Raw genomic sequence first — 57,671 nt, forward strand, 5'->3', positions numbered from 1 at the left:
TCCAGTTTTCCGGCTGGTTGCCGCAACCGATCTCCATCAGGCTGCCGACAATATTGCGCACCATATGGTGCACAAACGCGTTGGCCTTGATGTCTACCACCACGTAATCCCCCAGACGCGTTACCCGCAGGTGCATCAGGTTGCGCCACGGCGTGCGTGACTGGCACTGCACCGCCCGGAACGAGGTAAAATCGTTCTCGCCCAGCAGGCACTGACCGGCGCGGTGCATTCGCTCGGCATCCAGCGGCAGATAATAGTGCGTTACCCCCTGCGACAGAATGGCCGGCCGAAAACGCCGGTTATAAATCACATAGCGATAGCGGCGGGCGGTAGCGCTAAAACGGGCGTGAAACGCCTCATCCACCGTTTTCACCCAGCGTACGGCGATATCCGGCGGCAGGTTAGCATTGACGCCCATGGTCCAGGCGGCGTCTTTACGCACCGCGTGGGTAGAAAAATGCACCACCTGCCCGGTCGCATGGACGCCGGCGTCGGTTCGCCCGGCACAAAACACATCGATGCGCGCGTTCGCCACCTGAGACAGCGCCGCTTCCAGACACCCCTGAACGCTGTCCACCTCGGCCTGACGCTGCCAGCCGTAATAACGGCTGCCGTCATACTCAATCCCCAGAGCGATTTTCAGCGGTGCTTCATCGTCTGTATGCTGCAACGCCGTCATTACCCCAGGTACTCCTCAACCAGCCGTTCAGCGGTTTCCACCGCCATCAATGCGCCGCCGAAACGGATATTGTCGGCCACCGACCAGAACTGCAACAGCTCAGGAATACCGTAGTCGTTGCGCAGACAGCCAATATTCAATTGCACATTGCCGGAGGCGTCTTCCACCTGCGTCGGGTAATCCTCTTCCTCACTCAGCGTGATATCACTCGCCTGCGCCAGCACGTCGCGCGCTTCATCGGCAGACAACGGACGCAGCGCTTCCAGATGCACCACCTGCGCATGGCCGTAAAACACCGGCGACTGCACGCAACTGACCGAAATCGGCAAGCCGTCGTCCTGCAACACCTTGCGCACCTGATCCACCAACCGACGCTCTTCACGCACGCTGCCTTCGCTGTCCGCCAGCAGCGGCAACAGGTTGAACGCCAGCTGTTTCGGGAACAGGCCAGGCTCAGCCGGGATACCGTTGAGCAAACGCGCGCTTTGGCCGGCCAAATCATCCACCGCCGCTTTGCCGTGGGCCGACACCGACAACAGGTTGCTGACGTGCAGACGCGACAGCCCGGCCTGCTCCGTCAACGGTTTGATCGCCGTGAGCAACTGGCTGGTGAGACTGTCCGCCACCGCCACGATATTGCGGTTGCGGTAATCCGCCAGCACATGCGGGTTCACGCCCGGCACCACCAGCGGCACGTCCGGCTCCAGCGCAAACAAGCCGCTGCTGTCGATGACCAGACACCCCGCGTTACCCGCCGTTTCCGCGTAGCGGGCGCTGGCTTCCATACCGGCGACGAAAAAGGCCAGTTGTACCTGTGACCAGTCGAAATCGGCAGCGTCTTCCAGGCGCAGCGAACGGCCATTAAAACGCAAACTCTCGCCGACACTGTTCTCACTCGCCAGCGCATAGAGCTCACCTACGGGAAACTCACGCTCCTGCAATAGCTCCAGCAATGCCGTGCCGACAGCGCCGGTGGCACCCAGCAACGCGATATTCCAGCCATTGGACATGTGGTCGTACTCCCCAAGAATAATGAATAAAACACACCGGACGATGATCGCACCGCCCGGATTAATCTGATTTTGCTTCAGGAAATTAGCGATCGTTAACCGACGCGGTGAATCCCAGCCGGTTAAGTTGTTCAGCGCTCTCCCGATCGGCGCAGACGACATGCAGCGATGACCACTCGCGCCGCTCCTGATAGAACTTGCGCAGCCGGTCAAATTCGCCGGGGATATGCGCGACCTGACGCAACAAGGCGTCATCGCGGCGCACATCATACACCAGATGCACCAGCCGTTTGAGCTGATGCTCATCCAGCGGCACCGTCAGCGTGATGTCGGCCAGCTCCGGCACCGGTAGCAGCGAGGCCAGCGCCACCTGTTGCGGCTGACCGATAAAACGGCTCCAGGCTTCGAACACCTGAGTGGTGCCGCGTGCTTTGCCTTCCAGCGTATAACCGGCGATATGCGCAGTGCCGATGTCGACCCGCTCCAGCAGCTCAACGGACAATTCCGGCTCAGGTTCCCATACGTCCAACACTACGCTGATGTTTTTGCCGTTTTGCAACGCCGTCAGCAAGGCGGTGTTGTCCACTACCGGGCCACGGCAGGCGTTGATCAAAATGGCGTCGTCTTTCAAGCGTGCCAGTAACGCGGCATTGACACTGTGCCAGGTGGCATAAGGCCCCTCTTTCAGCAACGGGGTGTGGAAGGTCAGCACGTCGGCCTGTTCCACCAGCTCGTCCAACGACAGGAACGGCCCGCTGTCGCCGCGATCCGCCCGCGGCGGGTCGCACAGCAGCGTACGTACGCCCAGCGCGGTCAGGCGCTCATTGAGGCGAGAACCCACATTACCGACCCCGACGATACCGACGGTACGATCCGCCAGCGCGAAACCATCGCGTTCCGCCAGCATCAGCAGCGAAGAAAAGACATATTCCACTACCGCAATCGCATTACAGCCGGGAGCCGCGGAAAACGCGATGCCCTGCCGACGCAAAAAATCTTCATCGACATGATCGGTGCCGGCGGTCGCCGTGCCGACAAACTTCACCGCCTTGCCGGCCAGCAGATCGGCGTTCACTTTCGTGACCGAACGCACCATCAGGGCATCGGCCTCGTTTAGGGCATCCGTCGGAATGGGCCGCCCCGGTACTGCCGTCACGTCGCCCAGACGGCTGAACAGCGCCTGCGCATAAGGCATATTTTCATCAACTAGGATTTTCACGTTGGCTTTCCTGATAGACCGCTGACGACACCCACGCCGCCGCGACGAAATGAAGGGCGTTATTCTGCCACAAACCGGCTGGCGGTAACACAGACGGCGGCAATCGGCCTGCGACCGAATGGCGTCAGCGCAGGCGTTTTCTCAGGGCGCAGGCTCGCTAAAAACGATCCGTACCCGCAGCCCGCCCAACTCCGGGCACTCCAGCAGTTGAACCCGGGTTTGATGCCAAAGGGCGATATCCCTGACCAACGCCAACCCCAAACCCGCGCCCGGCAAACCATGATGGTTATCCAACCGGTGAAACGGCCTCATCGCCTGCGCGCGTTCGGTGACCGGAATCCCTGGGCCGCTATCGTCGATATCCAGTTGCTGCGCCTGCACCCGCGCCGTCACCACACCGCCTTGCGGCGTGTATTTCAGCGCATTATCCAGCAAGTTGGCGCACAATTCCGCCAGCAGCAACGGCTCGCCGCGAATCAGACAACGCTCATCGCCTTCGTATCCCAGGTCGATTCGTCGGCTGCGCGCCTGCGGTAAACGGGAAAAACAGGCATCCCGCACCAGTTCGGCCAAATCGACGGTTTGCCAGATATGCTCTTTACTGTCCTGCGCCCTCAGGCGCGACAGTTGCAACAACCGATCGGTCAACTGAATGGTATCGTCCAGCGTGGCGCTCATGCCGGTCAGGCTGTCGCGCCACTGCGCCGGTTGCGAACTATTCAACGCTACGCCGACCTGGGTTTTCAGCACCGCCAGCGGTGTTCTGAGTTGATGCGCCGCATCTGCGCCGAAACGCTCCTGCCGCTGAAGCAACCCTCTGAGCCGTTCGATATAACGATTGAACGCCACCAGCAACGGCTGCATTTCCGTCCAGGACAACACTGGCGGCAACGGCGTGAGATCGCCCGGTTCACGGCGCGCCATCAGGCCGGATAACTGACGCAGCGGCCGCAGCAATTTGCGGAACAACAACAGCACCAGCAACAACGCCAACAACACCAGCGTGCTCTGGCTGATCAAGGCTGTCAGTAATTGCCGGTGTGCGAACGCCTCGCGGGAGCTCAGCGTTTCCGCCACCAAAATCAATACCATACCTTCCACGCCGGCCTCATTGACCGGCTGCCAGAGCGCCGCCACCCGGATCGCCCGGCCGTGATAACGCGCATCATAAAAATGCGCCAGCGCCGGATAATGCCGGGATAGCGGAATACCGCGCGGCAACGGCGGCAGGTCATCATAGCCGGAAAGCGTTTTACCTTGAGGCGTCACCACCTGATAGTAGAGCGTGTCGTTCATGTTGCGCTCAAAGCTATCCAGCACCACCCAGGGCACATCTACCGCCAATTGCCCTTGACGCACGGTCAGCCGTTCAGCCACCGTGCGCGCCGAAGCCAGCAGGGTACGATCGTACGCCTGCGTCGCCGCCGCTTTCGCGCTGTGATAATGACTCCAGACCGATAACGCCCACAGCAGTGCCATCGGCAAACCGAGGTACAGCATTAACTGGCCGCGCAGCGAATTAACTTTCGGCATGGCTGCACTCCAGGCTATACCCCAGCCCACGTAACGTCACGATCATCACATCGCTGCCCGCCAGCTTTTTGCGGATGCGGTGCACATACAGATCGAGACTGTCCGGGCTGGCCTCATCGGCTAGCGTAAACACCTGCTCATACAGATACTGGCGCGATACCGGACGACCACGGCGCTGCATCAGCGTATGCAACACCGCTTGCTCGCGCGGCGTCAACGCCAGCGGTTTCTCCTGGAGCAAAAAATAGCCTTCATCGTGCCAACTGAGAGCGCCAAGACGCTGCACTTCCTGTATTTGCCCCTGACTACGCCGCAGCAGCGCACGCAACCGCGCCTCCAGCTCCGCCAGTTCAAACGGCTTGGTGAGATAATCATCCGCCCCCAGATTCAGCCCCTTGACCCGATCCGCCACCTCGGCACGAGCCGTCAACAGCAGCACCGGCAGGTTCTGGCCGCGTTTACGCAATCGTGCCAGTAATGCCAGGCCGTCCAGACGCGGTAACGAGACATCCAATACCACCAGCGTATACGCTTCCTGCTGCAACAGCTGATCCGCCGCCACGCCATCGCCGACCAGATCCACCGCGAACCCCGCCTCACCCAGGGCTTTTTTCAGCCAGTGGGCCAGCTCCGGATGATCTTCAACCAGTAACAGTCGCATCGTCGCCAACCTTTATCCACATTGCCTTGTCCTTTTGATTCTCATCCTATGGGTATTTTTCTCAGGCTCGGCCGTTTTTTTAAGCGACGGTAATCACATCCTGAACACATTTTCAATAACCGAAAGGTAACTGAAAGATTACATCATTAACAATCCAACAACGCTCCCACGTTGGGAATGATAAAAACAGGAAGGAATGACAATGAAAAAATACCTCGCCCTTTCTCTGACGCTATGCGGATTATTTGCCAATACAACCGCCGTTCAGGCCGCCGCGCCGGCCCGCACCGAATGCATCGCACCGGCCAAACCGGGCGGCGGTTTCGATTTAACCTGTAAGTTACTGCAGATATCGCTACAGGAAACCGGCACGCTCGACAGCCCGATGCGCGTGACTTACATGCCCGGCGGAGTCGGCGCCGTCGCGTATAACGCCATCGTGGCGCAACGCCCGGACGAGCCCGGCACTGTGGTCGCTTTTTCCGGCGGCTCGCTGCTTAATCTGGCGCAGGGAAAGTTCGGGCGCTACGGCGTTGATGATGTGAAATGGCTGGCGGCGGTCGGCACCGACTACGGCATGATCGCGGTACGGGCCGACGCGCCTTATCAGACACTGAAAGATCTGCTCAGCGCCATGCAGAAAAACCCTAATCAGGTGGTGGTCGGCGCCGGGGCGTCCATCGGCAGTCAGGACTGGATGAAAACCGCGATGCTGGCGCGTCACGCCGGGATCAGCCCGCGCGATATGCGCTACGTCGCGTTTGAAGGCGGCGGCGAACCGCTGACCGCCATGCTGGGCGGGCATGTACAAGCGGTTTCCGGCGATATCAGTGAAATGGTTCCCCATCTGCAAGGCGGCAAAATTCGGGTACTGGCGGTATTTTCCGAGCAGCGTCTGCCGGGGCCGCTCGCCGGCATCCCCACCGCTAAAGAGCAAGGGTATGACCTGGTGTGGCCGATTATCCGCGGTTTCTATCTCGGCCCCAAAGTCAGCGATGCCAGCTACCAGTGGTGGGAACAGGCGTTTAAGCACATCGTCACCACCGAAGAATTCAAAAAACAACGGGACTTGCGCGGCTTGTTCGAATTCAACCTGACCGGACAGGCGCTGGATGCCTACGTCAAAAAGCAGGTGGCGGATTACCGCGAGCAGGCGAAGTCGTTCGGGCTGGCTAAATAAAAGAGGAGCGCATCATGAGCGATCGTTTGTTTGGCGGAATCTGGCTGGTGCTATGCCTGATAGGGCTGGTTGTCGGCTGGGAGATCCAGAGCGAATACAGTTACGAACCGGTTGGCCCGCGGCCGTTTCCCATCGCGATTTTGGGGTTGATGGCGCTGTGCGCCGTCCTGATGCTGCTGCGTAAACCGGATATCCTTGTCTGGCCTGCCGCCGCGGTTCGTCGGCGCTTACTGCTGCTGGTGATCATGCTGGCGTTGTACGCCTGGTTGTTTGAACCGCTCGGTTTCCCGCTGACCACCGCTCTGCTGGGCTGCGGCATCGGCATACTGTTTGGCGCGGTGTGGTGGGTGGCGGCGCTGTCCGGTGCGGTCATGGGCGTATCGCTGTTTTACGCCTTCGATAAATTGCTCGACGTTACGCTGCCGGCCGGCGCGTGGCTTTAACCGGGAGACTCACTCATGGATACCTGGTCTTTTCTGATGCAGGGTTTTGCGGTCGCGATGACGCCGCAAAATCTGATGATTGCGCTGATCGGCTGTTTTATCGGCACCATTGTCGGGCTGCTGCCCGGCCTTGGCCCAATCAACGGCGTGGCGATTCTGATGCCGCTGGCCTTCGCACTCAAACTGCCGGCGGAATCCGCGTTGATTCTGCTTGCCACCGTTTATCTCGGCTGCGAGTACGGCGGGCGTATTTCTTCCATTTTGTTGAATGTACCGGGCGATGCCGGCGCTATCATGACGGCCCTTGATGGCTACCCGATGGCGCAACAGGGCAAGGCCGGCGTGGCGCTGTCTATCTCCGCCGTCAGTTCATTCGTCGGTTCCAGCATCGCGATTACCGGCATCATTCTGTTTGCGCCCTTGCTGGCTAACTGGTCGCTGGCTTTCGGCCCCGCGGAATATTTCGCCCTGATGGTGTTCGCCATCGCCTGCCTTGGCAGCATGATGAGCCACAATCCGCTGAAATCTTTCCTGGCGGCGTTGATTGGCTTGTCGATGGCCACCGTCGGCGTGGATGCGAATACCGGTGTTTATCGCTTCACGTTCGATAGCGTCCACCTGTCCGACGGTATTCAATTCGTGGTGGTGGTCATCGGCCTGTTTTCCGTCAGCGAAATTCTGTTGATGCTGGAGCAAACCGGCAGCGGGCAAAAGGTCACCAAAGCCACCGGGCGCATGTTGTTCAACGTTCGCGAAGGCATACAGTGCATCGGGGCGACGTTGCGTTCCTCACTGCTGGGGTTCTTTGTGGGGATACTGCCGGGTGCGGGCGCCACTATCGCCAGCGCTATGGCCTGGATGACGGAGAAAAAAATCAGCGGCAACAGCGACAGTTTCGGTAAAGGCGATATCCGCGGCGTGGCCGCGCCGGAAGCCGCCAATAACGCCTCGGCCTGCGGCTCGTTTATTCCGATGCTGACGCTGGGCGTTCCCGGTTCCGGCACCACCGCCGTGATGATGGGCGCGCTGACGCTGTACAACATTACGCCGGGCCCGGCCATGTTTACCGAACAGCCGGACATCGTCTGGGGGCTGATCGCCGCCATGCTGATCGGCAACCTGATGTTGCTATTGCTCAATCTGCCGATGATTGGCCTGTTCACCCGTATGTTGGCCATTCCAATGTGGTTTCTGGTGCCGGCGATTGCCGCGATTTCCGCCGTCGGCGTTTACGCGGTGCACAGCACCACCTTTGACCTGCTGCTGATGGTCGGGCTGGGCGTGTTCGGATACCTGCTGCGCAAAATGGACTTTCCCATGTCGCCGCTGATCCTCGGTTTCGTGTTGGGAGAAATGCTGGAGCAGAACCTGCGCCGCGCCTTGTCCATCAGTAACGGCGGGTTATCCATCCTGTGGGAAGGCCGGATCAGCCAGACGTTACTGGGCATGGCCGTACTGATGCTGGTCGTACCGCCAATGCTGAAATACTGGCGGCGTCGCCGTACCCAGTTGCAGTCCGTCCCTCGTACCTGACGGCGTTACGATAAAGCGAGCGCCGCGGATGACGTCATCCGCGCGCCGCTTGCCCCTCGGTGATCCGCACGCTTTTCCCCGACCATGCGCTTTCTCGCCTTTTTTCCGTACGCAACGGAATGTTAACCTGTTGCAGGTCAACGACTATCGGTAATAGCGTGCCGTTGTTATGATGACGCCAGCTGTGTCGATGCCGGTATGATGCGATAACATCATTGGGTGGAACACAACCCCGTCATGCGTCTAGGGTAAGGATCACAACATGCAACCGATCAATAACCCCGGTAATGTTTCCCTGCCGGGAGAAAAGCCGCTGGAAACCACGCTGTCAAAAGCCGCCGCCCAGATGGATGATTTACCGTTGACGCTGGCGCAGCGCACTGCGTTGGAAAAGCTGGTGACGCAGATTTCCACCCTAAGCGGCGCCAAGCCCGCGGAAATCTGGGCCACCGTGCGTGCTGAGTTAGGGACGAAAAACAACGCGGATCTGCTCGCCAGCCAATTCCCGGCGGCCGAGCAAAGCTTGCAAACTCGGCTGGCAACCGTGCAAGGCTCGCAGGATACCCGCCAGTTGCTGCAACAGTTGACCTCAATGTTGTCGCAGGGCAATAACCGTCAGGTTGCCAGCGATTTCATTCGCCAGCAATTTGGTCATACCGTGCTTAGCTCGCTGACGCCCTCGCAACTGAAACTGGTGGTGGCGTTGTTGCAAAACGGCCAGTTACCGCAAGCCGCCACCCTGTTATCGACCAACGGCAGCACCCCGACACTGACGTTTGGCAATACCGCCACCGGGCAACCGATCCCGTTTCCTCAAACCCCCACCGCCACCACGATTCCCCCGCCGCTGCCGCCAACCTCTCAGCAACTGGCCGCGTTATTACAGGCCGGCGTCGTGCCGGGCGGCTCCGGCGCGAATCCGTCAATAAACGCCTTGCTGGACCGGGCATTACTGCCGGCGGAGCACAATCAGCTGAATCAACTGGTGGCAAAACTGGTGGCGTTGAGCGGCGAATCGCCGGGTAAAGTCTGGCAAACGTTGATGGACATGCAAGGATTGAAAACCGGCGACCCGATTCCGGCGAAGAATTTTCAGGTGTTAAGCCAGTTTCTCAATACACAAAGCCTTGTGTTACAACAGCACACATCGCCAACCCTGAGTACCTTACAGGCGGCGCTCAGACAGCCGCTCGACCAGCAGGAGCAGCAACTGTTGCAGGACTTCACCCGCAATACGCTGAATATCACGCCGCAAACACCGCTGACGCCGTCACAAATCAGCGACGTGGCGACCTTTCTCTACCGGCGGCGCCTCCAGCAAATACAAGAAGCGTCCACCGTGCCGTTGCAGCCGTTTATCAACCCGTTAATCATGGCGTTGCCGCAGGAATGGCGGCCGCTGGTGAATAAGCCTATCGGGCTGGCGCTGGTAGCGATGCTGGTGGTGGCATTGTTGATGTGGGTATTACTGTAAGGCGTGGAAATCACAGGGAAAGGCAGGTTGACGGCAACGTGCGTCAGATAAAAAAATACCGGGCAAGCCCGGTATTCTCTGCATAATGACCGATTACTGTTACTGCGCGTATTTGCGCATCACCAGTACGGCGTTGGTGCCGCCGAACCCGAAGCCGTTGGACATCACGGTCGTCAGGTTGCGCTCAGTCGGCTCGGTAACGATGTTCATGCCCTGCGCCTGTTCATCCAGCGTTTCAACGTTGATGCTCGGCGCAATGAAACCGTGCTCCAGCATCAGCAGGGTATAAATGGCTTCCTGCACGCCTGCAGCCCCCAGTGAGTGGCCGGTCATGGCTTTGGTGGCGGAGATCGGCGGAACGTTATCGCCGAACACCTGACGAATAGCCCACAGTTCTTTCACATCGCCCACCGGCGTTGACGTGCCGTGGGTATTGATGTAATCCACCGGCGTATCGACATCCTGAAGCGCCAGCTTCATGCAGCGAGCTGCGCCTTCGCCTGACGGCGCAACCATGTCGGCACCGTCGGAAGTCGCGCCGTAGCCGACCACTTCAGCGTAGATGTGCGCACCGCGTGCCAGGGCGTGTTCCAGTTCTTCCACGACCACCATACCGCCGCCGCCGGCGATAACGAAACCGTCGCGATCCGCGTCATAAGTACGGGAAGCGCGTTCCGGCGTCTCGTTATATTTGGTAGACAACGCACCCATCGCGTCGAATTCACACGCCAGTTCCCAGCACAGTTCTTCACCGCCGCCGGCAAACACGATGTCCTGTTTGCCCATTTGAATCTGCTCAACCGCGTTACCGATGCAGTGTGCAGAGGTGGCACAGGCAGAACTGATGGAGTAGTTCACGCCGTGGATTTTGAACGGCGTCGCCAGGCAGGCGGAAACGCCTGAGGCCATAGCCTTGGTTACCACATACGGACCAACGGCTTTCAGGCCGCGCGGGCTGCGCATGGCATCGGCGCCAAACACCTGGAAACGCGGGGAACCGCCGCCGGAACCCGCGATCAATCCGACACGCGGGTTATTTTGGTACGTTTCTTCCGCCAGTCCGGAATCCTTAACGGCTTCTTCCATGCACAGATAAGCGTAGATAGAGGCATCGCTCATGAAACGCACAATCTTACGCTCGATCAGGCCTGCCGTATCCAGCTTGACGTTACCCCAGACGTGACTGCGCATACCGGAATCTTTCATTTCTTGAGAGAAAGTGATGCCAGAACGGCCTTCACGCAGAGATGCCAGCACTTCTTCTTTGTTATTACCGATACTGGACAGGATCCCCAGACCCGTAATCACCGCACGTTTCATTCAATACCTCTTCCGCTTGTAGAGTTTGGATTTAGCTCCGCACTTTAGCGTACAGTTGTAAGCTGAACAAGTCCGATCAGACTAACTTTTCTCAAATTTGCGACTTAATAAACCAGTCGCTAGAATCGCGCCACCGCCTGAATAATGAGTGAGTTGCCGTGACCAGCCCCTTCATCCAACATGCAGACCTGAATTGGAACGATCAGGGTACACCTGTATCGCAACAGTTTGATGACGTCTATTTTTCCAACCAGGACGGGCTGGCGGAAACCCGCTATGTCTTTCTGCAGGGCAACGGTTTTCCGCAACGCTTCCTTGAACATACCGGCCCGGTGCTGACCATCGCGGAAACCGGTTTTGGTACCGGGCTGAATTTTTTGACGTTATGGCAGGCGTTCGACGGGTTTCGCCGGCAACACCCGGATGCCGCCTTGCAACGCCTGCACTTCATCAGTTTTGAAAAATTTCCGCTGCGTCAGCCGGATCTGGCCGCCGCACATGCCGCCTGGCCGGAGCTGGCTCCCTTCGCCGATGAACTGCAACGACAATGGCCGCTGGCGCTGCCCGGTTGTCATCGGCTGATTCTTGCACAAGGACGCATCACGCTAGATCTGTGGTTCGGTGATGTCAATACGCTGCTGCCGAGGTTGGACAACAGCCTGACGCGCCATATCGACGCCTGGTTTTTGGATGGATTTGCGCCGGCTAAAAATCCGGACATGTGGACTGAAACCTTGTTTAACGCTATGGCGCATCTGTGCCGCCACGGGGGAACGTTCGCCACGTTCACCGCCGCCGGTTTTGTGCGTCGCGGCCTGCAACAGGCAGGGTTTCAGGTCAGCAAAATCAAAGGATTCGGGCAGAAGCGGGAAATGCTCTGCGGCACCGTCTTGCACCGCAGCGAACTGCCTCATCCATTCCCCTGGTACGCTCGCCCCGCCGCTGCGCATCCGCAAGAGGTGGCGATTATCGGCGGCGGTATCGCCGCCGTCCTGACGGTACTCGCGCTGCAACGCCGCGGTGCGCAGGTTACGCTGTATTGCGCCGACGAACAGGTAGGGCAACGCGCTTCCGGCAATCGTCAGGGGGCGCTCTATCCACTGCTGAATGACAAGCAGGATGCCTTGTCAGGGTTCTTCGCCGCTGCATTCGGCTTCGCACGCCGCTGCTACGACGGCCTCGCCGCACAAGGTGTGGCGTTTGAACATGACTGGTGCGGCGTTAGCCAACTGGCTTACGATGAAAAAAGCACACGTAAACTTGCACAGATTCTGGCGGGCAACTGGCCGGATACGCTGGTGCACCCGGCGGATGCCGACACGCTGACCGAACAGGCCGGCCTGCCGTTGCACACCCACGGTCTCACCTACCCGCAGGGTGGTTGGCTATGCCCGGCAGAACTGACCGAATCAGCCTTCATGCTGGCAGGCAGGCAAGGACTCCAGGCGCACCTTGCCACTCGCGTGACGGCACTCGCGCCGACCTGCAACGGCTGGCAACTGACGCTGGCTGATGGCCGTCAGGTACGACACGCAACGGTGGTGCTGGCGAACGGTCACCAGATAAACGACTGGGAGCAGACCCGTCACCTGCCCGTTTACGCGGTACGTGGTCAGGTCAGTCACATCCCCGACACGCCGCCGTTATCGGCGCTGCGTCAGGTGCTGTGTTACGACGGTTACCTGACGCCGGTCAGCCCACGTCATCAGACACACTGCATCGGCGCCAGTTATCACCGTGGCGACACCACCACCGATTACCGTGAAGCCGAACAACGGCATAACCGTCAGCGGCTCATTGATTGCCTGCCCGACAGCGACTGGCCGGCTTCGATAGACATTTCCGGACAACAGGCGCGATGCGGCGTGCGTTGCGCCATTCGCGATCATCTGCCGTTGATCGGTCAGGTGCCCGATTACCAGCAAACACTCGTCGGGTATCAACATCTGCCCGAACAGCTTGCCGCCGGCGCAGAGATAGCCACGGCCCCCGCCTGGCCGAATCTTTATCTGCTCGGCGCATTGGGCTCGCGCGGCTTATGCTCGGCACCGCTGGCTGCTGAAATCCTGGCATCCCAGTTATTCGGCGAACCGCTACCGCTGGATAGCGATACGCTGGCGGCATTGCACCCTCATCGTTTCTGGGTAAGAAAGCTGCTGAAAGGCAAAGCGGTATAACCGAATATAGGGGTTACACATATTCGATACGGCAGCAATTTCGTACTATACCGCCAATTATTCGCGCGGCAGGATGGCGACAAGCGCGTGGGGTATGCGACACATCGTTCGCCACTCGCCGGCGCGAGTGCGGCCGACAGACTCGCTTTATGAGCCTGCTACAGCGGCCTCAACGTGAAAGATAATGGGGATCAACCGGGGTCGGGAGCCGATGATGGAAACCACGTCGTTACGGGAAAAAGTGCAATTTCACCACCTGAAAGAACTGGGTGGCCTGGAAATGCTACAGGCACGCTACCACCGGCAACGTTTTTCCCGTCATTCACACGAAAACTTCTGCATCGGTGTGATTGAGGAAGGCGCTCAGCGGTTTTACCGCACCGGCGGTGAGCATGTTGCGCCCAGCGGCGATATTATTCTGGTTAATGCCGATGAGATACATACCGGCTATGCGGCGGTGGCCAGCGGCTGGTCTTATCGCGCCATTTATCCTTCGCCGGATTTGTTATGTCATCTGTCGCGCGACCTGCGCGTCCCCCAGGGTGCAATTCCCTGGTTTCCCGACGCGGTGGTTCATGATCCCGGCTTATCCGCGCAATTTCGGTTGGCTTTCACCCTGCTGCCGCAAGCCGGCAATAGCCTGCTGAAAGAAACGCTGCTGTTTTCATCATTAAGCTGGCTGATGCTGCGCTACAGCAAAACCCGTGCCGACGGACGAGCATTGCCACAGGCGACCCCCGCGATTCTGCGGGCAAAATGCTGGCTTGACGACGCCCCGGAGCAAGATACGTCTTTGTTGCAACTGGCGGAGATAACCGGCCTCAGCCCCTGGCATTTTCTCAGGCAATTCAAATCCGTAGTGGGCATGACGCCCCATGCTTATTTGATTCAGGCCCGCCTGCGTCAGGCGCGTTCACTGCTGATAACAGGCATCAGCCTGTCTGATACCGCCTCCCAATGCGGATTTTCCGACCAAAGCCACTTCAACCGTCATTTCAAACGGGCGATGGGTATCACGCCGGGGGAGTTCGTGCGTACGTTGAAGTAGCCTCTCACAAAGCAATTTCCTTCAATACCACCTCGACTGTAGCGCCTATTCTTCCGCGTCATGCGTTGAAGAAAAGGAAGGTCGAGGGTATGTCATTGTCAATTTTCACCGCTTTGTCACGGCGGCATTCGCCGGATTCGGCATCCAGCCAGTTTGTCGGCGGCGCCGTCGCCATGCTGCCGCTGTGCGTTTCGGTTATTCCCTGGGGGATTCTGGCCGGCTCGATGGCCGTGCAGGCCGGGCTGACATTCTGGCAAGGGGTCGGCATGTCGGCGATTATCTTTGCCGGCGCTGCGCAACTGGTGACGCTTGGCCTGTTGATGTCCGGCAGCAGTGCCGTGACCGTGTTACTGACCGTGATGGTGATTACCGCCCAACATCTGATTTACGGGCTGACATTACGCCCCACCATCGCACCGTTAGCAGCACGCTATCGCCTGTTGCTCGGTTTTCTGCTGACAGATGAGCTGTTTGCGCTGGCCATTGCCGCCAAAGCCCGGCTGACTACCGCTTACCTGATCGGCGCCGGGCTGACGTTCTATCTCTGCTGGGTAGCCTGTAGCCTGGCGGGAATCGGGATGGCCCACGCACTCCCCAATCTTGAGCGCTACCATCTGGATTTTTCTATTGTCGCGACCTTTATCACGCTGGTGGTGCCGATGGTCAAACGTCCGCCGGTACTGGCGGGGACGCTGTTCTCACTGTTCATGTCGATGTTGCTGGCTTACTGGCGTATCGAAGGGGCGATGATGATCGCCGGGTTAGGCGGCATGGCCCTGGCCGTCATCACGGCCCGGCTCACCGGAGAAACATCAGGAGAAACATCATGAGCTGGGGATTGTTGTTACTGTTGGCGCTGGTGGTATTTACCTATCGCTACGTGTTTCTGGAACCCGGCGTTCCCGTCAGGCTGCCGGCTTTATTTCGGGAAGCGCTTAACTATTCGGCGCCCTGCCTGCTGACGGCGATTTGCGGCCCGGTAATCCTGATGCAGCAGGACACGCTGCGCCCCTTGCCGGATAACCCGTATCTGTGGGGTGCGATAGGCAGCATAGTGATAGCGTTACTGATTCGCCACACGATGCTGGCGGTAATGGGAAGCCTGGGTGTGTTTTATCTGCTTTGCTTCTGGCTGCTGCCATAAGCCCCTCGCCACCTTAAAAAACGTGGGATGACCGTCCGGTGGTCATCCCTGATTGCGATGAGCGGTTACAGCACCGTCAGCGTCACATCGACATTGCCGCGGGTCGCGTTGGAGTACGGGCAAACCTGATGCGCTTTTTCCACCAGTGCCTGCGCCTGTGCTTTATCCATGCCGGGGATGGTAATCCTCAGCTCAACTTCGATGCCGAAACCATCACCGGATTGACCAATCCCCACCAGCCCTTCAATCACGGTGGTTGACGGCACCAACACCTTCTCTTTGGAGGCCACCAGTTTCAGCGCGCCGGTAAAACATGCGGCATAACCGGCGGCAAACAGCTGTTCGGGGTTGGTGCCGGAACCACCGAGCCCACCCAATTCACGCGGCGTGGTCAGTTTCAGGTCGAGGTGATTATCCTCAGACACCGCATGTCCATCCCGCCCGCCGGTTACCGACGCCTGGGCGCGATACAGTACTTTTTCAACAGCCATAACAGTGACTCCTATTTAAGACAAAATAACCGTTTTAACATCAGTAGAGGTGTCAGAAGCCGACGCCACTTATGCCGGCACCGATTCCAGGCGCTGCGCCTTCTGCCAGCTCGGCGTATCAGACAATCGCGTCGCATAACGGAGAATGTTGGGGTATTGCTGCCCCAGATTAAACCGCTCCGTGACCAGCTTCACGACGAAGCCCAGCATAAAATCCGCCCCGGTCAGGCGCTGCCCGACGATAAACTCACGCGAGGCAAGGTAGTCGTCCAGATAAGCAAACACTTTGCTGAATTCTGTCTCGGCATACGCATCCAGAAACTGCAACGTCTGACCATTTTGTTTTTCAAACTGATTAAACACTTTCAGTAACACAGGCAGCATGGCCGAACTTTCCGCAAAATGAATCCATTGCAGATAGTCGACATAACAGGCTTCCTGCACGTCGGGTGCCAGGTGCGGTGCGTACTTACCGATAATGTACTCAACGATAGCGCCTGACTCGACAATCACCTTGCCGTCAATCTCAACCACCGGCGATTTACCCAACGGGTGGATAGCCTTCAGTTCTTCCGGCGCCAGTTGCGTCGTCGGGTTGCGCCGGTAGCGGACCAACTCATAAGGAAGCTGCGCTTCTTCGAGCAACCAGAGGATACGCATGGATCGCGAGTCATTCAGATGATGTAGCTTTATGCCCATTCTGCCTGTTTCCTTTGTCAACCGATTAAGCCAGCTGCTTTAACAATGCTTTGGCGACCACTTCCGAACTGGCCGGGTTCTGACCGGTAATCAACGTGCCGTCTTCAACCAGATAGGGGTGCCAATCCGGTCCCTTGGAGTACAAACCACCCAGTTTTTGGAACTCGTCTTCAATCAAAAACGGCACCACATCGGTTAATTCCACCGCGGCTTCTTCCGAATTGGTAAACCCGGTAACCCGACGGCCTTTGATCAGCGGCTCACCATTCGCCGCCTTGACGTGGCGCAACACGCCGGGCGCATGGCAAACAAAACCAATCGGTTTCCCGGCCCGTTCAAACGCTTCAATCAGGGCAATGGAGGTCGGCGATTCAGCCAAATCCCACAACGGGCCATGCCCCCCTGGATAGAACACCGTGTCGAAATCATCCATGCTGACGCTGTCCAGTTTTACTGTCGTAGCCAGTGCCTGCTGAGCGGCCGGATCGGCCTTGAAACGGTGGGTCAGCTCGGTTTGAAATTCCGGTAAATCGCTTTTCGGATCCAACGGCGGCTGGCCGCCAGCCGGCGATGCCAGCACGACCTCGGCGCCTGCATCTTTAAACACGTAGTAAGGGGCGGCAAACTCTTCCAGCCAGAAACCGGTTTTTTTACCTGTATTTCCCAACTGATCATGGGACGTCAACACCATCAATATTTTCATCGTCATTCTCCTCACATCACCCCTAGCGGGTGTATTTACATCAACCAGTTAGAAAGTCGTGGTCGTTCAGAAACATTAGTTGTTCAGAAACATTAGTTGTTCAGAAATATTAGCCGTTCAGAAACGCTTCAAGCTGAGACAGTTTGTCGCTATAGGGCGCCCGTAAACGCAGGTTTGAAGTTCCCTCTTCATTTTGGACCACAATCGGTTTGGCATGGCTAAAACGTTGGAAACCATGAATGCCGTGGTAAGCGCCCATTCCTGATGCCCCCACCCCGCCGAAGGGCAGCGAGTCGATGCTGGCGTGCGTCATCACATCATTGATAACCAGTGCGCCCGACGTGGTGCGTTCAGCGAACAGGGTTTGCCGCGCCGTCTGTTGGCCGAAGTAATACGCCGCCAACGGACGAGGATGGGCATTGATGTACGCAATCGCCTCTTCCTGCGAAGAACAGGTGCGAATCGGCAACAGCGGTCCGAAGATTTCTTCCTGCATAATCTGCATATCATCAGTCACGTTCAGGACCAGATGCGGCGCGATTTTGCGGGAAGCGGCGTCGAAATCCGGTTCACCCTGCGGGGCCAGGCTCAACAATGTCGCCCCTTTGCTTGCGGCATCCGTTAACAACCCGACCAGACGCTCATAATGTCGCGACGTAATAATGGCCGTATAATCCGGGTTTTGCTGAAGCGTCGGAAATGCCTGCGTCATGAATGTTTTGCTGGCATGTACAAAGGCATCGACCTGGTCTTCACGCAGCATGACATAGTCGGGGGAAAGGCAAATCTGCCCGGAATTAAAAGTTTTCACCGTTAGCGTCCGCTGTGCCGCCAGAGCGACATCGGCATCGTGGTCAATCACCACCGGCGATTTCCCGCCCAGTTCCAGCGTGACCGGCACCAGGTTCTCTGCGGCAGCACGCATGACATGGCGGCCAACGGCAGAACTACCGGTAAAGACCAAATGATCAAACGGCAAGCTACTGAATGCCGCGCCGATTGCCGCATCCCCCAGCACCACTTCCAGCTCCAGCGGATCAAAATAACGGGCGATCAGTTCCGCCAGCAGTTCCGATGTCGCCGGCGTCAGTTCCGATGGCTTCAGCATGGCGGTGTTGCCGGCGGCAAACACGCCGGCCAGCGGAGCAAACGCCAGATTGATAGGGAAATTCCAGGGGCTGATGACCCCTACTACCCCCAGCGGTTGACGCTGTATCCAGGATTGCATCCCCGCCATCGGGCTATCGACAAGCGTCGGTTTCATCCACTCCGCTACATATTCCGCGGAATGCTCAAGCGTTTTCACTGTCGTGGCCATATCGGCGACCAACGACTGGTACAAGCTACGGTGACCAAAATCCGCATCCATCGCTTTGCTGAGCGACGAATAGTTCTCCCGGATAAGCCGGGCGCTGCGCACCAGTCTGTCACGACGCAGCGCAGCATCGGCAGGCCCGGTCGCGATGTGGGCGTTCTTCATGGTCTGCAATATCGCTTTTAAATCGTTGCTTGTTTGCGCTAAAGGCATTGTGATAGCTCCTTACCCATCGCGCGGTGTTTTTGTACACCGCGTGGTATAAATTTTTCTCTACTTCCTGCCGAACAGTTCTCCGGCAAGAAACAATTTTGTTTTGATGGAGCGCACTTTACTGGTGTTAAGCGGTTGTGACCAACTAGCATATTTTGGTATAGGTATAAAAAATTTTATGGATTATCTATGTCTCTCGTTCGTTTAAGAACCTTCATCGAGGTGTATCGACAGCGTTCCATCAGCGGCGCCGCCCGTACGCTCAATCTGACGCAACCGGCGGTGTCGCAGCATATCGCCGGTCTGGAAGCCTCAATTGGGCATCCCTTGTTTGCACGGCAAACACGCGGGGTTATTCCTACCTCGGCGGCGGATGAGCTGGCAGCGGATATCGGCGACCGGCTGGATGAGGCGGAAAACGCGCTGGCATCGGCAAAAGCGCGTTCGCTGGAACTGGCCGGCGCATTGCAAATCATCGGGCACGCGGATTTTCTGGCTGAAGTCGTCGCCAAACAATTACTGCCGCTATTGGAAGTGGGGGTACGCGTCCGGATGCAAACCGGCGATTACGATGTGATTGTCCAAAGTCTGATCGAAGGTTACTGCGATCTGGGGATCTCCGCCGCGCCGTCAAATGACAACCGGTTAAAAAGCGAATTGATGCTGACCGATGAAATTATGGCGGTTGCCGCGCCGCAGGTGGTCGCCCGGCTGGCTAAAGCGCCGGACACGCTGGCGGCAATGCAAACCGAACCGCTACTGGCCTATAGCCTGACGCTGCCGCTTATCGATAACTGGTTTACCGCCAATAAAGTCCAGGCGCCTACCATTCTCCCGGCAATGGTGGGCCAGGATTTACGCGCGCTGTGCAGTTTATTGTGTGAAGGGTTTGGCTGGAGCGCACTTCCCGCCTATTTGTGTACGCCGTATATCGAACGAGGTGAGCTTTGTGAAATTCCCGCGCCGATTGCACGGGCCTACCGCAGTTACTATTTATTGTGGCAACCCAGTGCGTTGCGCCAGCCGCGCGTCGCTCATGCCAGGCAGGCATTGCTGTTTCGGTTAAGGCAAAAACACGGAGATCCGCATCGGAACACATAGTGACGTTACAGGCCGAAACAGGCGCTCGCCCCTTTCGGCCCGCCAGGATTACTGCACTTGCGCCTGCTGGTAGAGTGCGTCCCACACCTGGGCGACCAGCGCCTGATCCGGCGGCGACAGTTCGCCGTTTTTAATCGCCTGATTCAGGCTTTCCTGTACGCGAGCATGTAACGCCTGCGCCGTCTGTTCGCCATGCGCTTCGGCTTCGGCTACCGCCAGCGTCAGGTGACCACGCAGGTAACCGCTGGCAAACAGTTCATCATCGCTGGCGTGCTCCACCATATTGTCAATCAGCGTCAGGATGCGCGCCTCAAATACTGCGATCATTGATGGTCCTTAATTGTCTGTTGTCTGCCGAGCATTACAGATCGGCCGGATAAGGGAAATCCGCCGCGGTTTGCGGCGCAGTGTGGTAATAGTCTTGCAGCGCCTGAATGAAACGCGCAGGCCGGCCAGGCACGCCCTGTTGCAGATAAACCATCACCTGCGCGTGAACCCGGCGCTGGAAAGCGATGCGATCCGGGTCAACATCGCCGTTCAGGTTGTCGCAACTGACATTAAACGGGAAGCCGGCGGCCACGCAGAACATCCACTCCAGCGCCTGCGGCTTGATTTCCACCACTTCGAACTGGCTCTGAGTCGCGGCGTCACGCCCGTCCGGGCAGTACCAATAACCGAAATCCACTAACTTACGCCGTTCTTCGCCGGCGATACACCAGTGGGAAATCTCGTGCATGGCGCTGGCGTAAAACCCGTGCGCAAAGACGACTCGGTGATACGGCGCCTGCTCGTCGGCCGGCAGGTAGATAGGCTCATCGTCGCCTTTTATCAGGCGGGTATTGAACTCTTCACTAAAACACCGATTGAAAATAGTGATCAACTGGTCGTAATGGTGGGTGTTTGCAGTTTCAGTCAACATCGTCATCAGAATAGCTGTCCCAACCAGCGGGCAATATCGCTGCCGTGGTTGTCATGAATCAATTTAATACTCATCAGGGCGGACATGATAACCAGCATCGGGCGGATCAGTTTTTGCCCTCTGGTAAGTACCATTTTTGCCCCCAGACGGGCACCGATAATTTGCCCGACCAGCATGACCAACCCTATTCCCCAAACCACCTGCCCGCCTAACATGAAAAACAGCAGGCTGCCGAAGTTGGAGGTAAAGTTAAGCACCTTGGCGTGCGCGGTGGCTTTTGCCAGATTGAACCCCAGCAACGTGACATACGCCAACGCGTAAAATGACCCGGCTCCCGGTCCGAAAAAGCCGTCGTAAAAACCAACGCAGGCGCCGCCCAGCAGGGAAAACGGCAACAGCGACAGACGCGCCTGCCGATCGTCTCCCCCTACTTTCGGCATCAACAGAAAATAGAGGCCGATACCAATCACCAGCACCGGCAATAACTTACGCATGAAATCAGCGTGAATCTGCTGGATCAGCCAGGCACCGAATACCGCACCCAGAAACGTCAACGGCACGGTCAGCCGGAGTATTTTCATATCCACCGCTTTGCGACGGATGAAATACAGGCTGGCGGAAAAAGAGCCGCCAACCGCCTGCAATTTGTTGGTCGCCAGTACCTGAGCCGGCGATAATCCCGCCGCCAGTAACACCGGGATGGACAACAATCCGCCGCCTCCCGCGATCGAATCCACAAAACCGGCGATCACGCTAGCTAAAAACAGCAAAGCCAGAATGTCCGGCCCGACAACAAACCATTCCATGAATTATTCCGCAATCAGATGACGATCAAGCAATGCCTGACAGGAGGGAGGCAACGGCGGCGGCGTCGTTTTAGCCGGCGATTCGGCCCCCGGTTTTTTCGGCTGGAACCAACTGTTCAACTCGGCACCGCACCCGTCGCCTGCAGGCGGCGTGTCCTGCTCCTGACATTCCAGGCTCTCAGGCGGGCAACGCAGCCGTACGTGCATATGGGCGCGATGAGCAAACCACGGCCGAACCTTGTGCAACCAGTTGCGATCGCTTCCCGCTTCCAGACACAGTTGTTTTTTGATGGCGGGGTTCACAAAGATACGCGTGACATCGTTATCCTGCGCCGCGGTTTTCACCAGTTTCAGCACATCCGGCGACCAGACGCGCGGATTAATGTTTTTACCGTCCGCCATTACCAGGTCCAGCGGCTGCGGCTGCAACAACTGCTGCTGGCTCCAGCGCTGGCGCGGCAGTTGCAGCCAGATATCCACATCCAGTCCCGATTGATGGCTGGCATGACCGCTACTGAAGCGTCCGCCGGCAGGCATCCCCATGTCGCCGATCAACACCGTACCGCCGGTGGTTCGATGTACGTTGCCGCTGAGGCGGTGAATAAACGCCAGCAGATCCGGGTGACCGAAGTAGCGTCGTTGATCAACGCGCATCACCTGATAATCAGGCGACTGCAACGCCAGCGGCTGTGCGCCGATGATACACCCATTGGCAAACGCGCCGATGGCCTGCGGCTGGCCCGCCACCGGATGTGTGATTTCCTGCCACGGTGTCTTCGCCAGCGCGGTGCTGCACAACAGCAGCGCCGCCATCCCAATCCAGTTTATTTTCATTATGTTGTGTCGTTCGTTATGGTCTTCGCGACCGGTGTATTCCCCGGTTTGGTATTACCGGCTCACCTTACCAGCGAGGCACCGGGCTGGCGACATCCGCACACTGTGCCCGCTGACGCAACAGATGATCCATCAGCACAATCGCCATCATGGCTTCGGCAATCGGCACGGCACGGATACCCACACACGGATCGTGCCGCCCCCGGGTGATCATTTCCGTTGCTTCGCCGTCGCGGGTAATGGTGCGGCCCGGCACGGTAATGCTGGACGTCGGCTTCAGCGCCAGATGCGCAGTAATCGACTGACCGCTGCTGATGCCGCCCAAAATGCCGCCGGCATGGTTGCTCAGAAAACCCGTCGGGGTGATTTCATCACGGTTTTCACTGCCGCGACGGTTGACCACGGCAAAGCCATCGCCAATCTCCACACCTTTCACCGCGTTGATGCTCATCAGGGCATGAGCCAGATCGGCATCCAGACGGTCAAACACCGGTTCACCCAATCCCGGCGGAACCGATTCGGCCACCACCGTCACCTTCGCGCCGACAGAGTCGCCCTCTTTTTTCAGCGCGCGCATCAGTTCATCCAGTGCCTCGATCTTGTCCGGATCCGGGCAGAAAAACGGGTTCTGCTCAACCTGCGCCCAGTCTTTCAGTTCGCATACCACATCGCCCATCTGCGCCAGATAGCCGCGGATCACCACGCCATGCTGTTGTTGCAGGTATTTTTTGGCGATGGCGCCGGCAGCCACGCGCATCGCGGTTTCACGGGCGGAAGAACGACCGCCGCCACGGTAATCGCGGATACCGTATTTCTGCTCGTAGGTGTAGTCGGCGTGACCGGGACGGAATAGATCTTTGATGGCGCCATAGTCCTGCGAACGTTGGTCGGTATTTTCAATCAGTAAACCGATACTGGTGCCGGTGGTTACTCCCTCGAACACCCCGGACAGAATACGAACCTGATCCGGCTCGCGACGCTGAGTGGTATAACGGGATGTTCCCGGACGACGGCGGTCCAGGTCGTGCTGCAAATCGGCCTCGGTCAGCGGAATACCCGGCGGTACGCCATCCACCACACATCCCAGCGCAATACCGTGGGATTCACCAAAAGTGGTGACACGGAAAAACTGACCAATACTGTTTCCTGCCATCACGGCTCCTTAGCATTGAACAAATATCAGAACGCCGGGCCGCTCTACGCCGCCCTACGTCCGGTGAAGGGATTAATCCCGGTAAATACTGAACTCGGCCTGACAAGCCAACAACTGGGAACGAGTCAGCATAAAGACGCCGTCGCCGCCATTGTCGAATTCCAGCCAGGTGAACGGAATATCCGGGTACTGTTCCATCAGATGCACCATGCTATTGCCGACTTCGCAAATCAGGACGCCCTCTTCAGCAAGGTAATCCGGCGCGCACGCCAGGATCCGGCGAACCAGTTTCAGACCATCGCTACCCGCCGCCAGCCCCAGCTCCGGTTCGAAGCGGTACTCCTGCGGCAAGTCGGCCATATCCTCTTCATCCACATACGGCGGGTTGGTCACAATCAGGTCATACTGTATCGCCGGCAGGTCGCGGAACAGATCGGAGCGGATCGGCGTGACGTTATATTCCATGCCGTGCTGTTGAATATTCTGCTCGGTGACGGCCAGCGCATCGGCGGAAATATCCACCGCATCCACTTCCGCTTCGGGGAATGCCTGCGCACAGGCGATGGCGATACAGCCGCTGCCGGTACACAAATCAAGAATATGACGCGGCGGCTGGGGCAAAATCGATGCAAACTGCTGGTTGATCAACTCGCCAATCGGCGAACGGGGCACCAGTACCCGCTCATCAACGTAGAACTCCAGCCCGCAAAACCAGGCTTTATTCGTCAGGTAAGCCACCGGTACACGTTCGTTGACGCGGCGAATCACCCGTTCAACGATGCGATGACGCTCACTGGAAGTCAGGCGGGCAAGGTACATGTCTTCCGGAATATCAATCGGCAGAAACAGCGTGGGCAGCACCAACTGCAACGCTTCATCCCACGGATTATCGGTGCCGTGGCCGTAATAGACGTTAGCGGCGTTAAAGCGGCTCACTGCCCAGCGCAGCATATCCTGAATGGTATGCAAATCGTTGACCGCCTCATCGACGAAAATTTTGTCCAAGTTTGTCCTCCGCAGACTACTGTCTCTGTGATCGCATGTTTCTGTGATGGCGATAGTTTGCCATGAAGACGGCGACAAATCAGCAGATATCACCGCCGGACGGCGCGGGTTGGGGATCGCGCGGGGAGAACGACAAGGTTTTGTTTAGCCACCGGCACGGAACAGGTAGACTACGCCGATACCGCATTCCTATTCTGAAACAGAACGGCGAAAAGATAGAGTAACGCACTAATGAAAAAGAAATTCATGCTTGATGACGAGGAACAGGCGCTTTTCCGCACATCGGTGGCGGGCGCTACCCGGCTGCGTCAGGATACCTATGTCCATCGTCCGGTTCGCCATAATAAACCGGGCGTGTTGCCGCCTCGGCGGATGATGCAGGAACAGGTGGACGCCAGCTTCTACTTTTCGGACGAATTTCAACCACAACTGGAAAACGAGGGGCCGACGCGTTATATCCGCCCGGGCGCCAGTCATTACGAATTGAAAAAACTACGGCGAGGAGATTATTCACCGGAGTTGTTTCTGGATCTGCACGGGTTGACGCAACTGGAAGCGAAACAAGAATTGGGGGCGCTGTTGGCCGCCTGCCGACGTGAACATGTTTACTGCGCCTGCGTAATGCATGGTCACGGCAAACACATTCTTAAGCAGCAAACACCGTTGTGGCTGGCGCAACACCCGGACGTCCTGGCTTTTCACCAGGCGCCGAAGGAATTCGGCGGCGATGCCGCGTTGCTGGTGCTGGTGGCACAGGAAACCACCGACGAAGAATAGCGACGTCGTCGTTGCCTTACGCGCACGTCCCGCACCACACTGTATGCCGCCCGTGCCGACGGCGGCACGGGCGATCAATCGGTCAGGGTTTGACTTTCGCGGCCAACTGAGACGGCGTCACCTGCCAGTGGTACACCCCCGTTCCGGCGATGTCGTCCAGTTCGACGCAGGCAATCGCCGACGTCGCGAACATCGGGGCATTATCAGTCGAGCACAGCCCGGCGACCAGATATCCCACCAGCGGCAAATGGGATATCACCAACACCGCACGGGTGCCTTCTTTCGCCAGCGCCAGCAAATAGTCACATAACAGCTCGGCGTTACCTCCCGGCGTCAGCTCCGGCAGGCACTCATTTTCCGGCAACGGCACGAGCTCCGCGACGACCTGCAACGTCTGCTGTGCGCGTACGTAAGGGCTCACCAGAACCCGCTCAATATCAATCGCCTGATCGTTAAGCCAGGCTGCCATCTGACGAGATTCTTCATCTCCCCGGCGGCTTAACGGCCGGAGCGCATCACTGGCGGCGTCAGGTACGGCATCACCATGACGCATGATCAAAACTTGCATATTACACCGCTATATTGATGAAAAAAGGGCAATAAAACCCTGGGGATAGCTTTAGATTAACTGAATCGGCACGACGCCGTTTTGCGGCGGGTCACAGCCTGGCATCGGAATCGCCGTCGTCTTATTGATGGCGTTTTGACCGACGCAAAGCGCATTTTTTTACCCCAATTGACAACGAATCGCAACTGACCCCACACGTACACCGTGCGTATTCCCCTCTGTCGCCGGGTGGTATTTACGCACCTGCCGCCAACATCCCGTTATTTCAGACAATTAACCTTGTTCTTAGCAGGGAAAAAGCCCGGCTATGTCATCATAATATGCTGCCGACCATCGATTGAATTTCATTTAACAGCACTTTAAACTGGAAAATATTTTTTATTTAGATAAAAAAATTAACAATTCTATCAATACAGAATAAACCGACACCGGTTTTATTTTTCTGATGCTTTTACACTTTTTCATCTCATTGCGGCGAGAAACACTGGAAAAAATAGGCCGCCTCACTCATAGTGAACAGATAAACACCTGTACCGAATGCAGTGTGTTTAAATAATTCAGCACGGTATTATGCCCAGCATTCAGGGAATCGTTATTCTGGGTGGGAGAAAACAACGGAATGGAAAAATAAAAAAATAATACTTTTCAATGAAATAGAATTATCACTTCGCCGCAGAATAGCGGCGAGCGCGGCATTACCATCAATTAGCTATTTTAATCTAAAATCAGATTCAACCAATAACGTGAATCGTTATCCAACAATGATAATTTTTAAACAAGATCGGGTTGTCTTATTCAAAAAAACCATCTTGCCGACGTTGAATCAATTATTCGCCTCATCTCAAAAAGAATAAAAAAGATAATCATCGGCGGGTTCAGGTTACTACCGTACCCACGTACCCGCTCAGCACCCTGCACCATCAACAAAACCAGCCTGCTGAAGCTGGCGTCGGAGCAACCCTTCCGCCGGCGCAAAGCGATCGCCATACCGTTGCTGTAACGACTGTAATGTCGCCACAACCGTGGCGACGCCTAACTGATTCATATAGTGAAACGGGCCACCCAAAAATGGCGGAAAGCCGATCCCCATCACGGCGCCGATATCACCGTCGCCGGCATGACGAATAACCCCTTCATCCAGACAACGCACCGCTTCATTCAGCATCATCATGACGCAGCGCTGTGCCATCAATGCCGGATCTAAATGCGCTTTTGGCGTGACATCCAGCAGCGGATAAATACGCTGGTCGGCCATCTTCTCCTGACGTCGCCACAGGCTGGATAGCCGTTCACCGCGAGACGATTCGTAACGATAAAAACCGCGCCCGTTTTTACGGCCTTGACGATTATCTCCGGCAATCGCTTCCAGCGCCGGCGGAGCGCAAAATCGCTCGCCCAATCCAGCAACCAACACCGGCACGATTTTCATCGCTACATCGATGCCAACCTCATCCAACAACGTAAACGGACCGACCGGAAAACCAAAGCGCACCAGCGCCCGGTCAATCGATTCCACCGGTTCGCCTTCCAACAGGCAGCGTGCAGCTTCATTCAGGTAAGGCGCCAGAATGCGGTTAACATAAAACCCGGCTTTATCCGCCACCACAATCGCCGTTTTGCCCTGTTTTTTCGCCAGCGCCACGGTGGTGGATAGCGTTTGCTCATCGGTCCCGGCGTGGGGAATCACTTCAACCAGCGGCATCTTATCCACCGGGCTGAAATAATGCAGGCCGATAATCTGTCCCGGTCGACTGGCCGCCGCTGCAATTTGATGAATCGGCAGTGAGGAGGTATTGGTGGCAAACACCGTATGCGGCGGCACCACCGCCTCGACTTCCCGCACCATGTGTTGCTTAAGCGAGAGATCCTCAAACACCGCTTCCACCACCACATCGACGTGCTCAAACCCCCGGTAGTCGGTTGTGCCGGAAATCAGGCTTATTTGCCGCCGCTGTTCCGCCGGCGTCATACGGCGACGCGCAACCAGCCGGTTTAAGCGTTGCCAACTGCCGTGCAACGCATGGGTAATGCCTTGCTCATGAAGATCTTTAATCCTCACCGGCAATTGGCCGTTAAGCGCGGTAACACCGGCGATACCGCCGCCCATTAGCCCACCGCCCAACACGCCGACCCGACGCAATGGACCGGGCGCCACCGGCGCACCGAAATCGTTTTTCAACGCCGTAGTGGTAAAAAACAGCCGCCGCAATGCCACCGACTCCGGCGACATCACCAGTTGGCCGAAGGCGCGGGCTTCAGCCTGATAACCAGCCTGACTGCCCTGCTCCAGACCGTGGCGCACCGCTTCAATGATGCGTACCGTCGCCGGATAATTGCCCTGCGTCTTTGCCTGAGTCTGGCGTCGTACCCGTTCGAATAGCCGACGGCGTACATACGGCAACATCAGTAATTGATGCCGCCAGCCGGGTGAGGATGCGCGTCGCTTCCCCCGACGGATAAACCCCAACGCCGCTTCCAGCAATATGGCGGGCGGCACCACGTCGTCCACCAGCCCGACGCGTCGTGCCTGCGACGCCCGTAACTGGCGCCCGGTGAGTATCAACTCCAATGCCCGAACCACGCCGATAAGACGTGGAAGCCGCTGCGTACCGCCGGCCCCCGGCAAAAGCCCCAACTGCACTTCCGGTAACCCAAGCCGGGTCACGTCATCCGGGGTACAGAGGCGATAATCGCAAGCCAACGCCAACTCCAGACCACCGCCAAGGCAAGCGCCGTGAATGGCGGCTACCACCGGGAACGGCAGGCGGGCGATCGCTTCCAGCGCTTCCTGACCGGTTTCCGCCAGCTTTTGCGCGGCGGCGGCATCGGCACAAGCATCCAGCATGTCGATATCCGCCCCGGCGATAAACGACGTCGGCTTACCGGAAAGAATAATCATCCCCTGCAACCCGCTGTGCTGACGCGCCTGCGACAACGCAGCTTGCAGTTGTTCAGCAAACGCCGCTTTTAAGGTATTCACTTTTTCGCCGGGAACATCCACTGTGAGAATGCCGATATGATCGTGACGAAATGTCAGTTGGATTGCAGCGTGTTCCTCACGCTCATCGGTCTGCGGCCGGCTCATCAACATCGGTTCGGTCATTTCGTCACCTCCAGTACCATCGCCGCACCCAATCCTCCCGCCGCGCAGGCGGTCACCAGTCCTAATCCGCCACCGCGTCGGCGCAACTCATGCAGAGTTTGGGTCATCATGCGCGCTCCCGTCGCGGCAAAAGGATGCCCATATGCAATCGACCCGCCCCGTACGTTAAATTTCGCCTCATCGACCTCGCCTAACGGCGCGCTACGCCCGAGTTTGTCGCGAGCGAATTCGGCGCTGGCAAACAGGTGAAGGTTAGCCAGCGTTTGAGCGGCAAAGGCCTCATGCATATCGATCAACGCCAGCTCGTCCAGCCGAATACCGGCCCGATCAAGCGCCAGCGGCGTGGCATACGCCGGCCCCGCCAACATATCCCGCTGTACCGGAATGGCGCTAAACGCATAACTACGCAGGTAGCCGAGCGGCGTTAATCGCAATTCACTGGCGCGGGATTCGTTCATTAACAACACTGCGGCCGCGCCATCGGTTAGCGGTGAGCTATTACCTGCGGTCACGCTACCGTAACGGCGATCAAACGCGGGTTTAAGGCGGGAATACTGCGGCGGCGCACTGTCACGGCGAACCGTGTTGTCTTCACTCACCGCCTGCTTATACGGCGGCACCCAGGTCGTCATTACTTCATCACGCAATACGCCCTCAGCCCAGGCTTGCGTAGCCCGCTGGTGGGAACGATGAGCGAAAGCATCCTGCGCATCACGGCTGATGCGGTAATCTTTCGCCATCTGCTCGGCGGTGTCCCCCATGCGCAGCCCGGTGGAATACTCCGCGACGGCAGGTGCCACCGGCAGTAAATCCCGTGGTCGCAAACGGGCCAGCAACGCCAGCCGTTGCGGCAACGTTCTGGCGCGCGACAGATCAACCAGCGTGCGCGCCAAGGCTTTACTGACGCCAATCGGCAGCACGGAAGCGGAATCCGCCCCGCCGGCAATGCCGATGTCGATCGTGCCGGCCAAAATACTTTCCGCTACGTTAGCAACCGCCTGAAAGCTGGTGGCGCAGGCACGGGAAATGCTATAAGCGTCGGTATGCGCGCTCAGGCCGCTACCCAGTACGATTTCACGCGCAATATTCGGCGCTTCAGGCATCTGAATCACCTGCCCGAACACCAGTTGCTCAACCTGCTCAGGCTCAATACCGCTGCGCAGCAACAGTTCGTTGACCACCCGTATTCCCAGCTCCAGCGCCGGAATGCCATGATAGACCGTCGCTTGCCGGGCAAACGGCGTTCTCAATCCACTGACAATCGCAATGCGATCACCGCGGCGGGTAAGCAACGGCGTGACTTCGCGCATAACCATGAGATTCATCCCTTTTCAGAGGCCGATGAGGTCTGAACTCATTGTTAACCCGAAGATTACATTATGCAAACAAGCCGAGATCAAATAGCGAAGCGCGCCACGCTTGCGGGCGTTCAGGCACCCTTGGCATCGCCAGACAAGTAGAAAACATCATGGGGCCGGACGAATCGGGAAATGTGGAGAATCGCCTCGCTCAACCTATCTGCTGAGCGAGACGGCGGGCACCGGAATCGGGCCGCACCAGATGATCGGTTGGTACAGGAAGGGAAATTAGCGCAAGCCGAGTTGGAAAATCAGGGTTTCCGCCTGACAACTGAAAGTGAAATCCATATCCAGTTTTACCCCGCCATCCGCGTCAGACAGGCGGGCATCGATCACACAAGGCTCGGATTCCACCGAACGGGCTTTTTCCGTCAGTTGCTGCTGCGTTTGTTCCGCTTCGCTACGGCTGCTAAACACACGACTATAGGACGCGGTGCAATCGGTGTTGTCCATTACGGTTCCCACATCCACACAGCAACAGGCGGCGGTTTCTTCTGCGCTACATTTATTAATCGCGTTTGTCATGGCAAAACTCCTCTGCGGCGACAGGCGCTTCCAGACCTGAAAGCACGCTATCAATGTAATCTGGCTCCCATTTTACTCACCCTGATTGCCTATCACTAGCACTTACTGATTAAAGGGTTAACTCGTGATGCAGATCACACATTAACGTTGTTTTTCAATGAAATAGGATAACAAACCTAAACATAATCATGATATTTGTTAACCAGATCCAATTTCTTGAATCAATTTGGCAACAAAAATGGAACCCAAAGAAAACATTTCATAGTGTTGAATCTATAATTTTTGCAACTGGTCTGATTTGTCAGCCCATGAAGCCCCCCTACAATGCGCGTCCCTTGTTACACGCTTAACAAAAGTAGTCAATATTCAGTGAGGTTTCGGTCATGAGCCAGAAAGTCCTGTTAAAGAAAACATCACTTGCTGTGGCGCTGGCGCTCATGGCATCCAATGCAACGGCGGCTGGTTTCCAGTTAAATGAGTTCTCCTCATCCGGCCTGGGCCGCGCCTTCTCAGGCGAAAGCGCCATTGCAGACAACGCAACCTCCGGCAGCCGCAACCCGGCGACCATGACGCTGTTTGACCGCCCGACCTTCTCCGGCGGCGCCACCTATATTAATCCGGACATCGATCTGCGCGGCACCAGCAGCACCGGCCGTGACGCCAGCGCTGGCAATATCGCGCCGCACGCCTGGGTGCCTAACCTGCATTTCATCATGCCGCTGAACGATCAATGGGCATTCGGCGCCTCTGCCACCACCAACTTCGGTCTGGCAACTGAATTCAGCGACAATTTCAGCGCCGGCTCCATCGCGGGCAAAACCGACCTGAAAACCTCGAACCTGAATCTGAGCGCAGCCTATCGGCTCAACCAGCATTTCAGCGTTGGCCTGGGCGTCAACGCCGTGTACGCCGATGCCAAGATTGTGCGCAACGCAGGTGAAATCGGCCCGGCGCTGGGTGTGAGTTCAACGTCTGAGATAACCCATCTGGATGGCAAAGAATGGGGCTACGGCTGGAACGCCGGTATTCTGTACGAACTGGATAAAAACAACCGTTTCGGCCTGAGCTACCGCTCTAAGGTGGATATTGATTTTAACGGTGCCTTCAGAAGCTCGCTTACTCCGTCGCGCGGTACGGTTCCAGGCAAGCTGACGCTCAACCTGCCGGAAATGTGGGAACTCTCCGCTTACCACCGCGTCGCCCCGCAATGGGCGGTTCACTACAGCCTGGCCTACACCAGTTGGAGTGACTTCCAGGAACTGCGTGCTACCGGCAGCAACGGTCAGGAATTGTTCAAGAAAGACGAGAACTTCCACGACTCTTATCGCATCGCGCTGGGCACCACTTACTACTACGACGACAACTGGACGTTCCGCACCGGTATCGCGTTTGACGACAGCCCGGTCCCTGCCGACAAACGTACCATCTCCATTCCGGATCAGGATCGTCTCTGGCTGAGCGCCGGCACCACTTACGCCTTCAACAAAGACGCGTCGGTCGATGTAGGCGTGTCTTACATGCACGGCCAGAAAGTGACTATCCACGAACCAGTCAATCCCAATAACAGTCGCCTGCCCTCTTACACCTTTACGTCTGAAGGTCGGGCATGGCTGTATGGCGTGAATTTCAACTACAGTTTCTAACCCGAACGCCTGTCTCTGGTTCGTAAAAAAGGCCGCGATTGCGGCCTTTGGCTTTAAATAGCACGTCGGTTGCTGATGCCGGCGGCATTATTCCGGCTTCACTTCCATATAGTCCAGTTTTAGCGTGCTGCTGGTGTAACTGCGGATCTGATTAGTGAGTTCAATATTGCCTTCCAGCTTCTGGCCGTAAGACGGAATGATCTCCTTGAGTTTGCTCTGCCATTGCGGTGTCGCTACCTTATCTTTGAACACCGTCTGTAGCAGGCTCAGCATGATCGGCGCCGCTGTCGATGCACCCGGCGAAGCCCCCAACAATGCAGCAATGGAGCCGTCTTTGTCGCTGACGATCTCGGTGCCCAGTTTCAGTACGCCGCCCAGATCTTTGTCTTTCTTAATGACCTGTACACGCTGACCCGCCACCGCCAGACGCCAGTCAGACTGTTTCGCCTGTGGGAAGTACTCTTTCAGCGCAGCAAACCGGTCGTCGTCGCTCATCATCAACTGCCCGACCAGGTATTTCACCAGATCGAAATTATCGATCCCCACATTCACCATCGGCATTAAATTGGCGGTGTTCATCGAGGAGATCAAATCCCACAACGAACCGTTTTTCAGGAACTTGCTGGAGAAGGTTGCAAACGGGCCGAACAACAGCACCTGTTTGCCATCGAAAACACGGGTATCCAGATGCGGCACCGACATTGGCGGCGCACCCACCGAGGCTTTACCGTACACTTTGGCAAGGTGACGTTTTACGATATCCGGGTTATCGGTAACCAGAAACTCGCCGCCAACCGGAAAACCACCGTAGTTATCCGCTTCCGGAATACCGGATTTCTGCAACAATTGCAGTGCGGCGCCACCTGCGCCGATAAATACAAACTTGGCGTTGATCGCACTTTCCTTGCCACCGTTTTTCAGGTCAGCCACAACGACACGCCAGGTGTTGTCCGGGTTGCGCTTGATATCGCGCACTTCGTTGCTCAATTTCAGGTTGAACGTCGCCTGTTGCGTTAAGCCGTTTACCAACTGGCGGGTAACCTCGCCGTAGTTAACGTCGGTACCAATCGGCATACGGGTGGCGGCAATCTTCTGCTGCGGATCACGCCCTTCCATCACCAGCGGAATCCACTGTTTGATCTGTTCCGGGTTATCCGAGAACGCCATACCACGGAACAAGGTGCTGTGTTGCAACGCCTGATAACGTTTGTGCAGATAGTTCACGTTGTCATCGCCCCACACGAAACTCATGTGCGGCACACTGTTGATGAAGGATGCCGGCTCTTTCATCACATGATGAGAAACCTGATAAGACCAAAACTGGCGGGAGACTTCGAACGCCTCGCTGATTTCAACGGCTTTGCTGATATCAATCGAACCGTCGGCTTTTTCCGGCGTGTAGTTCAGCTCCATGAATGCAGAGTGACCGGTGCCGGCATTATTCCAGCCGTTGGAGCTTTCTTGCGCGACATTGTCCAGGCGCTCAACCATGCTGATGGTCCAATTCGGCTCCAGCGCCTGCAAATACGTCCCAAGCGTAGCGCTCATGACGCCGCCGCCAATCAGCACCACATCCACAGTGTTATTTTCTTGCGCCATGACAGGCTGTGCCAGCCCTATCACGCCCAGACACAAGGTGGTAACCAGTCGTTTTTTCATATTTATGTCCCGTTATGTCAGTGTGTCATCCCTGCAGGTGAACAAGGGTGATTCCTGATTAGCGAGATAACGATACAAAAGCGCTGAGCCATGCGGGAAACAGCGGCAGATAGACCTGCATCTATGATGTCGGCGCAACGTAAAACCGGCTGGCGACAGGCGGAGATAAAAACAGGTTACGCAACATGCGAATTGCTTGCTCAGGGCAGCTGAATCGTTACCTTTTCTAACCGGCTGTTATTATTGTTACATAAACGATAAAAATGAATTTATGTAATTAAATAAAAACCAACAACAAAATAACGTTTCACAAACAATCTGATTGGTGCGCTACAAGGGGTTCGGCAAGAAAATTAGTTACAAAAGGCACCCGCAGGTGCCTGTGCAATACTAAAAAAAGGCTTACTTATTCGAATCAATTTCGTCCAGACTTCCTTCGATCGCCTTAGCATTCGGGTTAGCCACGGGAACGGATTTCCCGCCATTAGCCAGGAAGTCATGCCGCTGGAAGTAGGCGTCGCGCACCATCAGGTACGGATCGGACGAGTTACGCAGCAACCCATCGGAATCCAGCAAACGGGCGCGAGTTTCCAATCCTTCCACCGCCCACTTGCCGGCGGACATCCAGAAGGTGAGATAACTCAATGGCGGGTAGAGCGTATCCACCGTGCCTCCCCCGTCTTCACGCAATGTCGCACTGCCATAACCCGGCAACACTAGATAAGGCCCGTAACCCACATCGTAATACCCGAGCGTACTGCCGAAACGGTGCGGCTCTTCTTTCGCCAGTTTGGGATTCGCCATCGATGCCACATCGATCAGGCCTCCCATACCCAGCAAGGTATTGAGGAAGAAACGGTTGAAGTGAATCATCGCCTGATAGGGTTTCCCCTCGACGAAATAGTTCACCATGGTGGCAGGTTCCGCCAGGTTGCCGAAGAAGTTGCTCAAGCCATTACGCGCAGGTTGCGGCATGTAATCACGCCAGACCACCGCAGCAGGCCGCACAATATACGGATCCAGCACGTTATAGTTGAACCCGAACATGGTTCGGTTGAAGCCTTCCAGCGGATCCGAGCGTTGCTCCGGCGCTGAAGTTTTAGAGCTGGCACAGCCGACAAGCACCACGCTCGCCAGAACCACACCACCCAGACGAAAATTCATAACGTATCTCCCTGCTGAACTTTCATGCAGTCCGCACAACCTGCCATCGGGCCACCAGCGCACAAGGCCACATGCTATCATTTTAATACACCGGGCTTTGGTTTGCCCGTGCCGCCGGTGGCGGTCTGTCGGAAAAATTGCGTTCGTTTGATTGCGACGTCAGATGTGACGCACCTCTCATAAGCGCTTCAGAATTGTCCGGTTCGTACAAATGTCCTGACCCGAAAAGCAATCGCTATCCACGCCGGCTGATGCAATGGTCAACATCGTAAGAGATAGATCCTGTGTCAGGCACCGATATAATTCCAGAACCGATTGTGCGATCGCAATCTAATTCAGTCACTTGCAACAACAGCTCCCGATAACAGGGCTATCAGGAAAACGGAAGATACCACGATTAAGACGGGTATTCAGGTCAAAACTGGTGGCAGATTGAGCAAACGCACCGGCAAGTGCTTATGAAGTCAGTCAAATCGGGTATAATGCAGCCCCAGCACGGTCCCCGTAGTTAAATGGATATAACGAGCCCCTCCTAAGGGCTAGTTACAGGTTCGATTCCTGTCGGGGGCGCCAATCACACTTCTCTCAGCGTCTACTCAAGTCAACAAACCTCAGCAATACCAAGGCTTCACGATAAATCTCACTCTCTCAACGTCCACTACAATCTATTGCAATCAACATATTTCAGGGGGTACATTTGGGGGTATCCCGTGTTCGGTCTAAAACTGATACCCCCAAATGAAACTAAATGCACGGCAGGTTGATACCGCCAAACCTAAAGATAAGCCATATAAATTGGCAGACGGCGGCGGCTTATACCTGCTCGTCAACACCAACGGCGCACGTTATTGGCGTCTAAAGTATCGGATTGCGGGTAAAGAAAAGCTCCTGGCACTGGGGGTATATCCTGATGTCTCACTTGCCGATGCCAGAACGCTGCGTGATAAGGCGAAAAAGGCTCTCGCTGCTGGCGCTGATCCATCCGAGAATAAAAAGGATGAAAAAGACGCCCGCAAGGCTCAAGTAAAAAATAGTTTTAAGGACATCGCGCTGGAATGGCTCGCCAGCAAAGCCAAAAAGTGGTCGGCCGGGTATGCCAATGAAAATATGGTGCTACTCACTAATAATGTTTTCCCTCGCCTGGGGGATCGCCCGATCGCAGAAATTAAACCGCTGGAGCTATTGGAAATACTCAAAAAAATAGAAAATCGCGGCGCTACTGAGCAAGCCAGAAAGGTGCGGATGCGCTGCTCTGAGGTTTTCCGTTATGCCATTGTCACCGGGCGAGCATCGTATAACCCAGCGCCAGACCTGATAAGCGCGATGCAAGGGCATGAATCGAAACATCACCCTTTCTTAATCGCTAAAGAGCTACCGGATTTCTTTACGGCGCTATCCGGCTACTCTGGTAGCACGCTGGTAGTGTTGGCCGCACGGCTGCTTATCCTGACCGGGTTGCGTAACGGTGAATTGCGCGGCGCCACCTGGCAGGAAATAGATATCGAAAATGCGCTATGGGATGTCCCTGCGGAACGGATGAAGATGCGCCGCCCTCATCTTGTACCGCTATCACGTCAGGCTCTTGCTATCGTAGAGCAGATAAGAGAGATAACAGGTAACTATCCGCTGATGTTCCCGGGCCGGAATGACCCTCGCAAAACAATGAGTGAAGCCAGCATTAACCAGGTATTTAAACGCAGCGGTTATGCCGGAAAGGTCACATGCCACGGCTTTCGCCACACCATGAGTACCATTCTTCACGAACAGGGCTACAACACGGCATGGATTGAAACTCAGCTTGCCCACGTCGATAAAAACTCAATTCGTGGCACCTATAATCATGCCCAATATCTGGATGGCAGGCGCGAAATGCTCCAATGGTACGCGGACTATATGGACTCGCTGGAGAACGGCGAAAATGTGGTTCACGGCTCGTTTGGGAAACGCGCATAACTGGATAGATAGTAATCTAAAAGAGGTAACACGATGTCAGATTCAAACAAAAAAAGTATCTGGGAAAATAAAAACATGCCCCATCTTGAATTTTGCACGATAGAGAGGGCGGCTAAATTGTTGGGTTACGAAATTGATGACTTCATGCATTGGTGGGCGCTTAATGCTATTAATTTATATGTATACCTGAATGGTGAGCATGGCAGCTTGTCATTTATTGATATTGCTGATTTAAAAAATAAAACCATGAAAAAACATCATGAAAGATTTAAAGATTACTTCATGGATTCAGTATATTATTCATTTATCCCAGATAAAGGCGAAGGCTCTGTAGTTGTTGAGAACGCAGCAAGATTGTATGAGGACTCCGATGATTTGTGTCTGGCTCACCTTGTCATGAAAGGAAGTTTACATGGTTTTTGGAGAATATCAGCAATTGAGGAATGCGTTATATTTGGTGAAAAAATAACCATAGATGACGCTAGAGTATTAACTGATTTATCCTGTGACCCACGTAACGCTGTGATTACAGGAAAAAATGATGATACGTCTATTCGTATAGAAAATAGCATTATCACCAATAAGTCAGAGCTAATTATATTTAAAAAAGATTTATATGAAATAATAAATAATACCGGCACATCCTTCTTTGAAGATGATATTCATCCAGTATCCAATGATAAAAAAACAGAGAAAAAGAAGAGGCTCGGGAGAATGCCGGATTTATTTAATGTTTTGGCAAAAACCAACCCAGATCTGGGAGATGATTTTTTTAAAGCATCACTTAGAGATAGGGCAGTAATGATACAACGGCTTGCACTAAAGCACGGAATTGAGTTTGACGGCATAGGGAAGGACACTCTAGACAGGCTTTTGAAAGAGACAAAAGATTGGTCAGTCTAACGAAAAATAGTTGTCTCATAAGACGCTATTAGTTTTTTATTTGATTCAATACTCCTGTAGACCTCAATCACCTACAGGAGATAGTCAATGTCCGCACAATCTAAACGTATGCTACGGATTCCAGAAATATGCCATAAAACTGGCTTTAGCAAAGCATGGATCTACAAACTCATTGCACAAGGCCGCTTCCCGCATCCAGTAAAAATCGGTTCACGTTCCGTCGCGTTTATTGAAAGTGAAATTGATGACTGGATTAATCAGCGTATTGCTGAATCGCGTGGTGAGGTGGTCTGATGGAAATGAAAAACCGCCCACTACAGGCGGTCAGTCAGAAAGGTAACGTTTCTGATCATACCGCCAGCACATCCATTAAACCAGTCCCTAAAAAGCATCGCGCACGGGTTTTTATGCTGCGTTCCGGCGCAGGTGGTTTTACTGAGAATGACATTCTCCACCACTGCCACCTTTCTTCTGGCCGGAATTACGCCACGGAATTAGAACGCCTGCTTGATATTCGGTTAGCACGTATTGACGAACCTAACGCCGACGGGATCGGCAGTCATTACCGCTATCGGTTTGCAACGCGTGATGATATTTCCCGCGTTATTCGACTGGTCAATAGCAACGCCGGGATTAACGGCCACCCACCGCTTACCCAGCAGGAAATAAACCATATTCTAAGCCTGTACCCGGATTACGCCGCCCGCTAACGGAGCCTGATTTTATGACATCAAAAAACAATGACCTTCACGGTCAGGGACTCGCTCACCCTGAAAACCGCCAGAGCAATATTTCCAGTCATAGCTTTGCCGAATTAATCCCGGTGATTTCTGGCCGGATAGGCGAACGCGAAACCAATATTGTGAGCGCGAAAGCGTTACATATCGCACTGGACATTGGCAAAGACTTCTCCACATGGATCACTGACCGGATTAGGGAATATGGTTTTGCCATTGGCAGTGATTATGCCGTCCATAAAATGATTTCCCCAAAATTGGGGAAAAGCCCGAATAGCAAGGCTTGCAGCCCTATTCCCACGGGTCGCCCCGGCAAAGATTACTTTCTGACGATCGACACCGCTAAAGAAATAGCGATGCTGGAGCGCAACGAACAGGGCCGCGCCGTTCGTCGTTACTTCATCCAGTGCGAGGAAGCCTTACACCGTAGCGTACCGGAAGTGTCCGCCCGCTTTCGCCGCCAGCTCAAAGCCCGCCTGACCGCCGCGAATTACTTCAAACCGATGTGCACCGCACTGGAAATCGCCCGTTCGGAACTGGGCAAGAAAACCTTGCCCCACCACTACACCACTGAAAGCAACATGATCGCCCGTCTGGTACTGGGCGGCCTGACGGCAAAAGGCTGGGCACAGGTCAATGGTGTAACCGGTGAACCCCGCGACAGCATGAGCGCCGACCAACTGGAGCACCTGTCCTACCTTGAGCAGACCAACATCACGCTGATTGAACTGGGGCAGGACTACCCCCAGCGCAAAGCCGAATTAACCCGGTTGTCTCAACGCTGGATGGCAAAACGGCTGGGGGTGAGTCATGCATAACTTACGCGACGTTGCCCACAGGGGACGCAAAAACCGCTTGCCGTTTGCTTCGCAGATGGGCTATTTTCAACAGGCACCAGCAAAATCTGGTGCCGGGATTGGCGTCCCGGTAATGTTACAGGCGACACATGACGCGCCGAGCGTCTTTTTTTGTGTCCTTACATCTGCACACCCTTTTTTCAGCGATGCGGGTATAATCCGTGCCGCTCACAAAGTAATGGTGGGCTGGATGGGGGCTTCTTCGGAAGCGCCGGTTTCCTGTAACGCCGGTTACGCCAACCCTGTTCAGTCCACCACCAGTGAAATTGGCGTTTCCGGTGGTGGGTTTAAACCCCAGTTACAGGAGGCTGCCACATGCCGGCTACTACCCCTACCCCAAAACCGCAATTTATCTGGCTTATTGCCGCAATTCGCCGCGACTGTCTCGCACAAAAACCGGTCATTCACCGTATCCCTGCCGTTTCTGAACACGAAGCCCGCCGCACACTGGCTGGTGATCACCTCTGCTTTTTCGCGGGCCGCCTGCCGGTTAAGGCGGTGCGCCATGTTTGATAACACCCCGCTGGAGCTGGATGAAATCATCGACCAGTGCCGGGCGCTGGCCTATGCCGCGGTCAACACGGATGAACCGCAGGCGCGTGAAATCCTGCTGTTTGTCCTGCAGGAGCGTATCGACCATCTGTATCGCGCCAGCCAGGCAGAAGCCGAACAAGCGGGGGTGAAGCGTGTTTAAGGTTCATATCACCCAAACCAATCCCGTTACCGGCCGGGTAACACGATACACATTGGAAACGCCAACACGTACCCGCGAATATGCGGAACGCTCCGCCAAAAACCTTAACCGCAAGTTCCGTAAAGCTGGCGTTAAAGCGGAAGTGATCGAGGTGGAACATGGCGCATAACCATTCACTGACACAGGCAGCCCAGCAGGCCGAAAGGTTGTGCGTTCTGCTGATGATGCTGGAAATGACACACAGAGAGCTGGATGGCGGCGATTTATCGACAGCGTTAGCACTGGCCTGCGATTTATCCGGCACGTCGTCCTTATGGCTGCTGGAAGAGCAAAAACAGCGAGGCCAAGACCATGAATAACGCTATTCCATTGGATTTAGCCGCATTTCGTGCCGGGCAGGTCTCTGCGCTGTACGACGTCATCCTGAATATGGCGGAGAAAGAGCGCGTTTCCCCACAACTGTGTGCGCTTATCGGTATTGCCAGCGATATTCACGCCGAGATCCGTGCATCGCTTGATAAGGAGATGTCCCAATGAGAGAACAATGTCTTGAAGGCACGATGAGCAGCCTTCGTGGGCTCATCGATTTACTGACTTGTTGCGATAACACCACTCAACCTGAAGCCGTGCGCCAGACGGCGTTTATCGCGCTTTTACTGCTGGATGACTTGATTGACGGCTATCAACGTGAGGCAAAGCAATGTGCCTTTCCCGCAAAGAATACCAAACACAGCACAGGGAGTGGCGTATGAACGACATCATTTCTTTACCCCTGTCACTGGAACATGAACGCGCCCCGTATATCGATGTTTCCCCTGATGGCATTTGTCTTATGGCGCTGGACGATGAAGGCAAATACGAAGTGGCAACGTGCCACCCGTTTGATTATGCCCTTTCCAGCCTGAATCGCGGCTATTACGACCATGACAACCTAAACGGGCTGCGTGTGTTTCATGCGCTGGCAAAAGCGAAAGAGAAAGGCTATTTCCAGCCCAATGATCAGCAAGATTTGGAAATGTGGCGCTGGCTGGTGGCTTACGAATTCATAAGGGAGCAGCAGCGGATCAACGGTGAGCAAGGTGTTACAGGCAACGGCAGCAATAACGGGGCTCTCTACCGAGGGAAACACGGCACCATGTATGTTTACCCTGATACGGAGCGCTTTGCGATGGCGAATAATATCGAGGGCGCATTGATCGGGAAATTTGGACGTGAACAAGGCACTAAAAACGCCACTCTGTTCTATCAGGGAATGCTCAATCATCAAAGCACGGCGCCTGAATTGTCCGATATGGGGCGGGAAATACTGGCCGATATGCACGATGAATTTATTCAGATGCGCAATAACGGTGCGCTACCACCCACACCAGCGACGCACTGAGGGCAATGGAATGCGTAATATCGATTTTATCCGTGAAGTGACCCGCTCGGCGGTGGGCCGCTGGCCTGATGTACTTTCCCAGTTGGGGATCGAGGTTCCCCGTCATCCAACAACGCTTACCCCTTGTCCGGCCTGTGGCGGCAAAGACCGTTTCCAGTTCGATAATCTGGACGGGCGCGGCACCTGGCATTGCCGCCACTGTGACCCGGAAGCCGGTGACGGGCTGGCGCTGGTGATGAACGTTCGCCAGTGTCATGCGGCAGACGCCGCCCGCCTGGTGGCCGACGTGCTGGGAATGGCAGCCGATGCGCCGGCGCCGGACACGCGCCAGCATGATACCCGGCAATCACCCTCTGCCGACGAGCAGGCCCGTACCGCAGAAAAAGCCCGGCGCTTTGCCGCCCGGCTGAAAAAACTGACCGCACAGGCACAGCCGGGGGAGTCTGCCTATCTGGCCGGAAAGGGCTTAACCGGGTTGTCGTATCCGCTGCTGCCCGATGGCACCCTGCTGCTGACGTTACAGGACGCCAGCGGTACCACCACCGCCGCACAGACAATAACCCCCGATGGCACTAAACGACTGGTGGCCGATTCCGCCAAACGTGGCGCATATCACGTTATTAGTGCCTCAGAACAGCCCGATACGGTGATTATTGCCGAAGGGCTGGCGACGGCATTAAGCGTTCACCGGATGCGCCCGGAGGCGCTGACCCTCGCCGCTATCGACGCGGGCAACATGGTGCCGGTGGCAAAGGCCATGCGCACCCGGTATGCCAGCGCTCGTATCATTCTGGCCGCCGATAACGACATCAAACCGGATACGCCGAACACAGGGAAAGACTGGGCGGAGAAAGCCGCCCGTGCGGTGAACGGCCAGGTGGCCCTGCCGCCGACCGATGAAAAGGCTGACTGGGACGATTACCGCCAGCAATACGGGCTGATGGCCGCGACACAGGCGTTTGCCGCCTCACTGTATTCACCGCCAGCGGATGAACCGGACGAACCGGACGAACCGGACGACGACAAGCCAACGCATAGCGACCCGTTAAAGCCACATGTGCAAAGCCGCCGGGATGGGGTGTTCTGGGTAACCCCCAAAGTGGATAAAGACAGCGGCGAGATTATCAACAATGAAAGCTGGCTGTGCTCCCCGCTGGCAGTGGTGGGCATTGGCCGGGACGACAAAGACCAGTACCTGATAATGCGCTGGCGGCCCATCGGCGCGAAGACCGACACCACACAGGCCATTCCGCTGGCGGATATCGGTGAGCGCGAGGGCTGGCGAACGCTGAAAAACGGCGGCGTGAACGTCACCACCAAAAACAGCCTGCGTGCCATTCTGGCCGACTGGCTCCAGCGCAGTGCCGCACGGGATATCTGGCATATCGCCCACGCGACCGGCTGGCAGTGTGGGGCTTACCTCATGCCGGACGGGGAAATCATCGGCACCCCTGACAGGCCGGTACTGTTCAGCGGGCGAAGCGCGGCCGCCGCAGGCTACACCGTCAGCGGCACGGCAGAAGACTGGCGCGACACCGTGGCCCGCCTTGCCGGGGGCAACTACGCCATGATGACCGGTATGGCGGCGGCGCTGGCCGCCCCGTTAATCGGCCTGGTGGGCGCTGACGGATTCGGCATTCATTTCTATGAACAATCGAGCGCCGGGAAAACCACCACCGCCAGTGTTGCCACCAGCCTGTACGGGAACCCGGAGTTACTGCGCCTGACGTGGTACGGCACCGCGCTGGGGCTGGCGAACGAAGCCGCTGCCCACAACGACGCGCTGATGCCGCTGGATGAAGTCGGCCAGGGCGCCGACCCGGTGAGCGTGGCGCAGGCCGCCTATGCACTGTTTAACGGCGTCGGCAAATTGCAGGGAGCCAAAGAAGGCGGCAACCGGGAGTTAAAGCGCTGGCGCACGGTGGCAATCAGTACCGGCGAAATGGATTTGGAAACGTTCATTGCCAGCGTGGGCAGAAAAACCAAGGCGGGCCAACTGGTACGGCTGCTGAACATTCCGTTAAGCAAAACGACGCGCTTTCATGAACATGCCAACGGCAAACAGCACGCCGACGCGCTGAAAGACGCCTGCCATCAGTACCACGGCGCCGCAGGCCGGGCGTGGATTAAGCACCTTGCCGACCACCCGCAACAGGCTATCGAGGCGGTGAGAGCCGCTGAAACACGCTGGCGCAGTCTCATTCCTGCCGACTATGGCGAACAGGTTCACCGGGTGGCCGCCCGCTTTGCCGTGATGGACGCGGCGCTGTCACTGGGCCGGGTCATTACCGGCTGGGATGAACAGGCTGGCCGGGATGCGATACAGCACAGCTTTAATGCCTGGGTGCGCGAATTCGGTACCGGCAACAAGGAGCACCAGCAGATTATCGAGCAGTGCGAAGCGTTCCTGAACGCCCACGGCCTGAGCCGGTTTGCCCCGCTGCCCTATAACCCGCAAGACCTGCCTATACGTGACCTTGCCGGATACCGGGACAGGGGCAAGCACGATGCCGCTCCGATGATGTTCTACACCTTCCCGGCCACCTTTGAGGGCGAAATCGCCAGGGGGTTTAACGTCAGGCAGTTTGCCGAAATCTTGCGCGGAGCGGGCATGTTGACGCCCCCCACCAGTGGGCGCGGCTATCAACGTAAGTCACCACGCATTGATGGGCGGCAGATAAACGTCTACGTGCTTCAGTATCGGCCGGAAGATGACCCGACAGAATAGGATGCTTTCACACACGTAGAAGGTGTGTTGGTTCAGTCAGTTCAGTTGGTTCAATAAGTCAAGATTGTTGTTTTATAAGGAAAACGCATCCGATGTTGAACCAACACTGAACCAACAAACGGGCAATTTGAACCAACAGGGTGATGTATCCGATTATTTTCTGGCTGGATGCGTGAACCAACAACAATTACGACTGAACCAACGCAATTAGGGGGGTGTTGGTTCACACAAATCCAGTGCTGGCGCAGCTTAGCAGCCCGTGAACCAACTGAACCAACCGAACCGACATCTTTCTAATGATCTATAGGGGAATGTGGCGGGAACATAAAAGACGGGGAAAACAGCCCAACAAACTGGCTACATACTCATCTTGCATCCCCCATTAATACGCGCTAATTTGCGGAAAGATACCGGAGTATGGCTTAAAAACCACTCCGGTATCTTTTTACCCACAATCTGCCATAACCCCCAAGCCTGCATGGTTCGCCCAGCAGGCTTTTTTAATGGATAAATACGATGGAACCTCATGAATTAGCGGAATCTCTTCGCAAAGAAGACGAATGGAAAGAAGAGCAGGCAGCTACGTTTGGCGGAACTGATCTGAAAATTGTCTACATCGGAGGTAAACCGGAAAAGCGTGTTGATTACAGGGGCCGTTCGTTTCTGTTTCTTCAATCAGTCCCTACGGATATTCCGCCCGTTGTTGCCGGGTACTTGCTGGATAGCTTCCCTGGCATATTCGCTACGCCGGAAGAAGCCAGGCACAAGGCTGCACAAGTGGCGGAAGCCGAACACCAGCGGCAGATTACCGCCGAAAATCGCCGCCAGCAGGAACGGGCACAGCAGCAGGCTGACGCCGAAGCAAGCAGCCTTGTAGTGAAAATCGGCAATGATGACGTTGATCTGGCGAAACTCACGAGTTACCAGTTGCGTGAATTAGCGGAAGAAAATGGCGTAAACCCTTATTCCCTCCCCCCTCAACCCAGCGATATGCGGCGCTATCTGGTCGATCGCTTCAATCAACGGAAAATGCAGGCATGAGCGAAAAAATATTACGCGAAAAAGCGGTATGCGAAAAACTGTCTCTTGATCGTGGAACCGTGCGCGTGATGTGGGAAAGCGGCCAATTCCCTGCACCATTCAGCATCACGGGAGGCCGTGCGATTGGCTGGCGTGAAGCCGATATCGACGAGTGGATTGTTAAACAGTCCAGAGCGAAACGCCGTGCGGCGGTTATCGCCCGTCGAGTTTTGGAAAAACCAGAACCAACGTTTAATGAAGCGCTAAGTATGGTGGCACAACCTCTTTTTGAGCAGGAATAAATACGATGTCATACGGACTCATTGATATTGCGGCACAGACACGCCAGCAAGGTATGCAGGGTATGCAGCAAGCCGCTGAACAGGAACAGCAGCGTGAAGCGGCGAATGAGCAACTCAAAGCACAGCAGAAAATGGCAGCTAATCAGACGAAAGGCACGATGGCCGGGATGGGCGCGGCGGGTGGTGCGGCTTTAGGCTCAACGGCGGCGGCCGGCGCAGCAATGGGGTCATTTGCTCCAGGCATTGGTACGGCAATTGGGGCGGCGGTTGGCTTGTTGGCTGGTTCATTGTTTTCATAATTGGGGGATTTATGGCAGATGTAAGAGGATTGGCTGACGGCTTTCTGGCAGGATTTAGCACTGTCGATAATGCGCTACAACGCCGGGAAGAATCGGAATTGCGGCGGTTAATGATCGACCAGCAACAGAAGAATGCCGATCGAAATTATGAAATGGCGGTAAACACCCAGAACTGGCGCCAGTCTACTGATGAGCGCGATTACAATAATTTGGTTCAGCAACAGAAAATTGAACAGGAGAATAAAGCGAAAGATCGCATTTTGGATAATCGCCGGGTAGATATTTCTGCCGGGACGCTGGCTGTTTCTCAGGCTGCCGAAAAACGACAACAGCGCCAGCAGCAGCTACAGGAAATGACCACTCGATATGGGCATCTGGCTGAAGGGATAACGCTATCAGCCCGTGCGGGAGATAAGGAGACAGCCACGCGCCTGTGGTCACAGCTTCCTCCTGATGCGCAACATTTTTACACTGCGCTAAACCCGGATTATCTGACCAGCCCTAAAGCAGCGCAAAGCGCTCTGTATCTCAAATCACGTGCGCCGGCGCTGATGTCTGGTCAAATCAGTGCAGACGACCCGGCAGTCATATCTGCCGCTGATGAGATGCTACGCCCAGAGTTAAGCATAAAGCAGGGTGAACTGGCTGACGATGGCAAGCCGATGAAAGACCGGAAATTAACGCATATCATGCCAGACCCTTCCGGTAACGGTAATTTTTACTTTGGCGTGACCGTCACTCGGGGCGATGGCTCCACATATCAGGCTCCGATCACGCGCAACCGCTCCACCGATCCCAATGACCCGCCGTTGCCGCTCTCCAGTGAGCAAATTATGAGGACATTGGCGCAGCGCTCTCATTTGCTGGGAATGACACAACCCAACCTTAAGGAGGCTAATCCGTACACCGAACCTGACCCGAACGCGCCTTTTATGCCAGTACAGGACTACATGCAGGTGCCGCAACACATCCGCTTTCAGCAGATATCCGCCGGGAAATCTCCAGCTGAGATTGTCAACGATTACAACAACGCAGGTATGGAGCGGCAAAAATATCTTGGTGAAATGAAGAAACAGCAGCAAGCGTCTACAGATGGCAAGTTGCAAAGGCAAGACGTGGTTGAAACGTATGATCAGCAAATCAAGACCATTGACGGCCTGCTAACCGATCCGGGCTTTAGCACTTCTGTAGGCGCTGGGTTGGGTGTGGTGAGCAAGCATATTCCAGGCACTGACGCAGCCAGTTGGGATACTCGCTTTAAGCAATTTGGAGGACAGAACTTCCTTAGCGCTATTCAGGCATTGCGTGGCATGGGCGCATTATCTAACGCTGAAGGGGAGCAAGCCCGTATTGCCGTGTCGGGATTAAGTGCTAGCCAGTCCGAAGAAGAATTTATCCGCCGCGCCAATGACCTAAAAACCTTTCTGACGGATAAGCGTGATCGTTATGCGACTGCTTACGGGATGAACACCCATCAAGGGCAGGAGCAAGGCGAGCTGAAAACATTCGGCGGCAAACCCTTTTCTAATGAGCGTGTGGCCAACGCCAGCAAATGGGCGAAAATGCCAGGCGCGACGGTGGAAAAAGTGGAAGGTGGTTATGCTGTTCGCTTGCCGTCTGCCGGTGGTCAACAACAGCCCGCATCCCCGAACCAGTCTAATGGTGTAACGGCACCTGGCGCCGGTGTACCGCCCAGTCATCCGGCAATACCGCAAACAGCAATTGATATGCTGCGTCAGCGTCCGGATACCGCTCATCTGTTCGATCAGACATTCGGGCAGGGAGCAAGCCAGCGCTATATTGGGGAGCGCGCCTCCCCAAAAGATGAAGGGCTGATCGGTAGTGGTCAGCCCGAACCCGTCCCAGACGTCCCCCAATACGCACAGAGTATGAAGGCATCCCCGCAACAGCCTGTTACCGCCACCGTGGAGCCGACAATTCAGGAACGTATCATGATGCAGGCCAGACAGTCGGGTATTCATCCCGAAATGGGCGCGGCCAGAGAGTTCAGCACTGTGAACTGGGACTCGATGAAATCGACTTTGAAACTCCTGAAGCCAGAGCAGCAACAGCAGATCGCCCAGCAGATAGCGAATAAGTTTGGCGGCAGTACCAGGCAAGACGAACAGGGGCGGCTCTTTGTAACTGTCCCTAGCGGGGAATACCTGCTTAACGGAGATGGCATGACGAGGGAGGCTGTAGAAGGGTTTGCCAGCACGTCTCAGCCACAGCCACAGCCACAGCCACAGCCACAGCCACAGCCACAGCCACAGCCACAGCCACAGCCACAGCCAGTAAGTGTCAATGTTCCGACAGAAGAAACCAACCCTTACGCACAGTTTGCTACCCCGGCTTCTCCGCAAGACATATCAGCCACCAGCCAAGAGGAAAATCCCTACGCGCAGTTTGCCCAGCAAGCGCCAAAAGCACGCAGCTTGTTGCAGGATGGCTTGCTTGGGGTGTCTGAGGCAGGTGGCGCAATTACTCAGGCTGGGATTAACGTCGCCAATATCATTCCTATGGCTGGCGATGCGGTGCAAAGTGCCGCGGCATGGGCCGGCGGAAAAATGGGGATCGGTGATGGCACCTACACCCCTGCCGCCCGTTTCTCGCTTCCTGAGTCCATGCGGCCACAGACCGAAGCGGGACAGGTCGCGGCTGATGCGTTACCGTACCTGGTCAATCCGGTACAGGGAGCGACGCGAGCAGCAACCGGCGCAGGCGCAAGACTGGCCGGGCTGGTCGCAGAGAATACGGTAGGCGCACTGGCGGAAAACAGCGGGCTGAATGATGCGGCTGAACTGGCGGAGGATTTAGGCGTGTCCACCGCTGTCGGCGGCGCCGTTCGCGTTGTCGGTAATGCGGCTGGCGCGGGTTATCGTGCGCTTAAAGGCACTATCGCCCCAGAAGCCCAGGCCGCTATCGATTACGCGAAACAGAATAACGCTCCGCTAATGACTAGCGACATGATGCCGCCGAAAACCTTTATCGGTCGCTCAGTTCAGGCCAATGCGGAGAAAATCCCTGTTGTGGGTACGGGGCAAATTCGTGCAGATCAGCAAATGGCGCGCTCCCGGTTGGTGGATGAGTTTTCACAGCGATACGGTATTTACTCCCCCGCTGATGTGGTTCAGAGCATCAAAGGACAGAATACAGCCCTTAAGCGTGCCGCGGGTGAGCGCTTTAACGACATCAGAAACAAGATGGACAGCGCCGGCGCTGTTCAGCCACAACGTGCGATCGACGCGATTGATAACGAAATTGCGCAGCTATCCAGAATGGGAAAAACCCGTGATGAGGCCACCATTAATCGCCTGCAGGATTATCGGGACGAGTTAACGGGAGAAAACGTCAATTTTAGCCTGCTGGATGATCTGCGCACACAATTTCGTATGGATGTGAAAGGGGAACGTATGGCGATGCCGGATCGTTCCGCTGTATCCGTTAATCGCGTCTATGAAGCCATGACCAAAGACCTCAATAGCGCAGTAAATGACGCTCTGGGGGAAAAAGAGGCATTTCGCTGGGCTCACGCCAAAGCGGTTTATGCTCAGGAAGCGGGTAAGGTAAAGGGAACGAAGTTAAAGGGTATTCTGGAAAAAGGCCATATCACGCCGGAAAGCGTCAATTCCATGCTGTTTGATAGTAAACCCAGCCAGGTAAGAGCACTATACGATTCTCTTGACAACAGAGGCCGACAAGCCGCCCGCGCCGGATTGATTACCAAAGCACTGGAGGGTGAAGCCTCCCCGGATCGCTTCCTGCTAAGGCTTAAAAAATATTCTGAACATACAGGGATATTTTTTAAAGGCGAAGAACGGCAATACCTTACCGGTCTGACGCGTTACCTGGAGAGTACGCAACGCGCCTCTCAGGCATCAGTGACCCTGCCTAACGGACAGGTGGCCGCACAGATAGGTTCCGTTATGGGGCCGGGACTGGCAGGAATATTTGGCGGGCCGGTACTCGCCGCGAAAGTTATCGGAACGATGGGAACCTATGGCGCATTTGGCCGGTTATACGAAAGCCAACCGGTGCGGGATGCGCTGCTAAAGCTGGCGAATACCCCTAAAGGTAGCACCGTATTTGAACGTAACCTTGACGCAGTAAACCGTGCGATTACGGCTACTACTCAGGGGATAGAAGAGTAAACGCCCCATTACACAAGCTCGCTTCCCCCCTTATAAACCAATATCAGCAGGAATCTATGACCAGCATAATTGAACACACTTTACGTTTACACGAAGCCAGAAGCACCGGCGCATTTACCTCATCCTGCCGTGGTAGCGGGAAAATAGGCCGTGATCAGTATCTGGGGGCGTTATCCACCGCCAGCAAACACCACCCGGTAGGCTATGACTTGCTCATGCTGAGATATAAATCAGATCCCCCTGCCGGCGACAGATTGCAAGTTGCGGTTAAAGAGTGGGTCCCTTCACAACGGAACATACCGGATCATGCGGTAGCGGTCTGTCTGCTGGCTATTAATCTGGCAGTCTGCCGTCCATTGCCCCCACAACTCGCCAGACGTGCCAGCTTGCTACGCCGCTATGGCGCCAAAGCAGTTCGCACCAAGAACCTGATCGGCATCCTCAATGCAGAGAAAAAACGCCTTGAGAACAAAACCAGCAGCAAGATAGCGCAGGAACGCGCCGCCACGCTCAACAACCAGATAGCGTTAGAGAAAGCCTCACTCCGGCAGTGGTCAGAACAGGAAGCCGGTAATAGCGATATATGCCCATGCTGCAAAGGCTCAGGTGAGCAAGCCAAAAAGCCAGGCAATCAATGCCCTGAATGTGATGGCGCCGGCCGCTTGGTATCCACAACCGACGATATCAGGAAATCGCTGTCTTTAGCCGGCATAAAAATTGATGAGGCAAGATGGTTGGCGAACTATTTGCCGCTGGTCAATGACTGCCTTAACTGGCTGGATGTGGAATATCACCAGGCTATCGAACAGCTAAAACGAAAAGTTAGACAGGAAGAAAACGCACAGGTGTAACTGCGCAAAAAATTGCGCAATTCGCAGCACTGCGCAATTCGCAAAAACGGAGCGCACCGGAATTCGCAAACAGCCTCTATCCCTTGCTGTGCCTGATCTTGTCCATTATGTGCAATTCGCAGTTGCGCAGGCGTTCGCAGATCTTTTCGTATTGATCACGGGGGAAAATTGCGCAATCGAACACGGCGTTACACCACATCACTTCCTTCCATTGGGCTGGATGCCCTCACCCTCCTGAAAAACGTTTCCGTTAACCTTCACATACCCATCATCCACGCAACCTTCAAACGGTGTGATGACGGTTTTACTGTTACCCTCAACGGAAACACTTTTTCCCTGTCTCTTGTCACCACACAAGTGAGTTACGGCACACGCTATTGGTATCAATGCCCCCAATGCGGAAAGCGTGCGACCAAGCTGTACGTTGATTCGGATAGGCTCACCTGCCGAACATGCTCCGGCCTTTGCTATGCCAGCCAAAGTGAAAACCAGTTAAAACGCTGGCAGCGGTTGGCACGCATGGAAAATATGGCGAAGTTGGAACTGTGGCCGGATTACTGGAATCAGATCGCTCGGGTGGGGTTTAACATGTCCAGACTTCCAAAACCCGCAGGTATGCGCGGTGATACGTTCCGCCGGAAATATCTGGAACTGATCCGGCTCAGGATGAAGTGCTGGGAAGCCCGACAGAATTTAGTACATGGAAAGCGCAAGTGATGTGTTGGTTTTCTGTTTGGGGGAGTTATTTTGTTACAGAGCCAATCTTTTTTTTGATTTGCGAGCGAACAAAAAACAGTCAAAAGCAATTCACACAAAACCATGCGGGGGTATTTTTGGGGTATCCATTAAAACAAAACAGAAATAAAATCATTAAAATCAAACAAATATAAATTTCGTTACACTCCTGTCGGGGGCACACCTTCTCAGCAAGTCTAAAAATCCTTTAAAAACAAGTAAAAAGAAAAATACCCAGTCTTATCCCGTCCAACGAAAGCCTATAGAAGCCCGGCAATTATGTGTATAAAATTGTGTATATGACAGGTTCGATCTTTTTTTATACACTTATGCTGCTGACTGACCCCAAAATCAAAAAGGCTAAAGCCCATTTCGTTGGGCATCTATGATAACGTCTCCTTTACGGAAGAAGCGGGGTGAAGCGAAAGCGATTTTCGCTAATGGCATCAATACCACATAGGAATTGAAAGACATGTCGGCATTACGAAGGAATAACTTTACAAAACCATCAATTATCTTTTTTATTTTAACTGTAGTTTTACCCCCTATTTTATTAATTAACATCAGTCTGTCTTATACAAAAAATGATTATACCCGTCATACTTCACGTTGCTGGTGCGTTGGCTTCCTCATTCACCCCGGTCACTTACTTGAGTAAGCTCCCGGGGATTCGCTCGATTGCCGCCTGCCTGCAACTCGAATTATTTTGGGTATAAAGCAAAATGATGCCGAAAATACCATTTCCATTTCCATTTCCATTTCCATTTCCATTTCAATTTCAATTGAAAAAAGCTAACGCCTATTCATTACTTTAATGAATTGGAACTGTCTCACCTTAAGTCATCTCAGTACCTACTCTTCGATTGATGAAACAGCCAGGCCAGGTGGCCCGGCCTGAGGATTATTTAGAACTGTCCACGCTGGCTTGCGTAAAGGTCGGATAATCGCCCGGTTTACCATTGTTCAGGTTAGACAGAAAGTTCCCGTCCTTCATCGGAATATCGCCCGACTCATAATTGAACGTATTCATTTTGTTACGCATGTCCTGATTGCTGACGCCGTCACCATGCACCGAGTACCAACTGACAATATCCGGCGTGACAAAGGTGTTGTACGGGTTTTCCGCCTGCTCGCCTGATTGGGCAAAGCGGAACGCGTGGGTCAGCGCGCCGTCTTTGTGGTACACAAACTTCAGGTGACCATTTTGCTTATCAAGACTGGACGCAGCAGCGGTCGTCAGCTTACCGTGAGCGCTGTAGCTACCATGTGTGACGGTACCGTTTTTGGTCCAGACCGCCGCATATTCCCAGTCGTGACGATGACCGCTATTAATACCGGCCGCAATCTGATCTTTCAGGAAATAGAGCGCATAAAAATGCCCGCAATAACGATTACCGCCGTTATTGACGCAGGCGTAACGGTGCAAGGTATTGGACTTATCCAAAAACGTGCTCCAGCGGCAGCCGCCGGTCAGGCTGCCGGTCGGCTTCAGGCCGCCGTTCTGCTGACCACTACGGCTAATTCCTGCGCTGGGCAGGCAACCATCCGTATCAAAATCGAATACCGGCGCAATCGACGCGGCATTTACGCCGGAAGGCAACGCCTGATCCAGTTTATCAAAGTCATCGGCGTGAGCCGCAAATGCAATCCAGAGGGGGAATGTTGCCAGAACAGCTGTCTTCTTTAAAAACATATCATCTCCTGTTTCTTTTTTACTTAGGCGTCATGCCTGTCAGTGTTTTTAAAAAGCAAAATAAAGAGAGGTGATTACTATTAATTACCGCAATAATCACATCCCCATTTTATACCCTTCATACTTCAAGTTGCAGGTGCGTTGGCTGCCCTCACTCACCCCAGTCACTTACTTGTGTAAGCTCCTGGGGATTCGCTCGATTGCCGCCTTCCTGCAACTCGAACTATTTTGGGTATATATCTGTTATATTTCAAATTGCAGATGCATTAGCTTTCTTACTCGGCCCATCAATGGGCCTCGCCTTACGGGCCACCGACAGCGTTACAACACTCATGATGAGTCTTGTTCTGCAATTCGAGCTATTTAGGATATATACCCTAAATAATTCAAGTTGCAGGAAAGTCAACGTACCTACAACGTGAAGTATGACGGGTATACAACTGTGAATAGACACCAACTTGAATATCTGGCTGGTCGACAACCATCATAACTATTTTCTTAATCCGTGTTCAATCATTAATCAGCACGAAATTTTATTATTATTTTTCCGCCACATTTCAGGTTACTGGTGTGTAGGTTTTCTTACTCGACCCATCAATCCGCCGAGCCAACGCATTGTATTGTTCAATGCGCAATGCGTGTTGTCCTGCACCTCGAATTATTTGGGATATATTTTCTAATAGCCGCTGCTATTTCAGTACGTTGCAACCACCGTATTCAATACGTTTTCGTTACGATTCCCGTCATTACCGTCTTTACACTGATTCGTGACAGTTATTAAAAAAGTGCGTACAAATAAGACCGGTATATTTACTCGCCGATATATTCCTGCTTCGATATCGCTACTGCACGACCTCTTCGGCTTGGCGCACATACCCTGCTCAGCCATAAAAAAGGAAACTCCATGAAAAAGCTGACTTTCAGCGCCGGCGCCCTGATGGCGATGCTGGCACTCACCGGCTGCAGTACTCCCCAGTCTCAGGATGCCCAGGCAAGACTCGCCAACCAGTCGGTACTGGCTCTGAACTGGCTCCAACAGTCTGGCGAGTATCAAGCCTTGTGTTATCAGGCATTTAACTCCGCACGGCTAGCGTTCGACGCCGCACCTGTCAAACCGGGCAAGAAAAAGGTAGTCGTAGTCGACATTGACGAAACCATGCTGGACAACAGTGCCTATAGCGGTTGGCAGGCCAAAGAACATACCTCATTCAACCCGCTCAGTTGGAACCGTTGGTCTCATGCACGCCAGGCACTTGCCGTGCCCGGTGCGGTGGAATTCACCCGCTACGTCAACAGCCATGGCGGACAGGTATTTTATGTATCCAACCGGTTGATCATCGAAGCCGGCGATACCCGCGACAACATGCTCAAACTCGGCTTTCCCGACGTGAACGATCAGACGCTATGGCTAAGCAAAGGCAACAGCAACAAGCAGGCACGCTTTGATGATATCGCCGCTCAGGGCAACGACATTGTGCTGTATGTAGGAGACAACCTGAACGACTTCGGCGCAGCGACCTATCATAAGGACAATACGGCGCGTCGGGCGTTCGTCAGCAATAATCAGGCGAAATTCGGCACGCAGTTCATCATATTGCCTAATCCGCTGTACGGCGACTGGGAAAGCGGCCTCAGCAGCAACTATAACTCGCTGACGCCAGAGCAAAAATTGCAAATACGCGACCAGCAGATCCGCGCCTGGAACGGGCAATAATCCCTGCTGGCTAACGAGGTTGACGACAAGAACAACGGGGCGAACGCCCCGTTGTTTATACCCGTCATACTTCAAGTTGCAGGTGCGTTGGCTGCGTGACTCGGCCCATCAATGGGCCTCGCCCTTCGGGCCGCTGCAAGCAGCGTTCAAATCTGCTCCCGGCAGATTTGTCGTTCACCCGAATTACTTACCTGAGTAAGCTCATCGGGATGAAATGAGAGACATCCTGTCTCTCACCGCAGGCCAGCCGTTGGCTGGTCAAATTCGTTCCCGACGAATTTGTCTCTCTCTTGCCGCGTGACAAGGCTCTAACGAGCCTTGCCCTGACGGGCCAACGCGTTGCGTTGTTCAACACGCAATGCGTGTTGTCCTGCAACTCGAATTATTTTGGGTATATACCTTCAATAACTCGAGAAGTACGGCAGGTATATCCGCTGACGTTGCGCCAAACCACGTTACCGGATACCCGATGCCATACCTGACTTACCGCCAGAAGCTTACTTTGCGTAGGCCGGGCATTCAGTGACTTCCGGCACGGCATCGGTCAGGTTGGCGCCAGACTGCCCGTCGCGAATCTCGGCTCCGGTCAGATAACCATAGAAGACTCCGCGCGATACCGACATGTTCGCTTCCCTTGCATCAATATCACCATGTAATTGCGCATCACCGGATACTACCAACCCTGGCACAGTCAGGCCCAGCGGCCATAATGTGGTACTGGCCTGCGCGTTATCTTTAATCACGGCATCGCCCTGAACCACCGTCAGGCCGCCGATGCGTGCGTTATCGGATACCGTGCCGCCAATAACAACCGCATGGCCTTCAACGCGGGCATTACCCAGCACTTTGCCGCCCAGCACTTTGGCATACGGACCGACATAAGCCGTGTCGTCCACCTGTGCGCCTTCGGCAACCCAACCACCGCCATTGCGGTGTCGATGGCCATTGGCGGTCGGCGTCGGTGCATTCGGCTGGCTACCGTCAGCCCAGGCATTGGTCAAGTCCACGGTCCACGGGTAACGGTATACGCCGTAGTAAGCCTGATCCCACTTGATCTTATGCATCTCAGTCGGCGTCCCCATCACGACCAGATAAATGCTTTCGCCTTTCTTGATGGAAAAATTATTGACGGATGCACTGGCTCCGCGCTGTAACGCGCTATAACGCGCCTTACCCGCTGCGTTGACTGCAACCAGTCCCCAACGCCAGTCGGAATCCGGCGATGTAAGCGCAGCAGGATCGTTTTTCAGCCCCGGAAAACGATTGACCGCCGCCACCGTCTGTACCGCACCGTTAAACTTCACGCTGATACGGCTGGCGCCATTATCCGCAATGAGCCGCACCACGTTATAACCCCAGCGCTGCGGAGCCTGCTCGTACAGTACGCCAAAACGACGCGCGCCGGCGGTATTGCTGATGGGATCCAATGTTGCGACGCGCAGCAGCCGATAGGAATTTCCGCCATTGGGCTCGAATGCCTCATACCCGCCCAAAAGACGGCGATACACCTCTCCCTGATTGTAACCATCCGGATCAGTGTAACCCCAGCCGACATTACGCAATGCCCAGTCGCCGAAGAAATCATTCAGCTCGGACTGACTCCAGTTCATGTTGCTTTTCAGTACTGAGAACGGATCTGCCGTCCCCTGTTCAGGATCACCCTCTTTCGGCGCTTTCGCCCACAAATCATTGACGGCTTTATAGCCATAACGGTTTTTCAGGTTCTCCAGAAATAACCAGCCGCCATAGCGGGTGCGCGAAGTGCCAAGATGCAGATGCGGCATATTAATCACTTCTTCGACGCTACCGGTCTGGGTGTGATGAAGATTATCCATCTGATGCGTCATCCAGTCGGCATGAGCTTCCCAGAACCACCCCATATAGTTAATGCTACCGGGAGCGGTCGCCTGGAAACCACCGGTTTGCCCCTGCAACGCGTGGGCCAGTTCATGCGGCATCGCCCAATTGATCGACCAGTCGTTTTTCAGCTCTTCCGTGCCGATCCACATTCCCATGCTGCCGTTGGGCGCCAGACCGCCGGTCAACGCAAACGATGGGTCAAGATGAACATTGGCTTTGATTTTTACCTTGCTATTGCAATAAGGCTCGGGAAATTTAATCTGGTTGACGTACTTATCCCACGCTTCTTCCAACCGCTTCGCCGCAGTTTCGACGCTGTTTATATTTACTTTACCC

The 57,671-nt window shown here is 55.2% G+C and carries 55 protein-coding genes, 1 tRNA gene and 1 pseudogene (2 of these 57 running past the window's edge); 33 read left to right on the forward strand and 24 right to left on the reverse strand.

Features of this window, described 5'->3' with window-relative positions:
- The 5 genes from truA to tctD all read right to left on the reverse strand — a co-directional run.
- Positions 1-679, reverse strand: partial view of a tRNA pseudouridine(38-40) synthase TruA gene (gene truA, locus FDP13_RS04260; protein WP_027711535.1) — the 5' portion only. It extends 152 nt beyond the left edge of the window; the window shows 679 of its 831 coding nt (coding positions 1-679); its start codon is at positions 677-679; its stop codon lies beyond the left edge, outside the window.
- Positions 679-1,689: an aspartate-semialdehyde dehydrogenase gene (locus tag FDP13_RS04265; RefSeq protein ID WP_012769106.1), complete on the reverse strand. Its 1,011-nt coding sequence runs from the start codon at positions 1,687-1,689 to the stop codon at positions 679-681. Before FDP13_RS04265 ends, truA begins: the two co-directional genes overlap by 1 nt.
- Positions 1,690-1,774: 85 nt before the next feature.
- Complete coding sequence (pdxB, locus tag FDP13_RS04270; RefSeq protein WP_143838769.1) at positions 1,775-2,908, reverse strand: 4-phosphoerythronate dehydrogenase PdxB; 1,134 nt, start codon at positions 2,906-2,908, stop codon at positions 1,775-1,777.
- 141 nt (positions 2,909-3,049) lie between these two features.
- Positions 3,050-4,441 (reverse strand): sensor histidine kinase, encoded by a 1,392-nt coding sequence (locus FDP13_RS04275; protein WP_143838771.1) that lies wholly within the window; start codon positions 4,439-4,441, stop codon positions 3,050-3,052.
- Positions 4,428-5,102 (reverse strand): transcriptional regulator TctD, encoded by a 675-nt coding sequence (gene tctD, locus FDP13_RS04280; protein WP_027711531.1) that lies wholly within the window; start codon positions 5,100-5,102, stop codon positions 4,428-4,430. Before tctD ends, FDP13_RS04275 begins: the two co-directional genes overlap by 14 nt.
- A 202-nt stretch (positions 5,103-5,304) precedes the next feature.
- Here tctD and FDP13_RS04285 point away from each other — a divergent pair, with 202 nt between their 5' ends.
- The 4 genes from FDP13_RS04285 (at position 5,305) to flk (ending at position 9,732) form a co-directional block, all read left to right on the forward strand.
- The gene (locus FDP13_RS04285; protein WP_012769102.1) at positions 5,305-6,282 is read left to right on the forward strand and encodes a tripartite tricarboxylate transporter substrate binding protein; all 978 of its coding nucleotides are present in this window, start codon (positions 5,305-5,307) and stop codon (positions 6,280-6,282) included.
- A 14-nt stretch (positions 6,283-6,296) separates the two neighbouring features.
- Entirely contained in the window at positions 6,297-6,725 is a 429-nt protein-coding gene (locus FDP13_RS04290) for a tripartite tricarboxylate transporter TctB family protein (RefSeq protein ID WP_143838773.1), read from the forward strand.
- 15 nt (positions 6,726-6,740) lie between these two features.
- The gene (locus FDP13_RS04295; protein WP_033576356.1) at positions 6,741-8,258 is read left to right on the forward strand and encodes a tripartite tricarboxylate transporter permease; all 1,518 of its coding nucleotides are present in this window, start codon (positions 6,741-6,743) and stop codon (positions 8,256-8,258) included.
- Positions 8,259-8,520: 262 nt separating this feature from the next.
- The gene (gene flk / locus FDP13_RS04300) at positions 8,521-9,732 is read left to right on the forward strand and encodes a flagella biosynthesis regulator Flk (RefSeq protein WP_143838775.1); all 1,212 of its coding nucleotides are present in this window, start codon (positions 8,521-8,523) and stop codon (positions 9,730-9,732) included.
- Between the two features lie 99 nt (positions 9,733-9,831).
- Here the strand turns inward: flk and fabB are convergent, their stop codons facing one another.
- Entirely contained in the window at positions 9,832-11,052 is a 1,221-nt protein-coding gene (fabB, locus tag FDP13_RS04305; RefSeq protein ID WP_012769098.1) for a beta-ketoacyl-ACP synthase I, read from the reverse strand.
- A 158-nt stretch (positions 11,053-11,210) separates the two neighbouring features.
- On the opposite strand from fabB, the gene mnmC reads away from it, so the two are divergent.
- The 4 genes from mnmC (at position 11,211) to FDP13_RS04325 (ending at position 15,421) form a co-directional block, all read left to right on the forward strand.
- Entirely contained in the window at positions 11,211-13,229 is a 2,019-nt protein-coding gene (mnmC, locus tag FDP13_RS04310; protein WP_143838777.1) for a bifunctional tRNA (5-methylaminomethyl-2-thiouridine)(34)-methyltransferase MnmD/FAD-dependent 5-carboxymethylaminomethyl-2-thiouridine(34) oxidoreductase MnmC, read from the forward strand.
- 214 nt (positions 13,230-13,443) lie between these two features.
- Positions 13,444-14,277 carry an AraC family transcriptional regulator gene (locus FDP13_RS04315; protein WP_012769096.1) on the forward strand — a complete coding sequence of 278 codons (834 nt, stop codon included), beginning with the start codon at positions 13,444-13,446 and terminating at the stop codon, positions 14,275-14,277.
- An 89-nt stretch (positions 14,278-14,366) separates the two neighbouring features.
- Entirely contained in the window at positions 14,367-15,107 is a 741-nt protein-coding gene (locus tag FDP13_RS04320; RefSeq protein WP_050516110.1) for an AzlC family ABC transporter permease, read from the forward strand.
- The gene (locus tag FDP13_RS04325; RefSeq protein ID WP_012769094.1) at positions 15,104-15,421 is read left to right on the forward strand and encodes an AzlD domain-containing protein; all 318 of its coding nucleotides are present in this window, start codon (positions 15,104-15,106) and stop codon (positions 15,419-15,421) included. The genes FDP13_RS04320 and FDP13_RS04325 overlap by 4 nt, the downstream gene beginning before the upstream one ends.
- Positions 15,422-15,486: 65 nt before the next feature.
- Here FDP13_RS04325 and FDP13_RS04330 read toward each other — a convergent pair whose 3' ends face one another.
- From FDP13_RS04330 to FDP13_RS04345, 4 genes are all read right to left on the reverse strand, one after another.
- Positions 15,487-15,912, reverse strand: coding sequence for an organic hydroperoxide resistance protein (locus tag FDP13_RS04330; protein ID WP_012769093.1), 426 nt, complete (start codon positions 15,910-15,912; stop codon positions 15,487-15,489).
- Between the two features lie 69 nt (positions 15,913-15,981).
- Positions 15,982-16,611, reverse strand: coding sequence for a glutathione S-transferase family protein (locus FDP13_RS04335; protein WP_012769092.1), 630 nt, complete (start codon positions 16,609-16,611; stop codon positions 15,982-15,984).
- A gap of 25 nt (positions 16,612-16,636) precedes the next feature.
- Entirely contained in the window at positions 16,637-17,314 is a 678-nt protein-coding gene (locus FDP13_RS04340; protein WP_033576360.1) for a type 1 glutamine amidotransferase domain-containing protein, read from the reverse strand.
- Between the two features lie 109 nt (positions 17,315-17,423).
- On the reverse strand, positions 17,424-18,842 hold the full coding sequence (locus FDP13_RS04345) for a coniferyl aldehyde dehydrogenase (protein ID WP_012769090.1): 1,419 nt from the start codon (positions 18,840-18,842) through the stop codon (positions 17,424-17,426).
- A gap of 189 nt (positions 18,843-19,031) precedes the next feature.
- On the opposite strand from FDP13_RS04345, the gene FDP13_RS04350 reads away from it, so the two are divergent.
- Positions 19,032-19,943, forward strand: a complete 912-nt coding sequence (locus FDP13_RS04350) for a LysR family transcriptional regulator (RefSeq protein WP_143838779.1) — start codon at positions 19,032-19,034, stop codon at positions 19,941-19,943.
- 48 nt (positions 19,944-19,991) lie between these two features.
- Here FDP13_RS04350 and FDP13_RS04355 read toward each other — a convergent pair whose 3' ends face one another.
- From FDP13_RS04355 to prmB, 6 genes are all read right to left on the reverse strand, one after another.
- Positions 19,992-20,270 (reverse strand): YfcL family protein, encoded by a 279-nt coding sequence (locus FDP13_RS04355; protein ID WP_012769088.1) that lies wholly within the window; start codon positions 20,268-20,270, stop codon positions 19,992-19,994.
- A 34-nt stretch (positions 20,271-20,304) separates the two neighbouring features.
- Entirely contained in the window at positions 20,305-20,868 is a 564-nt protein-coding gene (locus tag FDP13_RS04360; protein WP_012769087.1) for an elongation factor P hydroxylase, read from the reverse strand.
- Complete coding sequence (locus FDP13_RS04365; RefSeq protein ID WP_012769086.1) at positions 20,868-21,668, reverse strand: sulfite exporter TauE/SafE family protein; 801 nt, start codon at positions 21,666-21,668, stop codon at positions 20,868-20,870. Before FDP13_RS04365 ends, FDP13_RS04360 begins: the two co-directional genes overlap by 1 nt.
- Before the next feature lie 3 nt (positions 21,669-21,671).
- Positions 21,672-22,502, reverse strand: coding sequence for a penicillin-insensitive murein endopeptidase (gene mepA / locus FDP13_RS04370; protein ID WP_143838781.1), 831 nt, complete (start codon positions 22,500-22,502; stop codon positions 21,672-21,674).
- A 67-nt stretch (positions 22,503-22,569) separates the two neighbouring features.
- The gene (aroC, locus tag FDP13_RS04375) at positions 22,570-23,655 is read right to left on the reverse strand and encodes a chorismate synthase (protein ID WP_027711516.1); all 1,086 of its coding nucleotides are present in this window, start codon (positions 23,653-23,655) and stop codon (positions 22,570-22,572) included.
- A 72-nt stretch (positions 23,656-23,727) separates the two neighbouring features.
- Positions 23,728-24,660 (reverse strand): 50S ribosomal protein L3 N(5)-glutamine methyltransferase, encoded by a 933-nt coding sequence (gene prmB, locus FDP13_RS04380; RefSeq protein WP_033576364.1) that lies wholly within the window; start codon positions 24,658-24,660, stop codon positions 23,728-23,730.
- Positions 24,661-24,891: 231 nt separating this feature from the next.
- Here prmB and smrB point away from each other — a divergent pair, with 231 nt between their 5' ends.
- Positions 24,892-25,437 (forward strand): endonuclease SmrB, encoded by a 546-nt coding sequence (gene smrB, locus FDP13_RS04385; RefSeq protein WP_033576365.1) that lies wholly within the window; start codon positions 24,892-24,894, stop codon positions 25,435-25,437.
- A gap of 82 nt (positions 25,438-25,519) precedes the next feature.
- Here smrB and sixA read toward each other — a convergent pair whose 3' ends face one another.
- The 4 genes from sixA to FDP13_RS04405 form a co-directional block, all read right to left on the reverse strand.
- Positions 25,520-26,005, reverse strand: a complete 486-nt coding sequence (sixA, locus tag FDP13_RS04390; RefSeq protein ID WP_012769081.1) for a phosphohistidine phosphatase SixA — start codon at positions 26,003-26,005, stop codon at positions 25,520-25,522.
- A gap of 904 nt (positions 26,006-26,909) precedes the next feature.
- Positions 26,910-29,108: a fatty acid oxidation complex subunit alpha FadJ gene (fadJ, locus tag FDP13_RS04395; RefSeq protein ID WP_143838783.1), complete on the reverse strand. Its 2,199-nt coding sequence runs from the start codon at positions 29,106-29,108 to the stop codon at positions 26,910-26,912.
- A complete protein-coding gene (gene fadI / locus FDP13_RS04400; protein ID WP_143838865.1) occupies positions 29,105-30,418 on the reverse strand; it encodes an acetyl-CoA C-acyltransferase FadI in 1,314 nt (437 codons plus the stop codon). The genes fadJ and fadI overlap by 4 nt, the downstream gene beginning before the upstream one ends.
- A gap of 276 nt (positions 30,419-30,694) precedes the next feature.
- A complete protein-coding gene (locus FDP13_RS04405; protein ID WP_012769078.1) occupies positions 30,695-30,991 on the reverse strand; it encodes a YfcZ/YiiS family protein in 297 nt (98 codons plus the stop codon).
- A gap of 383 nt (positions 30,992-31,374) precedes the next feature.
- On the opposite strand from FDP13_RS04405, the gene fadL reads away from it, so the two are divergent.
- Entirely contained in the window at positions 31,375-32,634 is a 1,260-nt protein-coding gene (gene fadL, locus FDP13_RS04410) for a long-chain fatty acid transporter FadL (RefSeq protein ID WP_033576367.1), read from the forward strand.
- Positions 32,635-32,721: 87 nt separating this feature from the next.
- Here the strand turns inward: fadL and mqo are convergent, their stop codons facing one another.
- Both mqo and mlaA read right to left on the reverse strand, forming a co-directional pair.
- The gene (gene mqo, locus FDP13_RS04415; protein WP_143838785.1) at positions 32,722-34,293 is read right to left on the reverse strand and encodes a malate dehydrogenase (quinone); all 1,572 of its coding nucleotides are present in this window, start codon (positions 34,291-34,293) and stop codon (positions 32,722-32,724) included.
- Between the two features lie 402 nt (positions 34,294-34,695).
- Positions 34,696-35,457, reverse strand: a complete 762-nt coding sequence (gene mlaA / locus FDP13_RS04420; protein WP_143838787.1) for a phospholipid-binding lipoprotein MlaA — start codon at positions 35,455-35,457, stop codon at positions 34,696-34,698.
- A 498-nt stretch (positions 35,458-35,955) separates the two neighbouring features.
- Between mlaA and FDP13_RS04425 the strand changes: the two genes are divergently transcribed.
- From FDP13_RS04425 to FDP13_RS04520, 21 genes and pseudogenes are all read left to right on the forward strand, one after another.
- Positions 35,956-36,030, forward strand: a tRNA-Arg gene (locus FDP13_RS04425).
- Between the two features lie 165 nt (positions 36,031-36,195).
- Positions 36,196-37,410, forward strand: a complete 1,215-nt coding sequence (locus FDP13_RS04430) for an integrase arm-type DNA-binding domain-containing protein (RefSeq protein ID WP_035343240.1) — start codon at positions 36,196-36,198, stop codon at positions 37,408-37,410.
- A gap of 33 nt (positions 37,411-37,443) precedes the next feature.
- Entirely contained in the window at positions 37,444-38,313 is an 870-nt protein-coding gene (locus tag FDP13_RS04435) for a hypothetical protein (RefSeq protein WP_143838789.1), read from the forward strand.
- A gap of 87 nt (positions 38,314-38,400) precedes the next feature.
- Positions 38,401-38,607 (forward strand): AlpA family transcriptional regulator, encoded by a 207-nt coding sequence (locus tag FDP13_RS04440; RefSeq protein ID WP_143838791.1) that lies wholly within the window; start codon positions 38,401-38,403, stop codon positions 38,605-38,607.
- Complete coding sequence (locus FDP13_RS04445) at positions 38,607-39,023, forward strand: hypothetical protein (protein WP_143838793.1); 417 nt, start codon at positions 38,607-38,609, stop codon at positions 39,021-39,023. The genes FDP13_RS04440 and FDP13_RS04445 overlap by 1 nt, the downstream gene beginning before the upstream one ends.
- A gap of 14 nt (positions 39,024-39,037) precedes the next feature.
- A complete protein-coding gene (locus tag FDP13_RS04450) occupies positions 39,038-39,868 on the forward strand; it encodes an antA/AntB antirepressor family protein (RefSeq protein ID WP_143838795.1) in 831 nt (276 codons plus the stop codon).
- 112 nt (positions 39,869-39,980) lie between these two features.
- A pseudogene (locus FDP13_RS21960) lies at positions 39,981-40,196 on the forward strand (ash family protein); the annotation flags it as partial.
- A gap of 26 nt (positions 40,197-40,222) precedes the next feature.
- Positions 40,223-40,420, forward strand: a complete 198-nt coding sequence (locus tag FDP13_RS21760) for a host cell division inhibitor Icd-like protein (RefSeq protein ID WP_143838867.1) — start codon at positions 40,223-40,225, stop codon at positions 40,418-40,420.
- A complete protein-coding gene (locus tag FDP13_RS04465; protein ID WP_143838868.1) occupies positions 40,413-40,601 on the forward strand; it encodes a hypothetical protein in 189 nt (62 codons plus the stop codon). The genes FDP13_RS21760 and FDP13_RS04465 overlap by 8 nt, the downstream gene beginning before the upstream one ends.
- Positions 40,594-40,770, forward strand: a complete 177-nt coding sequence (locus tag FDP13_RS21610) for a hypothetical protein (RefSeq protein ID WP_199886297.1) — start codon at positions 40,594-40,596, stop codon at positions 40,768-40,770. Before FDP13_RS04465 ends, FDP13_RS21610 begins: the two co-directional genes overlap by 8 nt.
- Positions 40,760-40,960 (forward strand): hypothetical protein, encoded by a 201-nt coding sequence (locus FDP13_RS04470; RefSeq protein ID WP_040000361.1) that lies wholly within the window; start codon positions 40,760-40,762, stop codon positions 40,958-40,960. The genes FDP13_RS21610 and FDP13_RS04470 overlap by 11 nt, the downstream gene beginning before the upstream one ends.
- Positions 40,953-41,138 carry a hypothetical protein gene (locus FDP13_RS04475; protein WP_040000360.1) on the forward strand — a complete coding sequence of 62 codons (186 nt, stop codon included), beginning with the start codon at positions 40,953-40,955 and terminating at the stop codon, positions 41,136-41,138. Before FDP13_RS04470 ends, FDP13_RS04475 begins: the two co-directional genes overlap by 8 nt.
- Complete coding sequence (locus tag FDP13_RS04480) at positions 41,135-41,353, forward strand: hypothetical protein (RefSeq protein WP_040000359.1); 219 nt, start codon at positions 41,135-41,137, stop codon at positions 41,351-41,353. The genes FDP13_RS04475 and FDP13_RS04480 overlap by 4 nt, the downstream gene beginning before the upstream one ends.
- Entirely contained in the window at positions 41,350-41,982 is a 633-nt protein-coding gene (locus tag FDP13_RS04485) for a hypothetical protein (RefSeq protein ID WP_143838797.1), read from the forward strand. Before FDP13_RS04480 ends, FDP13_RS04485 begins: the two co-directional genes overlap by 4 nt.
- Before the next feature lie 10 nt (positions 41,983-41,992).
- Positions 41,993-44,710 carry a TOPRIM and DUF927 domain-containing protein gene (locus tag FDP13_RS04490; protein WP_143838798.1) on the forward strand — a complete coding sequence of 906 codons (2,718 nt, stop codon included), beginning with the start codon at positions 41,993-41,995 and terminating at the stop codon, positions 44,708-44,710.
- Positions 44,711-45,226: 516 nt separating this feature from the next.
- Positions 45,227-45,751, forward strand: coding sequence for a hypothetical protein (locus FDP13_RS04495; protein ID WP_143838800.1), 525 nt, complete (start codon positions 45,227-45,229; stop codon positions 45,749-45,751).
- A complete protein-coding gene (locus tag FDP13_RS04500) occupies positions 45,748-46,032 on the forward strand; it encodes an AlpA family transcriptional regulator (protein WP_143838802.1) in 285 nt (94 codons plus the stop codon). The genes FDP13_RS04495 and FDP13_RS04500 overlap by 4 nt, the downstream gene beginning before the upstream one ends.
- Before the next feature lie 5 nt (positions 46,033-46,037).
- Entirely contained in the window at positions 46,038-46,331 is a 294-nt protein-coding gene (locus tag FDP13_RS04505) for a hypothetical protein (protein WP_040000354.1), read from the forward strand.
- Between the two features lie 11 nt (positions 46,332-46,342).
- Complete coding sequence (locus FDP13_RS21615; RefSeq protein WP_199886298.1) at positions 46,343-50,482, forward strand: hypothetical protein; 4,140 nt, start codon at positions 46,343-46,345, stop codon at positions 50,480-50,482.
- A gap of 56 nt (positions 50,483-50,538) precedes the next feature.
- The gene (locus FDP13_RS04515; protein ID WP_143838804.1) at positions 50,539-51,333 is read left to right on the forward strand and encodes a TIGR02642 family protein; all 795 of its coding nucleotides are present in this window, start codon (positions 50,539-50,541) and stop codon (positions 51,331-51,333) included.
- Positions 51,334-51,501: 168 nt separating this feature from the next.
- Positions 51,502-52,050 (forward strand): hypothetical protein, encoded by a 549-nt coding sequence (locus tag FDP13_RS04520; RefSeq protein ID WP_143838805.1) that lies wholly within the window; start codon positions 51,502-51,504, stop codon positions 52,048-52,050.
- A 919-nt stretch (positions 52,051-52,969) separates the two neighbouring features.
- On the opposite strand, the gene FDP13_RS04530 is transcribed toward FDP13_RS04520, so the two are convergent.
- Complete coding sequence (locus FDP13_RS04530; protein WP_012769073.1) at positions 52,970-53,761, reverse strand: NPP1 family protein; 792 nt, start codon at positions 53,759-53,761, stop codon at positions 52,970-52,972.
- Positions 53,762-54,665: 904 nt separating this feature from the next.
- Between FDP13_RS04530 and FDP13_RS04535 the strand changes: the two genes are divergently transcribed.
- Entirely contained in the window at positions 54,666-55,475 is an 810-nt protein-coding gene (locus FDP13_RS04535; protein WP_012769072.1) for a 5'-nucleotidase, lipoprotein e(P4) family, read from the forward strand.
- Between the two features lie 497 nt (positions 55,476-55,972).
- On the opposite strand, the gene FDP13_RS04540 is transcribed toward FDP13_RS04535, so the two are convergent.
- Positions 55,973-57,671 carry the 3' portion of an Svx/AvrXca family virulence/avirulence protein gene (locus FDP13_RS04540; RefSeq protein WP_143838807.1) on the reverse strand. Its footprint extends 194 nt past the window's final position, so the window shows 1,699 of its 1,893 coding nt (coding positions 195-1,893); its start codon lies off the right edge, out of view — the gene reads right to left on this strand; its stop codon occupies positions 55,973-55,975.

It is taken from the genome of Dickeya sp. ws52 (genome assembly GCF_007210685.1).
Lineage (GTDB): Bacteria > Pseudomonadota > Gammaproteobacteria > Enterobacterales > Enterobacteriaceae > Dickeya > Dickeya chrysanthemi.

What these genes read in the sequence shown, in the direction of transcription:
- FDP13_RS04265 (WP_012769106.1), bottom strand. Translation starts at nt 1,689, where the DNA reads ATGTCCAATGGCTGGAATATCGCGTTGCTGGGTGCCACCGGCGCTGTC.
- FDP13_RS04275 (WP_143838771.1), bottom strand. Translation starts at nt 4,441, where the DNA reads ATGCCGAAAGTTAATTCGCTGCGCGGCCAGTTAATGCTGTACCTCGGT.
- tctD (WP_027711531.1), bottom strand. Translation starts at nt 5,102, where the DNA reads ATGCGACTGTTACTGGTTGAAGATCATCCGGAGCTGGCCCACTGGCTG.
- FDP13_RS04285 (WP_012769102.1), top strand. Translation starts at nt 5,305, where the DNA reads ATGAAAAAATACCTCGCCCTTTCTCTGACGCTATGCGGATTATTTGCC.
- FDP13_RS04290 (WP_143838773.1), top strand. Translation starts at nt 6,297, where the DNA reads ATGAGCGATCGTTTGTTTGGCGGAATCTGGCTGGTGCTATGCCTGATA.
- FDP13_RS04295 (WP_033576356.1), top strand. Translation starts at nt 6,741, where the DNA reads ATGGATACCTGGTCTTTTCTGATGCAGGGTTTTGCGGTCGCGATGACG.
- flk (WP_143838775.1), top strand. Translation starts at nt 8,521, where the DNA reads ATGCAACCGATCAATAACCCCGGTAATGTTTCCCTGCCGGGAGAAAAG.
- fabB (WP_012769098.1), bottom strand. Translation starts at nt 11,052, where the DNA reads ATGAAACGTGCGGTGATTACGGGTCTGGGGATCCTGTCCAGTATCGGT.
- FDP13_RS04315 (WP_012769096.1), top strand. Translation starts at nt 13,444, where the DNA reads ATGGAAACCACGTCGTTACGGGAAAAAGTGCAATTTCACCACCTGAAA.
- FDP13_RS04320 (WP_050516110.1), top strand. Translation starts at nt 14,367, where the DNA reads ATGTCATTGTCAATTTTCACCGCTTTGTCACGGCGGCATTCGCCGGAT.
- FDP13_RS04325 (WP_012769094.1), top strand. Translation starts at nt 15,104, where the DNA reads ATGAGCTGGGGATTGTTGTTACTGTTGGCGCTGGTGGTATTTACCTAT.
- FDP13_RS04330 (WP_012769093.1), bottom strand. Translation starts at nt 15,912, where the DNA reads ATGGCTGTTGAAAAAGTACTGTATCGCGCCCAGGCGTCGGTAACCGGC.
- FDP13_RS04335 (WP_012769092.1), bottom strand. Translation starts at nt 16,611, where the DNA reads ATGGGCATAAAGCTACATCATCTGAATGACTCGCGATCCATGCGTATC.
- FDP13_RS04340 (WP_033576360.1), bottom strand. Translation starts at nt 17,314, where the DNA reads ATGAAAATATTGATGGTGTTGACGTCCCATGATCAGTTGGGAAATACA.
- FDP13_RS04345 (WP_012769090.1), bottom strand. Translation starts at nt 18,842, where the DNA reads ATGCCTTTAGCGCAAACAAGCAACGATTTAAAAGCGATATTGCAGACC.
- FDP13_RS04350 (WP_143838779.1), top strand. Translation starts at nt 19,032, where the DNA reads ATGTCTCTCGTTCGTTTAAGAACCTTCATCGAGGTGTATCGACAGCGT.
- FDP13_RS04355 (WP_012769088.1), bottom strand. Translation starts at nt 20,270, where the DNA reads ATGATCGCAGTATTTGAGGCGCGCATCCTGACGCTGATTGACAATATG.
- FDP13_RS04360 (WP_012769087.1), bottom strand. Translation starts at nt 20,868, where the DNA reads ATGACGATGTTGACTGAAACTGCAAACACCCACCATTACGACCAGTTG.
- FDP13_RS04365 (WP_012769086.1), bottom strand. Translation starts at nt 21,668, where the DNA reads ATGGAATGGTTTGTTGTCGGGCCGGACATTCTGGCTTTGCTGTTTTTA.
- mepA (WP_143838781.1), bottom strand. Translation starts at nt 22,502, where the DNA reads ATGAAAATAAACTGGATTGGGATGGCGGCGCTGCTGTTGTGCAGCACC.
- aroC (WP_027711516.1), bottom strand. Translation starts at nt 23,655, where the DNA reads ATGGCAGGAAACAGTATTGGTCAGTTTTTCCGTGTCACCACTTTTGGT.
- smrB (WP_033576365.1), top strand. Translation starts at nt 24,892, where the DNA reads ATGAAAAAGAAATTCATGCTTGATGACGAGGAACAGGCGCTTTTCCGC.
- sixA (WP_012769081.1), bottom strand. Translation starts at nt 26,005, where the DNA reads ATGCAAGTTTTGATCATGCGTCATGGTGATGCCGTACCTGACGCCGCC.
- fadJ (WP_143838783.1), bottom strand. Translation starts at nt 29,108, where the DNA reads ATGACCGAACCGATGTTGATGAGCCGGCCGCAGACCGATGAGCGTGAG.
- fadI (WP_143838865.1), bottom strand. Translation starts at nt 30,418, where the DNA reads ATGCGCGAAGTCACGCCGTTGCTTACCCGCCGCGGTGATCGCATTGCG.
- FDP13_RS04405 (WP_012769078.1), bottom strand. Translation starts at nt 30,991, where the DNA reads ATGACAAACGCGATTAATAAATGTAGCGCAGAAGAAACCGCCGCCTGT.
- fadL (WP_033576367.1), top strand. Translation starts at nt 31,375, where the DNA reads ATGAGCCAGAAAGTCCTGTTAAAGAAAACATCACTTGCTGTGGCGCTG.
- mqo (WP_143838785.1), bottom strand. Translation starts at nt 34,293, where the DNA reads ATGAAAAAACGACTGGTTACCACCTTGTGTCTGGGCGTGATAGGGCTG.
- mlaA (WP_143838787.1), bottom strand. Translation starts at nt 35,457, where the DNA reads ATGAATTTTCGTCTGGGTGGTGTGGTTCTGGCGAGCGTGGTGCTTGTC.
- FDP13_RS04430 (WP_035343240.1), top strand. Translation starts at nt 36,196, where the DNA reads ATGAAACTAAATGCACGGCAGGTTGATACCGCCAAACCTAAAGATAAG.
- FDP13_RS04435 (WP_143838789.1), top strand. Translation starts at nt 37,444, where the DNA reads ATGTCAGATTCAAACAAAAAAAGTATCTGGGAAAATAAAAACATGCCC.
- FDP13_RS04440 (WP_143838791.1), top strand. Translation starts at nt 38,401, where the DNA reads ATGTCCGCACAATCTAAACGTATGCTACGGATTCCAGAAATATGCCAT.
- FDP13_RS04445 (WP_143838793.1), top strand. Translation starts at nt 38,607, where the DNA reads ATGGAAATGAAAAACCGCCCACTACAGGCGGTCAGTCAGAAAGGTAAC.
- FDP13_RS04450 (WP_143838795.1), top strand. Translation starts at nt 39,038, where the DNA reads ATGACATCAAAAAACAATGACCTTCACGGTCAGGGACTCGCTCACCCT.
- FDP13_RS21760 (WP_143838867.1), top strand. Translation starts at nt 40,223, where the DNA reads ATGCCGGCTACTACCCCTACCCCAAAACCGCAATTTATCTGGCTTATT.
- FDP13_RS04465 (WP_143838868.1), top strand. Translation starts at nt 40,413, where the DNA reads ATGTTTGATAACACCCCGCTGGAGCTGGATGAAATCATCGACCAGTGC.
- FDP13_RS04470 (WP_040000361.1), top strand. Translation starts at nt 40,760, where the DNA reads ATGGCGCATAACCATTCACTGACACAGGCAGCCCAGCAGGCCGAAAGG.
- FDP13_RS04475 (WP_040000360.1), top strand. Translation starts at nt 40,953, where the DNA reads ATGAATAACGCTATTCCATTGGATTTAGCCGCATTTCGTGCCGGGCAG.
- FDP13_RS04480 (WP_040000359.1), top strand. Translation starts at nt 41,135, where the DNA reads ATGAGAGAACAATGTCTTGAAGGCACGATGAGCAGCCTTCGTGGGCTC.
- FDP13_RS04485 (WP_143838797.1), top strand. Translation starts at nt 41,350, where the DNA reads ATGAACGACATCATTTCTTTACCCCTGTCACTGGAACATGAACGCGCC.
- FDP13_RS04490 (WP_143838798.1), top strand. Translation starts at nt 41,993, where the DNA reads ATGCGTAATATCGATTTTATCCGTGAAGTGACCCGCTCGGCGGTGGGC.
- FDP13_RS04495 (WP_143838800.1), top strand. Translation starts at nt 45,227, where the DNA reads ATGGAACCTCATGAATTAGCGGAATCTCTTCGCAAAGAAGACGAATGG.
- FDP13_RS04500 (WP_143838802.1), top strand. Translation starts at nt 45,748, where the DNA reads ATGAGCGAAAAAATATTACGCGAAAAAGCGGTATGCGAAAAACTGTCT.
- FDP13_RS04505 (WP_040000354.1), top strand. Translation starts at nt 46,038, where the DNA reads ATGTCATACGGACTCATTGATATTGCGGCACAGACACGCCAGCAAGGT.
- FDP13_RS21615 (WP_199886298.1), top strand. Translation starts at nt 46,343, where the DNA reads ATGGCAGATGTAAGAGGATTGGCTGACGGCTTTCTGGCAGGATTTAGC.
- FDP13_RS04515 (WP_143838804.1), top strand. Translation starts at nt 50,539, where the DNA reads ATGACCAGCATAATTGAACACACTTTACGTTTACACGAAGCCAGAAGC.
- FDP13_RS04530 (WP_012769073.1), bottom strand. Translation starts at nt 53,761, where the DNA reads ATGTTTTTAAAGAAGACAGCTGTTCTGGCAACATTCCCCCTCTGGATT.
- FDP13_RS04535 (WP_012769072.1), top strand. Translation starts at nt 54,666, where the DNA reads ATGAAAAAGCTGACTTTCAGCGCCGGCGCCCTGATGGCGATGCTGGCA.